The sequence below is a fragment of the Sphingopyxis sp. OPL5 genome, assembly GCF_003797775.2.
GTDB lineage: Bacteria > Pseudomonadota > Alphaproteobacteria > Sphingomonadales > Sphingomonadaceae > Sphingopyxis.
Genome location: NZ_CP060725.1, coordinates 1,730,001 through 1,787,232, shown reverse-complemented (window position 1 = coordinate 1,787,232; position 57,232 = coordinate 1,730,001). Strand labels below are relative to the sequence as shown.

52 protein-coding genes (2 of these 52 only partly in view) are annotated in these 57,232 nt (G+C 67.2%); 33 read left to right on the top strand and 19 right to left on the bottom strand.

The features are described from left to right. Positions 1-1,463, top strand: partial view of a TonB-dependent receptor gene (locus EEB18_RS08615; RefSeq protein WP_316248988.1) — the 3' portion only. Its footprint begins 1,009 nt before the window's first position; only the last 1,463 of its 2,472 coding nucleotides appear in the window; the start codon falls outside the window, past its left edge; the stop codon is at positions 1,461-1,463. Positions 1,464-1,503: 40 nt separating this feature from the next. On the opposite strand, the gene EEB18_RS08610 is transcribed toward EEB18_RS08615, so the two are convergent. After that, a complete protein-coding gene (locus EEB18_RS08610; protein ID WP_262408170.1) occupies positions 1,504-2,475 on the bottom strand; it encodes a GlxA family transcriptional regulator in 972 nt (323 codons plus the stop codon). Between the two features lie 174 nt (positions 2,476-2,649). Between EEB18_RS08610 and EEB18_RS08605 the strand changes: the two genes are divergently transcribed. The 3 genes from EEB18_RS08605 (at position 2,650) to EEB18_RS08595 (ending at position 4,960) form a co-directional block, all read left to right on the top strand. Beyond that, complete coding sequence (locus tag EEB18_RS08605; protein ID WP_187142125.1) at positions 2,650-3,477, top strand: alpha/beta fold hydrolase; 828 nt, start codon at positions 2,650-2,652, stop codon at positions 3,475-3,477. A gap of 56 nt (positions 3,478-3,533) precedes the next feature. After that, a complete protein-coding gene (locus tag EEB18_RS08600; RefSeq protein WP_187142124.1) occupies positions 3,534-4,031 on the top strand; it encodes a hypothetical protein in 498 nt (165 codons plus the stop codon). 230 nt (positions 4,032-4,261) lie between these two features. Then, positions 4,262-4,960, top strand: coding sequence for a glutamine amidotransferase (locus tag EEB18_RS08595; RefSeq protein ID WP_187669100.1), 699 nt, complete (start codon positions 4,262-4,264; stop codon positions 4,958-4,960). A 20-nt stretch (positions 4,961-4,980) separates the two neighbouring features. On the opposite strand, the gene EEB18_RS08590 is transcribed toward EEB18_RS08595, so the two are convergent. Further along, complete coding sequence (locus tag EEB18_RS08590) at positions 4,981-5,184, bottom strand: hypothetical protein (RefSeq protein WP_187142068.1); 204 nt, start codon at positions 5,182-5,184, stop codon at positions 4,981-4,983. A 271-nt stretch (positions 5,185-5,455) separates the two neighbouring features. On the opposite strand from EEB18_RS08590, the gene EEB18_RS08585 reads away from it, so the two are divergent. From EEB18_RS08585 to EEB18_RS08575, 3 genes are all read left to right on the top strand, one after another. Further along, a complete protein-coding gene (locus tag EEB18_RS08585; RefSeq protein WP_187142067.1) occupies positions 5,456-6,784 on the top strand; it encodes a hypothetical protein in 1,329 nt (442 codons plus the stop codon). 308 nt (positions 6,785-7,092) lie between these two features. Further along, positions 7,093-11,811 (top strand): NAD-glutamate dehydrogenase, encoded by a 4,719-nt coding sequence (locus EEB18_RS08580; RefSeq protein WP_187142066.1) that lies wholly within the window; start codon positions 7,093-7,095, stop codon positions 11,809-11,811. A gap of 125 nt (positions 11,812-11,936) precedes the next feature. Next, positions 11,937-12,800, top strand: a complete 864-nt coding sequence (locus EEB18_RS08575; RefSeq protein WP_187142065.1) for a RimK family alpha-L-glutamate ligase — start codon at positions 11,937-11,939, stop codon at positions 12,798-12,800. Here the strand turns inward: EEB18_RS08575 and EEB18_RS08570 are convergent. After that, positions 12,797-13,012, bottom strand: coding sequence for a hypothetical protein (locus EEB18_RS08570; protein WP_187142064.1), 216 nt, complete (start codon positions 13,010-13,012; stop codon positions 12,797-12,799). The two genes, EEB18_RS08575 and EEB18_RS08570, sit on opposite strands and share 4 nt — an antisense overlap. A 31-nt stretch (positions 13,013-13,043) precedes the next feature. After that, positions 13,044-13,280, bottom strand: a complete 237-nt coding sequence (locus tag EEB18_RS08565; RefSeq protein ID WP_187142070.1) for a ribbon-helix-helix domain-containing protein — start codon at positions 13,278-13,280, stop codon at positions 13,044-13,046. A gap of 191 nt (positions 13,281-13,471) precedes the next feature. Here EEB18_RS08565 and EEB18_RS08560 point away from each other — a divergent pair, with 191 nt between their 5' ends. Further along, positions 13,472-14,215, top strand: a complete 744-nt coding sequence (locus EEB18_RS08560; RefSeq protein ID WP_187142063.1) for a DUF4019 domain-containing protein — start codon at positions 13,472-13,474, stop codon at positions 14,213-14,215. A gap of 287 nt (positions 14,216-14,502) precedes the next feature. Here EEB18_RS08560 and phbB read toward each other — a convergent pair whose 3' ends face one another. The 7 genes from phbB to EEB18_RS08525 all read right to left on the bottom strand — a co-directional run bounded on the left by phbB (position 14,503) and on the right by EEB18_RS08525 (position 22,592). After that, positions 14,503-15,225, bottom strand: a complete 723-nt coding sequence (phbB, locus tag EEB18_RS08555) for an acetoacetyl-CoA reductase (protein ID WP_187142062.1) — start codon at positions 15,223-15,225, stop codon at positions 14,503-14,505. A gap of 88 nt (positions 15,226-15,313) precedes the next feature. Next, positions 15,314-17,074, bottom strand: coding sequence for a DUF1963 domain-containing protein (locus tag EEB18_RS08550; RefSeq protein ID WP_187142061.1), 1,761 nt, complete (start codon positions 17,072-17,074; stop codon positions 15,314-15,316). A 92-nt stretch (positions 17,075-17,166) separates the two neighbouring features. After that, a complete protein-coding gene (hemH, locus tag EEB18_RS08545; RefSeq protein WP_187142060.1) occupies positions 17,167-18,162 on the bottom strand; it encodes a ferrochelatase in 996 nt (331 codons plus the stop codon). Next, positions 18,159-20,447, bottom strand: a complete 2,289-nt coding sequence (locus tag EEB18_RS08540) for a xanthine dehydrogenase family protein molybdopterin-binding subunit (protein WP_187142059.1) — start codon at positions 20,445-20,447, stop codon at positions 18,159-18,161. The genes hemH and EEB18_RS08540 overlap by 4 nt, the downstream gene beginning before the upstream one ends. A gap of 149 nt (positions 20,448-20,596) precedes the next feature. Beyond that, entirely contained in the window at positions 20,597-21,196 is a 600-nt protein-coding gene (locus EEB18_RS08535; protein ID WP_187142058.1) for a hypothetical protein, read from the bottom strand. Beyond that, positions 21,193-21,615 (bottom strand): CoA-binding protein, encoded by a 423-nt coding sequence (locus tag EEB18_RS08530; protein WP_187142057.1) that lies wholly within the window; start codon positions 21,613-21,615, stop codon positions 21,193-21,195. The genes EEB18_RS08535 and EEB18_RS08530 overlap by 4 nt, the downstream gene beginning before the upstream one ends. Continuing rightward, positions 21,615-22,592 carry an Mrp/NBP35 family ATP-binding protein gene (locus EEB18_RS08525; RefSeq protein WP_187142056.1) on the bottom strand — a complete coding sequence of 326 codons (978 nt, stop codon included), beginning with the start codon at positions 22,590-22,592 and terminating at the stop codon, positions 21,615-21,617. Before EEB18_RS08525 ends, EEB18_RS08530 begins: the two co-directional genes overlap by 1 nt. A gap of 91 nt (positions 22,593-22,683) precedes the next feature. On the opposite strand from EEB18_RS08525, the gene hflK reads away from it, so the two are divergent. From hflK to EEB18_RS08485, 8 genes are all read left to right on the top strand, one after another. After that, on the top strand, positions 22,684-23,853 hold the full coding sequence (hflK, locus tag EEB18_RS08520) for a protease modulator HflK (protein ID WP_082544862.1): 1,170 nt from the start codon (positions 22,684-22,686) through the stop codon (positions 23,851-23,853). Continuing rightward, a complete protein-coding gene (gene hflC, locus EEB18_RS08515; RefSeq protein WP_056344513.1) occupies positions 23,853-24,704 on the top strand; it encodes a protease modulator HflC in 852 nt (283 codons plus the stop codon). Before hflK ends, hflC begins: the two co-directional genes overlap by 1 nt. Positions 24,705-24,832: 128 nt before the next feature. Continuing rightward, positions 24,833-26,335: a trypsin-like peptidase domain-containing protein gene (locus EEB18_RS08510; protein ID WP_187142055.1), complete on the top strand. Its 1,503-nt coding sequence runs from the start codon at positions 24,833-24,835 to the stop codon at positions 26,333-26,335. Between the two features lie 133 nt (positions 26,336-26,468). Beyond that, positions 26,469-26,837 carry a VOC family protein gene (locus tag EEB18_RS08505; protein WP_056347050.1) on the top strand — a complete coding sequence of 123 codons (369 nt, stop codon included), beginning with the start codon at positions 26,469-26,471 and terminating at the stop codon, positions 26,835-26,837. A 56-nt stretch (positions 26,838-26,893) separates the two neighbouring features. Then, entirely contained in the window at positions 26,894-27,280 is a 387-nt protein-coding gene (locus EEB18_RS08500; RefSeq protein ID WP_187142054.1) for a RidA family protein, read from the top strand. Between the two features lie 426 nt (positions 27,281-27,706). Beyond that, positions 27,707-27,874, top strand: coding sequence for a hypothetical protein (locus tag EEB18_RS08495; RefSeq protein ID WP_187142053.1), 168 nt, complete (start codon positions 27,707-27,709; stop codon positions 27,872-27,874). 133 nt (positions 27,875-28,007) lie between these two features. Beyond that, positions 28,008-29,603 (top strand): helicase HerA-like domain-containing protein, encoded by a 1,596-nt coding sequence (locus EEB18_RS08490; RefSeq protein WP_410468126.1) that lies wholly within the window; start codon positions 28,008-28,010, stop codon positions 29,601-29,603. Then, the gene (locus EEB18_RS08485; RefSeq protein WP_187142052.1) at positions 29,600-30,052 is read left to right on the top strand and encodes a hypothetical protein; all 453 of its coding nucleotides are present in this window, start codon (positions 29,600-29,602) and stop codon (positions 30,050-30,052) included. The genes EEB18_RS08490 and EEB18_RS08485 overlap by 4 nt, the downstream gene beginning before the upstream one ends. A gap of 47 nt (positions 30,053-30,099) precedes the next feature. Here EEB18_RS08485 and EEB18_RS08480 read toward each other — a convergent pair whose 3' ends face one another. Further along, on the bottom strand, positions 30,100-32,811 hold the full coding sequence (locus tag EEB18_RS08480) for a M1 family metallopeptidase (RefSeq protein WP_187142051.1): 2,712 nt from the start codon (positions 32,809-32,811) through the stop codon (positions 30,100-30,102). Positions 32,812-32,937: 126 nt separating this feature from the next. Between EEB18_RS08480 and EEB18_RS08475 the strand changes: the two genes are divergently transcribed. From EEB18_RS08475 to EEB18_RS08465, 3 genes are read left to right on the top strand one after another with little or no spacing between them, the layout of a single operon-like run. Next, positions 32,938-34,224, top strand: a complete 1,287-nt coding sequence (locus EEB18_RS08475) for a cytochrome P450 (RefSeq protein WP_187142050.1) — start codon at positions 32,938-32,940, stop codon at positions 34,222-34,224. Continuing rightward, positions 34,221-34,679: a lyase gene (locus tag EEB18_RS08470; RefSeq protein WP_187142049.1), complete on the top strand. Its 459-nt coding sequence runs from the start codon at positions 34,221-34,223 to the stop codon at positions 34,677-34,679. The genes EEB18_RS08475 and EEB18_RS08470 overlap by 4 nt, the downstream gene beginning before the upstream one ends. Positions 34,680-34,739: 60 nt before the next feature. After that, positions 34,740-35,141 (top strand): hypothetical protein, encoded by a 402-nt coding sequence (locus EEB18_RS08465; RefSeq protein ID WP_187142048.1) that lies wholly within the window; start codon positions 34,740-34,742, stop codon positions 35,139-35,141. Positions 35,142-35,151: 10 nt separating this feature from the next. On the opposite strand, the gene EEB18_RS08460 is transcribed toward EEB18_RS08465, so the two are convergent. After that, entirely contained in the window at positions 35,152-35,562 is a 411-nt protein-coding gene (locus EEB18_RS08460; protein WP_056344487.1) for an acyl-CoA thioesterase, read from the bottom strand. Positions 35,563-35,632: 70 nt separating this feature from the next. Beyond that, positions 35,633-36,103 carry a preQ(1) synthase gene (gene queF / locus EEB18_RS08455; protein WP_056344485.1) on the bottom strand — a complete coding sequence of 157 codons (471 nt, stop codon included), beginning with the start codon at positions 36,101-36,103 and terminating at the stop codon, positions 35,633-35,635. A 111-nt stretch (positions 36,104-36,214) separates the two neighbouring features. Here queF and EEB18_RS08450 point away from each other — a divergent pair, with 111 nt between their 5' ends. The 4 genes from EEB18_RS08450 to EEB18_RS08435 all read left to right on the top strand — a co-directional run bounded on the left by EEB18_RS08450 (position 36,215) and on the right by EEB18_RS08435 (position 40,892). Further along, positions 36,215-37,534, top strand: coding sequence for a hypothetical protein (locus EEB18_RS08450; RefSeq protein ID WP_187669099.1), 1,320 nt, complete (start codon positions 36,215-36,217; stop codon positions 37,532-37,534). Positions 37,535-37,717: 183 nt separating this feature from the next. Beyond that, positions 37,718-38,557, top strand: coding sequence for a 3-mercaptopyruvate sulfurtransferase (sseA, locus tag EEB18_RS08445; RefSeq protein WP_187142046.1), 840 nt, complete (start codon positions 37,718-37,720; stop codon positions 38,555-38,557). A 203-nt stretch (positions 38,558-38,760) separates the two neighbouring features. After that, positions 38,761-39,966, top strand: coding sequence for a cystathionine beta-lyase (gene metC, locus EEB18_RS08440; RefSeq protein ID WP_187142045.1), 1,206 nt, complete (start codon positions 38,761-38,763; stop codon positions 39,964-39,966). Continuing rightward, positions 39,963-40,892 (top strand): mechanosensitive ion channel family protein, encoded by a 930-nt coding sequence (locus EEB18_RS08435; RefSeq protein ID WP_187142044.1) that lies wholly within the window; start codon positions 39,963-39,965, stop codon positions 40,890-40,892. The genes metC and EEB18_RS08435 overlap by 4 nt, the downstream gene beginning before the upstream one ends. Positions 40,893-41,022: 130 nt before the next feature. Here EEB18_RS08435 and ppa read toward each other — a convergent pair whose 3' ends face one another. Together ppa and EEB18_RS08425 are read right to left on the bottom strand one after the other, a co-directional pair. Next, a complete protein-coding gene (gene ppa, locus EEB18_RS08430; RefSeq protein WP_187142043.1) occupies positions 41,023-41,559 on the bottom strand; it encodes an inorganic diphosphatase in 537 nt (178 codons plus the stop codon). A 226-nt stretch (positions 41,560-41,785) separates the two neighbouring features. Then, positions 41,786-43,714, bottom strand: a complete 1,929-nt coding sequence (locus EEB18_RS08425; RefSeq protein WP_187142404.1) for a M61 family metallopeptidase — start codon at positions 43,712-43,714, stop codon at positions 41,786-41,788. A 272-nt stretch (positions 43,715-43,986) separates the two neighbouring features. Between EEB18_RS08425 and hisS the strand changes: the two genes are divergently transcribed. From hisS to EEB18_RS08385, 9 genes are all read left to right on the top strand, one after another. Further along, positions 43,987-45,243, top strand: a complete 1,257-nt coding sequence (gene hisS / locus EEB18_RS08420; protein WP_187142403.1) for a histidine--tRNA ligase — start codon at positions 43,987-43,989, stop codon at positions 45,241-45,243. 118 nt (positions 45,244-45,361) lie between these two features. Beyond that, positions 45,362-46,429 carry a peptide chain release factor 1 gene (gene prfA, locus EEB18_RS08415; RefSeq protein WP_187142402.1) on the top strand — a complete coding sequence of 356 codons (1,068 nt, stop codon included), beginning with the start codon at positions 45,362-45,364 and terminating at the stop codon, positions 46,427-46,429. Further along, on the top strand, positions 46,422-47,267 hold the full coding sequence (gene prmC / locus EEB18_RS08410; protein ID WP_187142401.1) for a peptide chain release factor N(5)-glutamine methyltransferase: 846 nt from the start codon (positions 46,422-46,424) through the stop codon (positions 47,265-47,267). The genes prfA and prmC overlap by 8 nt, the downstream gene beginning before the upstream one ends. A gap of 257 nt (positions 47,268-47,524) precedes the next feature. Continuing rightward, positions 47,525-48,415, top strand: a complete 891-nt coding sequence (locus EEB18_RS08405) for a DUF4167 domain-containing protein (RefSeq protein ID WP_262408169.1) — start codon at positions 47,525-47,527, stop codon at positions 48,413-48,415. A 222-nt stretch (positions 48,416-48,637) separates the two neighbouring features. Further along, a complete protein-coding gene (locus EEB18_RS08400) occupies positions 48,638-50,029 on the top strand; it encodes a DUF4139 domain-containing protein (RefSeq protein WP_187142400.1) in 1,392 nt (463 codons plus the stop codon). 10 nt (positions 50,030-50,039) lie between these two features. Next, the gene (locus EEB18_RS22690) at positions 50,040-51,167 is read left to right on the top strand and encodes a DUF4139 domain-containing protein (protein ID WP_262408168.1); all 1,128 of its coding nucleotides are present in this window, start codon (positions 50,040-50,042) and stop codon (positions 51,165-51,167) included. Then, complete coding sequence (locus tag EEB18_RS22685; RefSeq protein ID WP_262408167.1) at positions 51,131-51,652, top strand: hypothetical protein; 522 nt, start codon at positions 51,131-51,133, stop codon at positions 51,650-51,652. Before EEB18_RS22690 ends, EEB18_RS22685 begins: the two co-directional genes overlap by 37 nt. Before the next feature lie 76 nt (positions 51,653-51,728). Next, positions 51,729-53,186, top strand: a complete 1,458-nt coding sequence (locus tag EEB18_RS08390; RefSeq protein ID WP_262408166.1) for a DUF4139 domain-containing protein — start codon at positions 51,729-51,731, stop codon at positions 53,184-53,186. Between the two features lie 3 nt (positions 53,187-53,189). Then, positions 53,190-54,896, top strand: coding sequence for a DUF4139 domain-containing protein (locus tag EEB18_RS08385; protein WP_187142144.1), 1,707 nt, complete (start codon positions 53,190-53,192; stop codon positions 54,894-54,896). Positions 54,897-55,004: 108 nt separating this feature from the next. Here the strand turns inward: EEB18_RS08385 and EEB18_RS08380 are convergent, their stop codons facing one another. Together EEB18_RS08380 and EEB18_RS08375 are read right to left on the bottom strand one after the other, a co-directional pair. Further along, the gene (locus EEB18_RS08380) at positions 55,005-55,382 is read right to left on the bottom strand and encodes an acyl-CoA thioesterase (protein WP_187142145.1); all 378 of its coding nucleotides are present in this window, start codon (positions 55,380-55,382) and stop codon (positions 55,005-55,007) included. Continuing rightward, the gene (locus EEB18_RS08375) at positions 55,369-55,680 is read right to left on the bottom strand and encodes a hypothetical protein (protein WP_187142146.1); all 312 of its coding nucleotides are present in this window, start codon (positions 55,678-55,680) and stop codon (positions 55,369-55,371) included. Before EEB18_RS08375 ends, EEB18_RS08380 begins: the two co-directional genes overlap by 14 nt. A 126-nt stretch (positions 55,681-55,806) precedes the next feature. Between EEB18_RS08375 and EEB18_RS08370 the strand changes: the two genes are divergently transcribed. Then, on the top strand, positions 55,807-56,232 hold the full coding sequence (locus EEB18_RS08370; RefSeq protein ID WP_187142147.1) for a CBS domain-containing protein: 426 nt from the start codon (positions 55,807-55,809) through the stop codon (positions 56,230-56,232). Here EEB18_RS08370 and EEB18_RS08365 read toward each other — a convergent pair. After that, positions 56,217-57,232: the 3' portion of a lipopolysaccharide biosynthesis protein gene (locus tag EEB18_RS08365; protein ID WP_262408228.1), read on the bottom strand. It continues 430 nt past the right edge of the window; 1,016 of the gene's 1,446 nt are visible here — the last part of the coding sequence; its start codon lies off the right edge, out of view; its stop codon occupies positions 56,217-56,219. The genes EEB18_RS08370 and EEB18_RS08365 overlap by 16 nt on opposite strands.

Sequence of the window (57,232 nt, the reverse complement as noted above, 5' to 3'; positions counted from 1 at the left end):
TGCGCGGCCTCATCCAGTTCGACCTGACGAGCGATTTGAGCTTCATCTCGCTGACCGGCTATAACAAGGTCAATCGCGACGCGACCTATGACTGGAGCGGCGCGCCCTATGAGATCCTGATCCAGCGGGCGCAGGGCAAGATCGAGAGCTTTTCGCAGGAATTGCGCTTCCAGGGATCGACCGGCCCCGCCGAATGGGTCGTCGGCGGCTATTATGCCAAGGATGTCGTTTCCGACACCAACCAGACCTTGCTGGGGCAGAATGCCAATGTCGGCGCGATCCGGGCGCTGATCGTCCAGCTTGGCCTCTTGAACACCCCGTTCAACAGTCAGGGTTTTACCGCCGCCGATGTCGCCACCGCGTTCCGCACCTATCGCGACGTCGCCGATTTCGACACCGAGACCTTCAGCCTGTTCGCCAGCGCCGACTGGGAGCTGTCGGACACGCTGAAACTGACCACCGGGGCGCGCTACACCGAGGACCGGCAGGAATATCAGGGCTGCTCGCGCGACCTCAACGGGTCGATGCTGCCCAACGTCAACCTGTTCAACCGCGCCTTCTTTTTCCAGGTCTACGGCGCCTTCACCGCGCCGATCACGGCGAATCAGTGCAACACCTATGACGTCGATACCGGCACCTTCGGCCTCGTCACCTCGAACCTCAAGGAAGACAATGTCGCCTGGCGCGGGGCGCTGACGTGGGAGCCGACCAACGACATACTCGCCTATGCGTCGGTCAGCCGCGGTTACAAATCGGGGTCGACCCCGGTCAACGCCGCGAACATCGCGACGCAGAACCGCCCTGCGAAGCAGGAGGAACTGACCGCCTATGAAGTCGGCACCAAGCTGGCGCTCGCCGACCGCAAGGTGAACCTCAATGTCGCGGCCTTCTATTATGATTATCGCGACAAGCAGCTCGCGGTCTATTTCGCCGATCCGATCTACACGACGCTGCTCCGCCTCGACAATATCCCCAAGTCGCGCGCTTACGGGATCGACGGCGACGTCAGCATCCAGGCGACCGATGCGCTCAACGTGACGCTCGCGGGCACCTGGCTCAAGACCGAATTGCAGGGTTATGTCGGGATCAACGCCGCGGGCGCGCCGTTCGATTTCGACGGCTTCGCCTTCCCCTACAGCCCGAAATTCTCGGGCGCGGCGACGATCACCTATGACACGTCGGTGAACGACAAGCTCGGCGTGCGGGCGATCCTCAACGGGCGCTACCAGTCGAAGACCGGCAGCACGATCGAGGATTTCGCGCCGCTGCAGATCAAGGGCTATGGCATATTGAACGCCAGCCTCGCGCTCTATGAGCAGGATGGCCAGTGGGAGGTGTCGCTGTGGGGCAAGAATATCACCGACACCTATTATTGGCAGTCGGCGGCGACCAACGCCAACACCGCGGTGCGTTTTCCGGGGCGCAGCCCGTCCTATGGGGTGAGCGCGAAGTTCAATTTCTGAGGACAGTAATCCTCCCCGCGGCTTCGCCGCAGGGAGGATCTCAGGCGACGCTCGCCAGCGTTTCGGTCGAGAAGCGCTGGCGATAGTCGTTCGGCGACAGGCCGGTGATCCGGTGGAAGAGTTTGCGGAAGGCTGCGGCGTCTTCATAGCCCACCGCCCAGGCGATCTGGTCGACGGTGCGGCGCGTGAACTCGAGCAGTTCGCGCGCCTTGCCGACGCGCAGATGCTGCGAATATTCGATCGGGGTCATGCCCGTCGCGGCCTTGAATCGGCGCTGGAAGGTGCGTTCCTCCAGCCCCGCCTCGGCGGCGAGTTCGGCGACCCCCGCCATGCGGCCCTCCTTCGCCTGGAGCCAGTGCTGCGCTTTCAATATCGCTTCGTCGCCGTGGGTGAGGCGCGGGGCGAAGCTCGCGTAATTCTTCTGCTCGCGGCCGCCGGGGTCGATCAGGAAGAAGCGCGCGGTCTCCATCATCACCGTCGGGCCGAGCAGGCGCTCGACGACGCGCAGCCCGAGGTCGGTCCACGCCATCAGCCCGCCCGCGGTGATGATGTCGCCGTCGTCGATCACCATGCGATCCGATTCCAGACGCACGTCGGGGAAGCGGGCGCGGAATTCGTCGGCGAAGAACCAGTGGGTGGTCGCGGGGCGGCCGGCGAGCAGCCCGGTCGCGGCGAGCGCGAAGGCGCCGCCGCAGGTCGAGGCGAGCGTCGTGCCCTGTGCGTGGCGGTCGAGCAGCCAGCGGGCGTAGGGAACCGCCTCGTCGGCTTCGAGCAATTTGTGGAGGCTGCCCGGCGCGATCAGGATCGTCGGTGCGTTGCGCGCCGGTTCGTCTGGATGGCTGTCGAAGCAGCGGGCGAAGCCTCCGCCGTCCTGGAGGCGCCAGTGGCTGACGCGGATGGGCGCGCGGTCATGCTCGGCGGCGAAGCGGCCGGCGACGTGGAAGAGGTCGGTGATGCCGCTGACCATGCCCATCTGGCAGTCGGGGTAGAGCATCAAGCCGACTTCCGGCAATTTTGGGGGGAGATTCTGCGGATGTTGGCGAAGGTGCCGCATGACGTGACTCCGGTTTGTCGTATTCGGCCCGCATAATGTCGTTTCCGCCAATCCCGCGCAAGGGGGAAGGCGCGTAGATGGGTGGCACAGGGACGGAGGGTTCCGCCCCACCCAAGTGAAAGGAACCACGACATGACCACGATCACCACAAAGGACGGCACCCACATCTTCTACAAAGACTGGGGTCCGCGCGATGGGCAGCCGATCATCTTCTCGCACGGCTGGCCGCTGAGTGCCGACGCCTGGGACGCGCAGATGGTGTTTTTTGCGGGCCAGGGCTTTCGCACCATCGCCCACGACCGCCGCAGCCATGGCCGCTCGGACCAGGTCTGGGAGAACAATAATATGGACCAATATGCCGACGACCTCGGCGAGCTGATCGAACAGCTGGACCTCCACGACGTGATCCTCGTCGGCCACTCGACCGGCGGCGGCGAAGTCACCCGCTATATCGGCCGCCATGGCACCGACCGGGTCGCCAAGGTCGCGCTGATCGGCGCCGTCCCGCCGCTGATGCTCAAGACCGAAGCCAATCCGGGCGGGCTGCCGCTCGACGTGTTCGACGGCATCCGCAAGGGCACTTTCGACAACCGCCCGCAATTCTTCAAGGACCTGACACTCCCCTTCTACGGCTATAACCGCGAAGGCGCCGTGGTCAGCGAAGCGGTGCGCGACGATTTCGTGCGGCAGGGCCTGAACGGCGGTCTGAAAGGCCTGCTCGACAGTATCCGCGCCTTTTCGGAAAGCGACTTCCACGAAGATCTGAAGCGCTTCGACAAGCCGACGCTCGTCCTCCACGGCGACGACGACCAGATCGTGCCGATCGGCGCCGCGGCGCTGTCGACCGTCCAGGTCGTCAAACAGGCGGTGCTCAAGGTCTATGAAGGCGCCGACCACGGCCTGACGCTCACCCATCAGGACCGGTTCAACGCCGACCTGCTCGATTTCATCAACAGCTGATACGCAGCGGGGCGCGGGATTGGACCCGCGCCCCGCCTGTTCGAAGGAGATGTGCCATGATCCTCGGTCTCACCCTATCGCAGTTCACGCTGGTCCATGTCGCGATCAGCGTCGTCGGCATCCTCACCGGGCTGGTCGCGATCCCCGCCTTCGCGCGCGGACGCATCCTGCCCCGCACCACCGGCGTCTTCCTGTGGACGACGCTGCTCACCAGCCTGACGGGGTTCCTGTTCCCGATCGCGAGCTTCACCCCCGCGCTCGGGGTCGGCATCCTCTCGACGCTGATCCTCGTCGCAAGCTTCTGGGCCTGGTACGGCCGCAAGCTCGCGGGGGCCGCGCGGACCATCTATGCGGTGACCGCGACGATCGCGCTGTGGCTCAACCTGTTCGTGCTGGTCGTGCAGAGCTTCCTGAAAGTGCCCGCACTCAACGCGCTGGCCCCGAACGGCAACGAACCGCCGTTCCTGATCGCGCAGGCGGTGCTGCTGCTCGCGGTGCTGGTGCTGGGGTATAAGGCGGTGCGGGTGAAGCGGGTCGTCGCGACTGCCGCCTGACCGGTTCGTCATTGCTTCGCTGCGCCCGCAATGACGTTGTTAATGGCCGATAGGCCGACCAAGCGGCGGCCCGTAGCCGAGGGAGCCAAAGCTCAGCTACGGGCCGCGACAGTATCTCTACTGCTTTGGTAGAGTGACAGCGGCCGGCGATTCTGGCTAGATGCGAGTCGTTCGAAACGGCGCGGCAAACGCTCCGTTCGTCGCCAGATTTGTCGAGTCAGTTCAAGCCCATGACCAAGACCGGCCTCATCATCCGCCATGTCCCGCACGAAGGAATCGCGGGGTTTCGCGAGCCGATCGAGGCGGCGGGCTATGCGCTCGACCGGATCGACGTCGGCGATCCAGGTTTCGGACGGCTCGACCTCAACGAACCCGACCTGCTGATCATGATGGGCGGGCCGATGGGGGTCTATGAGCAGGCCGAGCATCCATGGATCGCGTGCCAGCTGCGGCGGCTCGCGCGGCGGCTGGAGGCGGGGCGGCCGACGCTGGGGGTCTGTTTCGGGGCGCAGATGATCGCGGCGGCGATGGGTGCGCCGGTCTATCCGGGGCCGGCGAAGGAGGTGGGCTTCGATGCGCTGACCATTCTCGACGCGGCATCCCCGCTCGGCCAGCTCGCCGAGGTGCCGGTGTTGCACTGGCACGGCGACACCTTCGACCTGCCCGAGGATGTCGAATTGCTGGCGTCGAGCGCGGCCTATCCGCACCAGGCGTTCCGGCGCGGACCGAACATATTGGCGCTGCAGTTCCACGCCGAAATGGGGCTCGACCCGCGCTTCGAACATTGGGTCGAGCAATGGCCCGAGGCGCTGGCCGAGGTCGGCAGTTCGGCGGAGTCGATGCGGACCGAGCATGCGCGCTGCGGGCCGGGGGCGGTGGCGGCGGGGCGGCGGATGGTGGCGCAGTGGCTGAGCGAACTGGCGGGGTAGGGGTGAGGAACTGTCATTCCTCAGTCATCAATTTTTACGCGGACGCAGGCACGAAAAGTACCGGTCTCACCTTCTTCGCGATGCCAAACCTCAACCACATCGTAGTAGTTGAAATATCCGCCCATATCCTTTGAAATGGTTTCGCCAAGGCGAGGCAGGAACATGAAATCGCCTTCAAAGAGAGGGGTCAATTCGTCCTTCTCGTAAACTTCCACATTGGGCATCGCATTCTCCGCATGCGATTTTGAACCAAACGCAAAATGTCCGCAACCGGTCGTTAGCCGTCATTCGTCATCCCGGGCTCGACCCGGGACCCGCCTTTCTTCCTTCGTCGCCGGATCAAAGACAAGGCAGGCCCCGAGTCAAGCCCGGGGTGACGATGGGACGATCCGATCCTGCAGCGCTGCGTGCAACGCGCCCGGCGACCATCGTTTACGCCGCCTTTACCAGTCCTGGTACATCACCTTTACCTATATTTGGCAGTGGGGATGAATGATGGACAGCATGCGCGGACTGCTTTCGGGCAGCCACGGCCAGGATGACGGGGCGATCGATTCGCCACCCTCCGTCGGGGTCGACGAACGGCGGATGCAGGTGCGCGCCTATAATTATTGGGCGTCGCTGCTCGCCGACCGCGCTTATCCGTCGGTCGAGGACCTCGATCTCGACAATATCGACGATTTCGGTCCCTATGCGGTGCTGCTCGATTTTACCGCCGGGGTCGACAATCCGGGGCTTTCGTTCCTTGGCGACAAGCTGCGCGCCGAGTCGCAGATCGACGAGGATGTGCAATATATCAAGGAAGTCCCCGGCCGCTCTTTGCTGTCGCGGCTGACCGACCATTATCTGCAGATCATCGCCAACCGCGCGCCGATCGGTTTCGAGGCCGAGTTCGTCAACGATCGCGGCACGACGATCATGTACCGCGGCATCCTGCTGCCCTTCTCATCCGATGACGACACGATCGATTTCATCATGGGCGTGATCAACTGGAAAGAGGCGGCCCCCGCCGACCAGGAAGAGGAATTGCAGCTGTCGGTCGAACAGGCGCTGCGCAGCGCGCCGCCGCTGACCGCCCCGGTGCCGGTGTGGGCCGACGGCCCCGACAGCGAACATATCGACGACGAGCCCGCGCCGGGATTCGGCGCGCTCCGCGAGGCCGAGGCGGCGCTGCCGTTGCCGGCGGTCGAGGAGCTTGCCGTGGTCGCGGATGCACTGGATGACGACGCGGGGCTCGCCGACTGGCTGGCGCTGGCGCGCGCCACCGCCGAAAAGGCGCTCGCCGCCGACAGCCGCAGCCGCAGCGCTTTGTATCAGGCGGTCGGGCAGGCGTGGGATTTCGCGCTCGCCGCCGAGGCCGAGCCGCAGGAGTTCGCCGAACTGCTCGACGATGCCGGGCTGAAGGCGCAGGATCGCGCGCCGATGACGCCGCTGGTCAAGCTGGTGTTCGGGGCGACTTACGATAAGACGCGGATCGCCGAATATGCGTGCGTGCTGGGTCATGCGCGTGAAGAGGGCGTTGGCCGGGGCGAACTCGCGGCCTATCTCGACCATTATCCGGGCGGGCTCAAAGGGCTGGTCAGGGACGAGCGTGCGAAGCGCAAGCCGGCGGGGGTTGCCGAAGCGAAGCCCGACGTCGCGCTCGACACGCTGCGCAGCGCGCATCCGGCGGTGATCCTGGAACATGATGCCGGCGACGCCGAATTCGTCGTGCTGATCGCGCGCGCGATGCCGGGCGGGCATATCGGGATCGTCGCCAAGGCGGCTGACGACGAGGCGGTGCTGGCGAAGCTGGCGCGCAAGGCGGTGGTGATCACGCCGTGACTCCAATTCCTCCCTGTGTCCGAAGGGCATGGGGAGGTGGCAGCGGCGTAGCCGCTGACGGAGGGGCCATAATGCCGACGTTGCTGGCCCCTCCACCATTCGCTTCGCGAACGGTCCCCCTCCCCATGCCCTTCGGGCACAGGGAGGATCTTTTGGTCCGCGCAACAGACAATCCGAAAATTGAAATATATTTGCGCGGAGCCGTCGCGGGGGGTTGAGCCGCGCGTCACTCGGGCGCATATGGGGACGCAGCGAACGGGCCAGCCACCCCCCGGCACAGGCCCGCCTCAGTCGGGATGCTGTAACCTATGCCCCAGAATATTGCCGAAACCGCCGAAGCCGAGCACGAGGCCGCGGCGGCCGCTCCTGTTCCTGCGAAGATCGCCAAGGCCTATCAGGCCGCGCTGCACGGCAGCGCGCTGCCCGGCGAGGGCGACGACCTCGACTCCGCGGCGCTGAAGGCGGCGGGCGAATTCGCCGCGCGCGCCTCGCTCGACCGCGCGCCGGGTGTCCCGTCGCTGCTGCTCGAACCGATGGTCGCCGACGGCACCGACCGGCGGATGCGGCTCGCGGTGGTCAACGACGACATGCCCTTCCTCGTCGATTCGGTGTCGCAGATCGTCGGCGCGCAAGGGCTGGTGATCCACCGCATCCTGCATCCGGTGGTCGCCGCGACACGCGACGCCAAGGGCGGGCTGACCGGTGCCGATAGCGCGACCCCGGGCTGCGCGAACCGCGAATCGGTGATCTATATGGAACTGGAGCGCGGCGACGCCCGCGCCCGCCGCCGCCTGCTCGACGGCCTCGAAGCCGCGCTGGCCGATGTCCGCGCCGCGGTCGCCGACTGGAAGGCGATGCGCGCCGCGATGCTCGCCGACGCCGCGATGCGCGCCGACGGCGAGGCCGCCGAACTGCTGCGCTGGTTCGAGGGCGGGGCGATGACCCAGCTCGGCCATGAATGGCGCACCCGCGACGGCGCGGTCGAACAGCCGCTGGGGGTCAGCGCGAGCGGCACCAGCCAGCTGCTGTCGCCGACCGCGCTCGAAGCCGCCTTCGCCTGGTTCGATGCCGGCGGCGCGTCGCCGCTGCTGATCAAGTCGAACCGCCTGTCGGCGGTCCACCGCCGCGTGCTGCTCGACCTGGTGATCGTGCCCGAGATGAAGGGCAAGACGGTCGAAAAATTGTCGATCCATGCCGGGCTGTGGACGAGCGCGGCGCTGTCGGCGCGACCCGACAAGGTGCCGGTGCTGCGCGCGCAGCTCGACGCGCTGATGGCGAAATTCGGTTTCGACCCGACCGGCCACGCCGGCAAGGCGCTGGCGCATGCGCTGACCGCGCTGCCGCACGATTTGCTGATCGCGTTCGACGCCCAGTCGCTCGAAGACCTGGTCCTGACCTCGATGTCGATCACCGACCGGCCGCGGCCGAAGCTGGTGATGGTGCGCAGCGCGCTGGGGCGGCATCTGTTCGTCTTTGTCTGGCTGCCGCGCGACGAGGTGTCGACCGGGCGCCGGCTGGCGGTCGAATCGCTGCTGGTGCGCGAGGCCAAGGCCGGGGTGATCGGCTGGACGATGGTGCTCGAGGATGGCGGCGCGGCGCTGCTGCGCTTCACGCTCGACCTGCGCAGCGGCGGGGTGGTGCCCGATGCCGAGGCGCTCAACGCCCAGCTCGAACAGATGGTGCGCGGCTGGCAACCCGAGGTCGAGGCGGCGCTGGCCAAGCGCGGCGATCCCGGCCGCGCGGCGGCGCTGGCGTCGCGCTTCGCGCCGCTCTTCCCGCCCAATTACCGCAACCTCTATGATCCCGAGGAAGCGTCGCGCGACATCCTGCGGCTGCGCGACCTCGATGCCGAGAATCCGCGCAGCGTGCGGCTGGCGCGCAAGAGCCTCGACGGCGACGACAAGCTGCGGCTGAAAGTCTATAGCGCGGTCGGTCCGCTGGCGCTGTCCGATGTCGTGCCTGCGCTCGAACATTTCGGCTTCGAGGTGCTCGAGGAGATTCCGACGACGCTGGGCGCGAGCCGCATTCCCGGCACCGAACGCGACGACGAGATCCCCGTCGTGATCCACGATTTCACGCTGAAGCTGCCGGCGTCGGTCGACGAGCTGGCGCTGATTGCGCATACCGAGGTGATCGAAAAGGCGATCGCGGCGGTGCTGGACGGTAACGCGGAAAATGACGCGTTCAACGAGCTGGTGCTGGTGACGCAGACCGATCCGCAGGCGATCATATGGCTGCGCGCCTGGTTCCGCTACATGCGCCAGGGCGGGTCGAGTTACGGCATGGACACGGTGGTCGCGGCGCTGCGCCACGCCCCCGACCTGACCGGGGCGCTGGTCGAGCGCTTCTGCGCGCTCCACGATCCGGCGAAGCGCGACGATGCGCGCGCCGACTATCTCGACAAGGAAATCCAGGCCGGCTTCGCCGCGATCAAGTCGATCGACGACGACCGCATCCTGCGCCTGTTCCATGCGGTGATCGGCGCGACGCTGCGCACCAACGCCTTTGCGCCCGCGGCGGCCGAGGCGCTGGCGTTCAAGATCGATTCGAGCCTCGTCCCCGGGCTGCCCAAGCCGCTGCCCTGGCGCGAGGTGTGGGTGTACAGCCCGCGCGTCGAGGGCACCCATCTGCGCGCCGGCCCGGTCGCGCGCGGCGGGCTGCGCTGGTCCGACCGCCGCGACGACTTCCGCACCGAAATCCTCGGGCTGATGAAAGCGCAGCGTGTCAAGAACGCCGTCATCGTGCCGACCGGCGCGAAGGGCGGCTTCTATCCCAAGGCGCTGCCCGACGCGGCGCTCGACCGCGATGCCTGGTTCGCCGAGGGGACCGAATGCTACCGCATCTTCATCCGCTCGCTGCTGTCGATCACCGACAATCTGGTGGCGGGCAAGGTGATCCACCCGGACGGTGTCGTCATCCACGACGGCGAGGACCCCTATTTCGTCGTCGCCGCGGACAAGGGCACCGCGACCTTCTCCGACGTCGCCAACGGGCTGGCGATGGAGCGCGACTTCTGGCTCGGCGATGCGTTCGCGAGCGGCGGGTCGAAGGGCTATGACCACAAGGCGATGGGGATCACCGCCAAGGGCGCGTGGGTTTCGGTCCAGCGCCACTTCGCCGAAATGGGCGTCGACGTGCAGACCGACAGCATCAGAGTCGTCGGCTGCGGCGACATGTCGGGCGACGTGTTCGGCAACGGCATGCTGCTGTCGAAGGCGATCCAGCTCGTCGCGGCGTTCGACCACCGCCATATCTTCCTCGACCCCGATCCCGATCCGGCGAAGAGCTGGAAGGAGCGCGCGCGGATGTTCCAGCTCCCCCGGTCGAGCTGGGAAGATTATGACAAGAAGCTGATCAGCCATGGCGGCGGAGTCTACCCGCGCAGCCAGAAGATCATCGATGTCTCGCCGGAAGTTGGTTATGCGCTTGGTATCGAGCCGGGTCCGATCGAACCGGGCGCTTTGATCTCGGCGATCCTCAAGGCGCCGGCCGACCTGCTCTGGTTCGGCGGCATCGGCACCTATGTGAAGGCGGCGGCGCAGAACAACGCCGAGGTCGGCGATCCCGCCAACGACGCGCTGCGCGTCGATGGCGAGGATTTGCGCGTCAAGGCGGTCGGCGAGGGCGCGAACCTGGGCGTCACCCAGGCGGCGCGCATCGCCTTTTCGGGCCGCGGCGGGCGGATCAACACCGACTTCATCGACAACAGCGCGGGCGTCGACTGCTCGGATAACGAGGTCAATATCAAGATCGCGCTGAATCGCGAGATGGCCGAAGGACGATTGGCGCAGGACGACCGCGACGCGTTGCTGGTGCGGATGACCGACAATGTCTCGGCGCTGGTGCTTGAGGACAACCGCTTGCAGGCGCTGGCGCTGTCGATCGCCGAAAAGGGCGGGTCGGCGGCGGTGCCGTCGCTGGTGCGGATCATGGAGACGTTCGAGGCATCGGGCCGGCTCGACCGCAAGGTCGAGGGGCTGGCGGCGAACGACGAGCTGCTGCGCCGCGCCGCCGAAGGGCGCGGGCTGACGCGGCCCGAACTCGCGGTGCTGCTGTCGACGTCGAAGCTGGCGCTGCAGGACGCGATCGAGAACAGCGACCTGCCCGACGATCCGGCGCTCGGCAGCGATTTGGCGGCGGCCTTCCCCGAGGAAATGCAGCGCGATTTCGCCGGTGCGATCGCCGATCACCAGCTGCGCCGCGAGATCATCGCGACCAAGCTGGCGAACCGCATCATCAACCGCATGGGCGTCGTCCATCCGCTCGAACTGGTCGAGGAGGAAGGCTGCTCGCTCGGCGACGTCGCCGCCGCCTTCGTCGCGGTCGAGCGCCTGCTCGACATGCACGACCTGTGGGCTTCGCTCGACAGCGCGAAGATCGACGAGGCGATCCGCCTGTCGCTGTTCACCCAGGCCGCCTCGGCGATGGCGTCGCAAATGGCCGATCTGCTGCGCGTGTCGGCGAACAACGCGCAGCCGGGGCCGACGGTCGCGCGGCTCGAACCCGGGGTCGACCGCCTGATGGCGCGCGTCGACGGGCTGCTCAGCCCGTCGGTCCGGCGCCAATGGGACATGCTGAGCCAGCAATTGCTCGATGCTGGGGCGCCCGAGGCGCTGGCCTCGTCGGTGGTGCGATTGTTCAAGACCGACGGCGCGATCGGCATCGTCGACCTCGCCGCGCGGCGCGGCGACGACGAGGTCGCGGTGACCCACGCCTTCACCCATTTGGGCGAGGCGCTGGGGCTCGACTGGGCACAGACGCTGGCGGCGCATATGAGCCCCGCCGATCCGTGGGAGCGGTTGCTGGTCAACAGCCTCGCGCGCGATTTCCAGCAGATGCGGCTGAGCTTCCTCGCGGGACTGCCCGCGGGTGATCTCGATGCCGCGGTCACCGGCTGGCTGGCCGAGCAGGCGCCGCGCGTCGCGCAGTTCCGTGCCACGGTCGACCGCGCGCGGACGATCCCGAACCCCAATGGCGCGATGCTGTCGCATATCGCCGGGCAGGCGCGCGGGCTGCTGGGGCGGTAAAGGTCGCGTCCCATCACCTCGTCATTGCGAGCGGAGCGAAGCAATCCAGGGCGGGTTACGCGACTCTGGATTGCCGCGTCGCTTCGCTCCTCGCAATGACGGGTTTTGACAAGGTAAAGTAGTTCATGCCCTACCAGCCCCGCGTCGCGATCCTCGTGCCTGCGCCCGACTATTATGAGAAATGGCAGCCGGCCTTCGCGCGCAAGGCGGCGGCGCTGGCGGGCGCGGGACTCGCGGTCGAGCAGCGGGTGTGGGGCGATCCGGGCGATTTGTCGGGCTTCGACCTGATCCTGCCGCTCTTCGCCTGGGGCTATCAGCGCGATGTGGCGGGCTGGTACAAGCTGCTCGACCGGCTGGAGGCCGAGGGCCTGCCGGTGGTCAATCCGGTCGCGGTGCTGCGCTGGAACAGCGACAAGGCGTATCTGTCCGAACTCGCCGCCAAGGGCGTCGCGGTGGTGCCGACCGTCGAGGTCGCGGCGCTCGATGAAGCGGCGCTGGCGGATGCACGCTTGGCGCTGGGCGCCGGTGAGGTGGTGGTGAAACCCGCGATCTCGGGCGGCGCCGACGGGACGCACCGGATCGCGGCGGGAGCGGGGGTGCCCGCCGATGCGCTGGGGCAAAGGCGGCTGGTGCAGCCGTTGATGCCGGGGATACTGAGCGATGGCGAGTTTTCGCTGTTTTTCTTCGATGGCCGGTTCAGCCATGCGATCGTCAAGCGCCCGGCGGCGGGCGATTTTCGCGTGCAGGAGCAGTTCGGCGGGCGCGAGACGGCGTGGGAGGCGAGCGACGAAGCACAGGCGCTAGCCGCCGCGGCGCTCGCTGCGGCCCCCGCACCGCCAGTCTATGCGCGCGTCGATATGGTCGGCGACGCGGCGGGGGTGCTGCACATCATGGAACTGGAGCTGATCGAGCCGTCGCTGTTCCTGCACTTCGCGGAGGACAAGGGCGCCGCGTTCGGGCGCGCGGTGGCGGGAGCCACACTTATCTAATCCATCGAATCGACGTGCAGCAATGTGGCGTGGCGGATGAATAGGGCGAACCCGATAAAGGCGAGCCCGCCAAGGATGTGCATCGGCAACTCGGATGTCGTTCCCGCCGAGACTTGAGATATGGTGTCCAAGATCATCGCGACGACACCGAAGCCGATTACAATCGGGGTAATCACATTCGTGCTGTGTCGGATCACATTTTTCATTTTCATGGCGTTCAGCCCGAGGATGCGAGTTGGAATGTCAATTGCTGGGTCCCTCTCGCCACAACCACTGCCGGATCGCCGAGGTCAGGTTCGGCGGGTCGTCCGCCTCCATCCGTTCGACGTCGATGCGCGCGACGAGGGCGTTGATCGGGAGCGCCTGGCGCGCGGCTTCGGCTTCGAGCGCGTCCCAGAAGACGGGTTCGAGGCTGATCGAGGTCGGGTGGCCGGCGATCGTCACCGAGCGTTTGACCGGGGGGTGATAGGGGCGCGCCATGGCCATGGCTTATCGCCTGCTCGCGGCGGGAGGTACGATTTATTTGGGGGTGACCGCGATTCGGGCGGGGCCTAACATCCGATAGCAAACTCGTCGCCCCCGCGAAGGCGGGGGCCGCTATCGGTGTTGCACTATGCAGCCACCGGCCCCCGCCTTCGCGGGGGCGACGATGAAAGGGTGCAGGCCAACCGATGACCGCAGCTATTCAGACCCTCACCGAAAAGGAAAAGGAGACGCTGCGCCTGCTGGTCAGCGGCTATGACGCGAAATCGATGGCAAGCCACCTCGGGCTTTCGGTCCACACGATCAACGAACGGCTGCGCGACGCGCGGCGCAAGATGGCGGTTTCGAGCAGCCGCGAGGCGGCACGGCAACTGCGCGACATCGAGCACGAAGATCCCAAAACGCTTGGGGACAAGGGTTTCGGGGGTGCGGGCGCCGTCGGGGTCGAGGAGGTTCCGACATCCACCGAGGCGCCCCGCATGGTGCGGCCGCTCGGCTGGATTATCGGAGGTCTTCTCATGTCGCTTAGCCTTGCCCTGCTCGCTTTTTCGTCGATGACCGGCACCGCCGGTGCGCCCGCCGCGGCGCCGTCCACCGCCCCCGCCGAAAGCGCTGCGGTCGGCGCGGCGCGCGACTGGCTCGCGATGGTCGAAAAGGGCGACTGGAACGGCAGCTGGGAGGCGACCGGGCAGGCGTTTAAGGCGCTCAACACCGCCGAGACCTGGACCAGGGTGGCGCAGCAGGTGCAGGGGCCGCTCGGCGCGGTCCGGTCGCGGGTGCTGCTGAGCGAGCAGGAGGTGCCCGCGCCGCCCTATGGCTATCAGATGGTCAAGTTCCGCACCGATTATGCCAACAAGGCGGGGGCGATCGAGACGCTGTCGTTGGTGCGCGAGGGCGGCGCCTGGCGGGTTGTTGGGGTGACGGTGGAGTAGGGGGCGGAACGGAAATCTGATTCGCCTGCTCTTCCCGTTTGTGTCGAGCGAAGTCGAGACACGTCCGCGCCAACCTTCGCGTGTCTCGACTTCGCTCGACACAAACGGCTTTTTCCATTTGATGAAGGGCGGGCGGCGACGGCAAGGCCGCCGCCATGACGTCAGACGGGTTCGGCCGACCTTGGGGCCGTCCGCCCCACTGGCCGTGCCGGTGGCTGCCGCTGCGCGGCACCGGCGCCTAGCTCGCCGTTCGCAGTGCGAACGCCTTCGCTACGCGCCTGCCACCGTCAGTACATATGCTGCCCCCCATTGATCGACATCGTCGACCCCGTCACGAACCCCGCATCCTCGCTGCACAAAAACGCCACCCCGCGCGCGATTTCGTCGGCCTGGCCGAGGCGGCCTACCGGAATCTTCGCGACGATCTTTTCGAGTACGGGGGCGGGGACCGCGGCGACCATGTCGGTGTCGATATAGCCCGGCGCGATCGCGTTGACGGTGACGCCCTTCTTGGCGCCTTCCTGCGCCAGCGCCTTGGTGAAGCCGTGGATGCCCGATTTCGCTGCGGCATAATTGACCTGGCCATATTGGCCGGCCTGGCCGTTGATCGAGCCGATATTGACGATGCGGCCCCAGCCGCGTTCGACCATGCCGGGAAAGCAAGCCTTCGCCATGTTGAAGCAGCCGCCGAGATTGACGCGCATGACGTCGTGCCAGTCGTCGTAGCTCATGCGCGCGAGGGTGCCGTCGCGGGTGATGCCGGCGTTGTTGACGACGATGTCGACCGGGCCGAATTCGGCGGCGATCGCGGCGCAATTGTCGAGGCAGGCCTGATGGTCGCCGACGTCCCATTTGCGCGCCGCGATGCCGGTGCGGCCGCTGAACTCGCGCGCTTTTGCGTCATCGCCCCCATAGTTGGCGACGACCGTGACGCCCTGTTCTTTGAGCTTGAGGCTGATCGCCTCACCGATACCGCGGCTGCCCCCGGTGACGATCGCTACGCGTGACATAAGTCTCTCCCACAGAGTGTGTTTCACCCTGACTAGGGCGCGTCGAAGAGGCTCGCAAGTTGACCGTTACGTCAAGCGGACAGCATTTTCAGTTGCTGACCTGAACCAGCGGCCGGTCCCAGCGCCCGGCGGCGAGATCGGCCTTGCGCAGCGTCAGCACCAGATGGTCGACGTCGCCGAAAATCCAGCTCATCAACCCGCTCGACGGCAGTTCGAGCAGCGTCGCGTGGGTTTCGTCGTCATAATCGTGGACATAGCGGAAGGGGATGTGGCCGATGCTGGGCATCTCGCGCGCCGCGAGGTCCCGCGCCCAGGGTTCGAAGACCGTGCGCGCGGCATCGGACAGCGTGTCGGGGTTTGCGGCATAGGCGTGTTTGGCATGGTCGAACCAGATGGTCAGATAGTCGTGGACCCACAGCGGTGCGTCGGGATGATGGGTGGTGAGCGGGATCTCCAGGCTTTCGATCCGCTCGGCGCCCGGACGACCGTCGGGGTCGGTCTTGCGGTTGACCTTGGTCCAGCGAATCGCGTGCAGCGCGTCCATGACGGCGGCGGCGTCGTTCGCCGAGAAATCCATCTTGGGGGCGCTTTCGCGGACGATCGCGATGATCTCCTCGGCGCGGATGCGTGCGACATAGTTCGCCGCGCGCGCCGCCGCGGCGGCGTCGTGCAATTCCTGCAGCGAAGCCTGCATGTTGACGAGGCCTTCGCGGCCGAGCGGGTCCTTGTCCCCCGCGTCGTGCTTGGCGAGGCGGCGCTCGACGCTGGCGAGCTGGGTGTCGATCGGCGAGGGGCCGTCGACGTCTTTCCAGAACCGCTCGATCCGCATCGCGAGGATTTCGACCATCGCGGTCATGCTGTCCCAGTCGAAGGGATGGAAGGCGGGGTCGGCGACGTCGTAGCCGCTGCGATAGAGGCGGGTGCCGACGCTCTCGTCGTCGCCCTCTTCATTTTCGTCCGCGCGCGGATCGTCGTCGCCGGGGCGGACGGCGACGAGGTCGACCGGCCATTCGGGAAAGGCGTGGCGGGTGAAGGGCATCAGGTCGCCGAAGCGCAGCCCGCCGTTCGGCGCGAAGAAGCTGCCGCCGGGATCGAAGGGGTGCGGCGGGTCGACCGGGTCGCCGGCGGCATGGACATGGACCACCGCGACATCGCCGTCGCGCGGGTGGATGAAGAAGGCGAGGCTGCCGCGGCGCGGGCCGAGGCCGTCCCAGATGTCGGCGGGCAGGTCGGCGCAGGCGATCTGCGCGATGAACTCGCCGCGGACCTCGCGGATTTCGGGCCAGGCCATGCCGGGTTCGAGCCGCGGGCGGCCGCCGAGCCAGCTCGTCGCGATTTCGCCCATGCGCGGCGGGATTTGCGGCACGAGGCGGACCGCGACGGGCTCGGTGCCGCGGCGTTCGACCAGATCGGCCTCATGCTCGACCTGCGCGACCATCGATTCGAGCATCTGGCCAACCATGGCGCGGTCGGCTTCGCTTGGCGGTGCGGGTTCGGGCGTTTCGGGGGCCGGGCGGTCGGCGGCGAGCGCGGGAGCCTCGGCGGCGGGGGCGGTTCTATATTCGGCCTCGGCCTCGGCTTCGGTCAGCCGTTCGAACGGCGGCCGGGCGCTGATCCGGGCGAGGCGGGCGGCGGACATTTCGACCGGGGCTTCGACCTCGCGGTCGCGGCGCGGCAGGCGCGGCAGGCGGCTTTCGCCCGGTTCGCGCGGCGCGCGGGGTTCGCGGGGCGTTTTCGGCGCGCGCGGTTCGGGGACGGGCCGGCTGCGGCGCCAGACAAAAGTGACGATCGCGGCGAAGAGGAGCGTTGCCGCCACCAGCATCAATAGGGCCGATTGGACCTGACTCATTGCGACCTCCAACGCGCGCGGCGGCCTCTGACTCTGCCGCGCGGAGTTTCGGTCTAAACGAAGGACCTAAACAGGAGGTAAGCGATAGAAAATCAAAGCCATCCGGCGAGTTCGCGGCGGACGAGGCTTTCGAGCATCGCGAGGCCCGGGGCGCCGTCATTGAGGCACGGGATGTACGCGAAACGGGTGCCGCCTGCGCTTTCGAACCGTTCCTTGCCGCGGATCGCCAGCTCTTCGAGCGTTTCGAGGCAGTCGGCGGCAAAGCCGGGGGCGAAGATCGCGACGCTTTTGCCTTCGCGGCCGAGGCGGGTGAGCACGGTGTCGGTCGCGGGTTCGAGCCATTTGGCGCGGCCGAAGCGCGACTGGAAGGCGGTCTCGACCGGGCGGCCGAGCGCTTCGGACAGCAGTCGCGCGGTCTTGCGGCACTGGCAATGATAGGGATCGCCGAGGTGCAGCGTGCGTTCGGGCATGCCGTGGAAGCTGGCGAGAAGCACATCGGGGGCGAAATCGAGCGCGGCGAGGCCGGCCTCGAGCGTGGTTTCGAGGGCGCCGATATAGGCCGGGTCGTCGGGATAGGGCGGCAGGACGCGCAACGCCGGCTGCCAGCGCAGGGTCGCGAGATGGCTGTTCACCGCATCGACGACGGTCGCGGTCGTCGCGGCGCAATATTGCGGATAGAGCGGCGTGATCAGGATGCGGCGGCACCCTGCGGCGAGCATCGCATCGAGCGTCGCGGCAATCGCGGGGTTGCCGTAGCGCATCGCATGGTCGACCAGCACGTCGGGACCGAGCGCCGTTTGCAGCGCCGCCGCCTGCCGCCGCGTGATCGCGGCGAGCGGCGACCCTTCGTCGGTCCACACCTGACGATAGGCGTGGGCGGATTTTTTGGGCCGCGTGGTCAGGATGAGGCCGCGCAGGATCGGCTGCCAGAGGAGCTGCGGAATCTCGACGACGCGGCGGTCGGAGAGGAATTCGGCGAGATAGCGGCGCACCGACGGCGCGTCGGGGGCGTCGGGGGTGCCGAGGTTGACCAGCAGCACGCCGAGGCGCGGCGGTGCGACCGGCGGATGATCGGTCGGCGCGGTCATAGCGGCAGCGCGGACAGCGGTATCCGCCGGACGCGGCGCCCGGTCGCGGCGTAGAGCGCGTTGGCGATCGCGGGGGCGACGACGGGAACGCCGATTTCGCCTAGCCCGCCGGGGTCGCGATCGCTTTCGACGAATTCGACGATGATCTCGGGCGACTGCGACAGGCGCGGCAGGCCGAGCTGGCCGAGCTTGCGCGCGGTCGCGACCCCGCCTTCATAATCGGTGGTCGCGCCGACAGCGGCGGCGAGGCCGAAGATCAGCCCGCCCTCGACCTGTTGCCGCGCGATCGCCGGATTGACGAGGCGGCCGGCGTCGACGACCGCGACGAGCTGTTCGACCTGCAGCCCTTTTTCGCTCGGCCGCGCGGTCGCCATCAGCGCGATATGGCTGCCGCGCATCGAATGGCAGGCGAGCCCCTGCGCGGTGCCCGAAAGCATGCCCTCCCAGCCGCCGAGGCTGGTCGCGGTGAGCAGGCAGCGCGCGAGCAGTGGTTGGTCGCCAAGCATCGCCATCCGGTACGACAGCGCGTCGAGTTCGGCCTTTGCCGCCATTTCGTCGATGAAACATTCGGTGAAGAAGGCGGTGTAGCTGTCGGCATTGCCGCGCCAACGCCCGGTCGGCAGGCCGATGTCGGCGGGGCAATGGTCGACCGCGACATGCGGGATGGCATAGACGCCGACCGCGCCCTCGACCGCGACGGCATCCGAGGCGCCGGCGGCGGCACGCTGCGCCACGTCGGGCGATGTGTTCGAAAACAGCCGGTCGCGAAACTCGTGGGTGGTCGAGGGGACCGCGATGCGCGCGACGAGCGCGTCGATCCCGCCCGCAGCGTTGAGGGTCGCGACCATGCGCGCGCGCGCCGGGGGGCGGGGAATGTCGCGCATGATCTCCTCGGCGCGCGACCAGGCGAGCTGGACCGGGCGCTTGACCTGCCGCGCGATGATCGCCGCCTGTACCGCGACGCTGTGATCGAGGCAGGCGTCGAACGAGCCGCCCGCCATCATCGGGAACAGGGTGACGTCGCTTTCGGCGAGGCCGGTGGCGGCGGCGATCGCGGCGCGGCACTGCGCGGGGGCCTGGGTCGCGACCCAGACGCGCAGCCGGTTCCGGTCGGGCGCCGCGGTCGCGGTGCGCGTCTCGATCGGGGCGTGGAGCGCCGGGGCGACCATATAGGTCGCGCCGATGCTGGTGCGGCCTTCCATCGCCGCCGACACGTCGCCCTTGTCGACGATGCGGTGGCCATCGGCCTTGATCGCGGCGGCGAGCGCCTTGTCGATGCGTGTCGACGAGATCGGCGTGCCGGCGGTTTCGAAGACCGGGGCGAATCTGTCGAGCGCGCGGTTCGCCGCCCACCAGTTGCGCGCGACCGCGGCGAGCCAGCGTTCATGCTCGACGACATAGAGCATGCCGGGCGAGGCGAGCCCCGCCTTGCGGTCGATGCTCTTCAGCCGCGTCGCGCCGAGCGGGCCCTGGCGGATCGATGCGAAGACCATGTCGGGCAGGCGGATGTCACCGGCATAATTGGCCGAGCCGTCGACCTTGGCGGGCAGGTCGAGGCGGATGACCTCCTTGCCATAGAGCGGATCGGCGCTTGCCGAGCGATAGACGGGTTCGGCGGGCGGTTCGAGCAGCGCCGCGGCGGCGGCGACCTCGGCGAAACGCAATTTCTTCGCGCCCAGCGTGACGAAGCCGTTCGCGGTGTCGCATTCCTCCCAATTCGCATCCCAGCGCCGCGCCGCCGCCATCATCAGCAGCGCGCGCGCTTGCGCCGCGGCGTCGCGGCACGGCGCCTCGAACATCCGCACTGACGAGCTGTTGGCGGTGAGCATCACCGCGTGGCGCACCGCCCATTCGCGCCGCGCCCAGCTGCGCACGTCGGCGACCATGTCGGGTACGAGCGCACGCGGGGTGAAGGTCGCGCTGTCCTCGTCGACCAGCAGCGTGTTGGTGTAGAGCGGGCTGATCGGCGCGGTTTCGACCGCGATCGTGCGCCAGTCGGCGCCGAGTTCGTCGGCGATGATCTGCGGCAGCAGGGTGGTGACGCCCTGTCCCATCTCGCATTGCGGGACGATGACGCTGACATGCCCGTCGTCGCCGATCTTGAGAAAGGCGTTGAAGATATGCTCGCCCTCGGCGGCGGTCAGGTTGGGGGCGTAGTCGCGCGGCCAGACGCTCCATGCGAGCGCGAGGCCGCCCGCGGCGGTCGCGCCGACGAGCAGCGACCGGCGGCTGACATGCGGCATGCGCCGTTTCTTTGTGTCGATACTGTCGCGAATGCCCGCCATCGGGGATGCTGATAAGCGGCGCGAGTCTGGGAGGCAAAGGCTTTTGGTTTAACCGTCGCCCCCGCGAAGGCGGGGGCCGCTGGCCGCCTTGCCCAGCCGCGCCGCGTAAACCGACAGCGGCCCCCGCCTTCGCGGGGGCGACGATGGTGCTACCAGCCCCACGGCGCCGGCGGCGGCGGACTCACCGGGCGGTCCCATGAAAAGCCGACGCGGAAATGGCGGTTCGCGCGCTTCAGTTCATAGGCGAAGCCGAGCGGGGTGGTCTCCATCGCCCAGATGTTGGTCGTCGAGACGCTGCGGCCTGTCGCTTCGAACATCGCGATCGATTCGGCATCGACCGGAAACTCCTGCCGGCTCGCGGTGCCGGGGGTGGCGGTGTCGCCGCCGTACATCGTCACTTCGTCCTTCGATCCGTCGGCGTGGCGATGGTCGTGTTTCAGGCGCAGGCCGTTTCCGGTGCGGCTGACGATCCAGGTGCGCGAGCGGTCCCAGCTGCCGTCGGGGCCGAGGCCGGCGATATGGAAGGGGATTTCGATGCGGTCGGGGGTGCAGCGGCGGATGTGCATGACCATCGCCTTGCCCTGCATATCGGCGTCGGCAGCCTCGTTCGTCTCGATCTTGCCGGCATAGGCCTGGCCGCAGCGTGCGGTGAGCGCGGCGAAAAACTGGTCCTGCGGATCGGTCGAAGCGGGGGTGGCGGCGCAGCCGGTGAGGGCGGACGCGGCGAGCAGCAGCGCGGCGACCCTCATTTCAGCAGCCCGAGGCGAGGGATCTCGATCTTGGGGCAGCGGTCCATCACGACCATCAGCCCGGCGGTGTCGGCGCGCCGCGCCGCGGCTTCGTCGATCACGCCGAGCTGCATCCACACCGCTTTCGCGCCATGGACGATCGCCTCGTCGACCGCGGCGCCAGCGTCGGCGCTGTTGCGGAAGATGTCGACCAGTTCGGCCGGCGGCTCGACGTCGGCGAGGGTAGCGACGACAGGGGCGCCGTGGATCGTCTTGCCCGCGTGGCCGGGATTCACCGCGATCACGTCATGGCCCTGCGCGACGAGGAAGGCGAGGACATGGTTCGAATCGCGTGCCGGGTTGGGCGAGGCGCCGACGAGCGCGATGCGGCGCGGCTGGCCCAGAAGTTCGCGGATTTCGCCTTCGTCGTTGATCGCCATCATTTGCCCTTTCGCTGGTCGAGCCATTCGGCGACCTTCGCCGCTATCGCGTGGAACGGCTCGCCGAGCTTGTCGGTTCCGGCCGCCGGCGGCACCCCGCCGTCGCTGGCGAGGCGGATGCCCATCGACAGCGGTACGCGGCCGAGGAAGTCGAGCCCCATCGTCTTGGCCGCCGCCTCGGCGCCGCCGCTGCCGAACGGGTCGCTGACTTCGCCGCAATGCGGGCAGGCGTAACCCGCCATATTCTCGACCAGCCCGATCAGCGGCACGTCGGCCTGTTCGAAGAAGGCGATCGCGCGCGTCGCGTCCATCAGCGCGAGGTCCTGCGGGGTCGAGATGATCACCGCGCCCGCGGGCTTGTGTTTCTGGATCATCGTCAGCTGGACGTCGCCGGTGCCCGGCGGCAGGTCGACGATCAGCGTGTCGATGTCGCCCCAGCTCGCGTCGACGAGCTGTTCGAGCGCCTTGCCCGCCATCGGACCGCGCCAGGCGATCGCCTGCCCCGGCGCGGCGATCTGTCCGGTCGACAGCATCGGCACGCCATAGGCGTTGGGAACGGGGATCAGCTTGGGTCCGCGCGCTTCGGGCTTGACGCCCTCGCTGTCCATCAGGCGCGGCTGCGACGGGCCATAGATGTCGGCATCGACGAGGCCGACCTTGACGCCCAATCGGCGGAGCGCGACCGCGAGATTGGCGGCGAGGGTCGATTTGCCGACCCCGCCCTTGCCGCTGCCGACCGCGATGATGGTCAGTCCCTTGCGCTCGGCGGTCATCGCGACGCGGACGCTGGTGACGCCGGGGCGCGCGAGCAGGCCGGCGCGCAGCTTGTCCTCGAGCGGTTTGCGTTCGTCCACGTCGAGGCCGGTGACGTCGAGGACGATCGCGAGCGTGCCCTCCTCGTCGAGGAATTTGAGTCCCGAGGTGCGCCCCCCGGTCAGGTCGGTGGCGATGCTGGCGAGCGGAGCGGTGTCGGTCATGTCGGTGGCAGATAGGCATGGCGGACATGATTGCCAGCCATTTTCGCGCGGACCCCCTGTTAATCGCGCCCGCGCCCCCTATAAAAGCCCCATGAGCAACGACAATAGTGACGGTATGGGACGCCGCGCCCCCGGGGGTCTGCGGCAATTTTTCCACCAGATCGCCGCGATGGCGAACAGCCCGTGGGGGCCCAAGGGCGGCGACGACGGCAAGGGAAGCGGCGGCGGCGACAAGAAGCCGGGGCCGCGCAACCCGTGGGTCAGCCCCGACCCGGTCGATATCAACCGCGCGCGCAAGCCGCGCGGCCCCTCGGCGCTCGACGAGCTGCTGCGCAAGGGGCGCGGCAGCTTTGGCGGCGGCGGTGACGGCAATGGCGGCGGCGGCAACATCAACTTCGGCGATTCGGCGAAGCTGTGGAAATGGGGCGTGCTTGGCGTCGTCGCGATCTGGGCGATCTTTTCGTCGTTCCACATCGTGCCGCCCGAAAAAGAGGGCGTCGTCACCCGGCTCGGCAGCTATTCGCGGACCGTCGGTCCGGGCGTCAAACTCACCTGGCCGGCGCCGATCGAACGCATCAAGCTGGAGGACGTGCGCGCCATTCGCACCATGGCGATCGGTTCGCCCAACGCGACCGACGAGAATTTCGTGCTGACCCGCGACCAGAGCATCGTCGACCTCGCCTATGAAGTCCGCTGGTCGGTGCGTGACCCCGAACTGTATTTTTTCCAGCTCGCCGATCCCGACGGCACGATCCGCGAAGTTGCCGAAAGCGCGATGCGCGCGACGGTCGCCAATTTCGACCTCGTCCAGGCGATCGGCCCGGGGCGCGTCGAGATCGAGTCGCAGGTGCAGCAGCGGATGCAGGATTTGCTCAACCAGTATCGGTCGGGCGTGCTGATTCAGGGCATCGCGATCCGCCAGGTCGACCCGCCGAGCCAGGTCGACGAGGCGTTCAAGGAGGTCACCGCAGCGCGGCAGGAACGCGAATCGGCGATCAACCTCGCGCGCGCCTATCAGCAGCAGGTGCTCGAACGCGCCCGCGGCGACACCTCGGCCTTCGACAAGATCTATGAACAGTACAAGCTGTCGCCGCAGGTCACGCGCCAGCGCCTCTATTATGAAACGATGGAGGCTGTTCTGTCGAACGTCGACAAGACGATCGTCGAGCCGCGCGGGGTGACCCCCTATCTGCCGCTCAACGAGGTACAGAAACGGACGGCCCCTGCCGCGCCCACGCCCGCGACGAAGGGAGCCCAGTGATGTTCGACAGCCTGTTCCAACGCCCGATGCGGCCGCTGATCGCCATCATCGTCCTGCTCCTCATCCTGTCGCAGTCGCTGGCGATCGTGCCCGAAGACAAGCAGGCGCTGATCCTGCGCTTCGGCGAGATCGAGCGGACGGTGAACCGGTACAAGCCGAACGAGGATTTCGGACGCTCGGGCGCCGGTCTCGTGCTGCGCGTGCCGTTCACCGACGGTATCCAGTATATCGACAAGCGCATCCTCGGCGTGAACATGGAGCGCCAGCAGGTGCTCTCGACCGACCAGCAAAGGCTGCAGGTCGACGCCTTCGCGCGCTTCCGCATCACCAACCCGGTGCGTATGTACACCGCGATCCGCACCGAGGATAAATTGCAGGCACAGCTTGCAACGATCCTCGGCTCGTCGCTGCGCAACGAACTTGGCAAGCGGACCTTTGCGACGTTGCTGTCGCCCGAACGCGGCGCGGTGATGGACAATATCCAGGTCGCGCTGAACCGCGAGGCGCAGAAATATGGCGCCGAGATCATCGACGTGCGGATCAAGCGCGCCGACCTGCCCGAGGGCGCGACGCTCGAGGCGGCGTACAACCGCATGCGCACCGCGCGCCAGCAGGAGGCGATCTCGATCCGCGCCGAAGGGCAGAAGGAAGCGCAGATCATCCGCGGCAGCGCCGATGGCGAAGCGGCGCGCATCTATGCCGAAAGCTTTGGCAAGGATCCCGAATTCTATGATTTCTACCGCGCGATGCAGAGCTATCGTTCGACCTTCCTGGGCGAAAACAACCAGGGCGGGACGTCGATCATCCTGTCGCCCGACAATGAATATCTGCGCCGGTTTCGGGGTAACTGAACCCTGAGCCGGACGGCGGATGAACGGGACGGTAAAGCGCCGTTCATGTTCAATCACCGTTCAGCCAAGGGGCAGCAGACCACCGTCGCCGGGGTAAGAGAGTTTTCGTAAGAGAAGGAATTTCGATCGTGCGTTATGTTTACGGCATCACTTCGGCTTTGCTGGCGGGTGGCACGGCGCTGGCGCTGGTCACCCAGTCCCCCGTCGGCGCGCAGGTCGCGCAGAATGAATCGAGCGAAATCGCCAAGGTCGTGCCGCGGTCGGGCGCCCCCGAAAGCTTCGCCGACCTGGTCGAGCAATTGCAGCCCGCGGTGGTCAATATCGCGACCAAGCAGGAGGTGACGCTCGGCGTCCGGCTCAATCCGTTCGCGGGCACCCGCGAGCCGATCACCCAGGAACAGCAGGGCGGCGGATCGGGCTTCCTGATCTCGACCGACGGCTATATCGTCACCAACAACCACGTCATCTCGGGCGGTCCGCGCGGCGAGGCGGTGAACGAGGTCACGGTCACGCTGACCAACAGCAAGGAATATAAGGCGAAGATCGTTGGCCGCGACGTCGCGTCGGACCTCGCCTTGCTCAAGATCGACGCGACGGGCCTGCCCTTCGTCAAATTCGCCACCGGCAGCGACGCGCGCGTCGGCGACTGGGTGGTCGCCATCGGCAACCCGCTCGGGCTCGGCTCGACGGTGACCGCGGGGATCATCTCGGCGGTGCAGCGCAATCTGGGGCAGGGCGGCGCCTATGACCGCTATATCCAGACCGATACCGCGATCAACCGCGGCAATTCGGGCGGTCCCCTGTTCGATCTGCAGGGCAATGTCGTCGGCATCAACAACATGCTGATCTCGCCGGTCGGCGCCAATATCGGCGTCAATTTCGCGATCCCCGCCGACGCAGCGATTCCGGTGATCGACGCGCTGAAGGCCGGCCAGGCGGTCGAACGCGGCTACCTCGGCATCGGGATCACCCCGGTCGACGAGGATATGGCGGCGGCGCTGGGCCTGCCCAAGGACCGCGGCGAGCGCATCGGGCGCATCGAACCGGGCGAGGCGGGCGAAAAGGCCGGGCTGAAGCGCGGCGACGTGGTGACCAAGGTCAATGGCAAAGAGGTCTCGCCGCAGCAGACGCTGTCGTACATCGTCGCGCGGGTCAAACCCGGCACGCGCATCCCGCTCGAGGTGATCCGCGACGGCAAGACGATCACGCTGAACGCCGTGGTCGGCACGCGGCCCGCCGCGGCAGACCAGGCGCCGAGCACCTTCGATCCCGAGGACGAACAGGCGACGCCGGACGATCCGACGGGCGCCGCCGACACCGCGCTCCAGACCGAACTGGGCCTTGCGGTGCTGCCGCTGACCGCCGACATCGCGCGCGCGGTGGGCGTCGACGCCGGCACCAAGGGGCTGGTGATCGGGTCGGTCTCGGCGAACAGCGATGCCGGGCGCAAGGGGCTTCGCCGCGGCGACGTGATCCTGAGCGCGGGCACCGCGCGCACCGCGGTGCTGACCAGCGATGCGCTGGCCAAGGTCGTGGCCGACACCAAGGCGGCGGGCCGCGATGCGGTGCTGGTGGAAATCCTCCGCCGCGGCGGTCCTTCGGGGGACGTCGCGCTGCGGCTGAAAAAATAATCTTCTCCCCTTCGCCGAAGGGGAAGAGGCTTGAAAGCGGGCGCTGCGACCTCATCGGTCCGGCGCCCGTTTTTCTTTGCGCGTCGCCGACAATGTTCCTATTATGTTCCTTCAACGAGTCGGGAGAAGAATGATGATCGGATATGTGACGCTCGGCACCCACGACCTTGCGAAGGCGGCGGTGTTTTATGACGCGATCGCGGCGGAACTGGAGACGCCGCGGATGATGGAGTTCGAGACCTTCATCGCGTGGGGCAAGCCCGGCGGCGGTGCGGGGATCGGACTGACCAAGCCGTTCGACGGCAATGCCGCGAGCGTCGGCAACGGTGTGATGGTCGCGCTCGAGGCGAAAGACCAGGAGCAGGTGCATCGGCTCTATGACATCGCGATCGCCAACGGCGGCACCTGCGAAGGCCCCCCGGGACCGCGCGGCGAGGGTTTCTACGCGGGCTATTTTCGCGATCTCGACGGCAACAAGCTCAACGCCTTTGTGATGGGATGATGGGCCGCCGCCGCCGGACGTGATAGTCCTCTCCCACCAGCGTGGGAGAGGATCGAATGACGGCAAGCAAGGCGGATCAGGATGCGGGGCGAACGGCGGGCGGACCGCATTATTCGCCCTTCGTCATCGCGGGTGGTTTCATCTTCGTGTCGGGGCAGCTGCCGTTGTTGCCCGGACGCGATACCGCGCTGGCGTCCGCGCCGTTCGCGGCGCAGGTCGAGCAGGCCTTGCACAACCTGGAAACCGTGCTCGCCGATGCGGGCGCCGGGCTGGCGCAGGTGGTCAAGACCACCGTCTATCTCAGCGATATCGACGACTGGGGCGAGGTCGATGCAATTTACGCCCGCTTTTTCGGCGCGAACCGGCCGGCGCGCAGCGTGGTACCGACCGGGCCGCTGCACTTCGGCTTTCGCATCGAGATCGAGGCGATCGCGGTGGCGTGACGCCGGCTGGACGAGCGTTGGCGGGCGTGATGGCGGTTCCGGGGTGGGAAGCGGGTGACAGCTTTCCACGCGAAAGGGATGCTTCGGGCCGCTTCCACGATTTCCGGCCATCGAAGCACGCGTGCGCCACCAGATATTCCGGTCCGCATGGGCGCTGCGAGATGGTCGGTGTGACACCGTTCCCGTGCGCCGCCCGCTCAACTGACGAATAATATCGTAAAAACAAGGAGGTGGCTTGTTGTCTCCGGTCATGGTAGCTTGACGGCAGGCGCAAACAAACCGCCCGTCGGACATATGTCCGGCGGCGAACGGGCCGATCTCTTCCCAAACCGTCGACCCGCTCGCTTCGCCAGCACGAGGCTCATGACCATGATAAACGCCCAAGAGGTTGCCGCGTCCCTGACGGACGGACAACGACGTCGTCTGTTGGCGCTCTTCGCCGAAAGGAAGGCGCAGCCGTGGGAGGAGGGCGATGACGAACTGAAGGGACGACGGCTCGTCCATTGTTTCCGGCAGGACCGTGGCGGCGAACGGACCGAGCTGAACAATTCGGGCTGGTCGGTCGCCATGCTGCTCGACCGCCCCGCCGCCTGAAACCTCGCGAGACGGGCCGGGCCACAGCTGCCGATCGTCCTCTCCGGCCGATGACAGCCGCGCGGTTGCCGATTGCCTGTCCACGCCCCGCGTTCTAGACCGGCAGGCAGGTTCGGATAGCGGAGGACAGCGAGTGAGCGACGGCAGCACGGCGAGTGAAATCTATATCGGCCTCGGCGGCGGCGGCGCCCCCGACGGGCCGCGCCAGTCGCTGGTGCTCAAGCGCGCCAACCGGCACGGGCTGATCGCCGGGGCGACCGGCACCGGCAAGACGGTGACGCTGCAGGGGCTGGCCGAGGGGTTTTCGGCGGTCGGCGTTCCGGTGTTCGTCGCCGATGTGAAGGGCGACCTCGCCGGCCTGGCGATGGCGGGCAGCCCGACGTCGAAGATGCACGAGATTTTCGCCGCGCGCGCCGCCGAGATCGGCGACAGCGAATGGGCGTATCGCGACAATCCGGTGATCTTCTGGGATTTGTTCGGCGAACAGGGGCACCCGGTGCGCACGACGATTTCCGAAATGGGCCCGCTGTTGCTCGCGCGGTTGATGGGGCTGAACGAAGTGCAGGAGGGGGTGCTCGCGATCGCCTTCCGGGTCGCCGACGAACAGAATCTGCTGCTGCTCGATTTGGGCGACCTGCAGGCGATGCTGGCCTGGTGCGCGCAGAATGCCGACGAGCTGACCGTCAAATATGGCAATGTGTCGAAGGCCACCGTGGGCACGATCCAGCGGCAATTGCTGACGCTCGAAAGCCAAGGGGGCGCGAACTTCTTCGGCGAGCCCGCGCTCGACATCCAGGACATGATCCGCACCGATGAAAACGGGCGTGGCTACGTCAACATCCTCGCCGCCGACAAGTTGATGGCGAGCCCCAAGCTCTATGCGACCTTCCTGCTCTGGCTGCTCAGCGAGATGTTCGAGACGCTTCCCGAGATCGGCGACCCCGACAAGCCGAAGCTCGTCTTCTTCTTCGACGAGGCGCATCTGCTGTTCGACGATGCGCCGCCCGCGCTCGCCCAGAAGATCGAGCAGGTCGTCCGCCTGATCCGGTCCAAGGGCGTCGGCGTCTATTTCGTCACCCAGAACCCGATCGACGTTCCCGAGGATGTCGCGGGCCAGCTCGGCAATCGCGTCCAGCACGCGCTGCGCGCCTTCACTCCGCGCGACCAGAAGGCGGTGAAGGCCGCCGCCGACACCTTCCGCCCCAATCCCAAGGTCGACGTCGCGCGCGAGATCACCGAATTGAAGGTCGGCGAGGCGCTGGTGTCGCTGCTCATGGCCGACGGCGCGCCGTCGCCGGTCGAGCGCACGCTGATCAAGCCGCCCTGCTCGCGTGCCGGCCCGCTCGACGCCAAGGAGCGCGCGATCATCAAGTCGATCTCGCCGGTCGAGGGCAAATACGATACCGCGGTCAACCGCGAGAGCGCCGAGGAACTGCTCGCCGCCAAGGCCGACCAGGCGCAGGCCGCCGCGATCGAAGCCAAGGCGCAGGACGAGGCCGACAAACAGGCCGCGATCGCGGCCAAGGAAGAGGCGAAGCGCAAGGTTGCCGAGGAGAAGGTGCGGCTGCAGCAGGAGAAGGTCGCGGCGCGCGAGGCCGCGAAGCCGAGCTTCGCCGAGAAGATGGTCGAATCGGCGGCGCGGTCGGCGGCGACCAATATCGGCCGGCAGGTCGCGGGCAAGTTCGGCGGTCAGTTGATGCGCGGCATTTTGGGCAGCCTGTTCAAATGAAGACCGGCGATGCCCGCAAGATGGAGGCGAACCTGACGGCGCTCGCCGAAACGGGCATCGATCTTCGGCTGGCCCTGTTCGAACGCTTCTTTGCGGCATTTCCGGTGCGTTTCGAGAGCTTCATCTCGGTCGACGCCGCGTCGCGGCGGATGACCGACGAGACGCTGCAGATGATGTTGGGGCTGGCAAAGGGGCAAAGCTGGGTGTGGCCGCTCGTCGCCGAGCTGGTGTTCACGCACCGCAGCTATGGCGCGTTGCCGATCGAGGAATATGACGCCTTCATCGACATCACCGTCGAAGAACTCGGTATCGCACTGGGCGACGCCTGGGACGCCGATTGCGCGGCGGCATGGGGACGCGGCGCCGATGCGCTGAAATATATGATCCGCAAGGCGCGCGCCGAGTGGAAGAGCGCGATGCCCGCGGGCGCGCCGCAGCTGGCCGAGTAAGCACCCATCGCTCCCGCAAAGGCGGGAATGACGGGTGGAACTTATCCCTATTTGCCCTTCAGCCAGCTGGCGATTTCGCCCTTGATGCGCGGGCGGCTGACGCTGCGTTCGGTCAGCGTCGCGATCACCTTGTCATAGGGTTTGCGGACGTCGGCGGGCAGGTCCGCCGCGATGCCCTGAAGCCTGGCAATCATCGCGGGGTCGTGTGACGCGGCGGCGAGTCCGGCGAGGAAACGCGCGCGCGCCGACGCGTCGATCAGCCGGTCGACCGCCGCCTGATTCGCCTGGACAAAATCGACCGCCGGTTCGGGATGGTTAGCGGCGACCGCGCCGATGATCGACGCGCTGACGGTCTCGCCGGGTTCGGCGGTCAGCGCGAGATCGAGCGCGCGGCGAGCCAGCGCCGCATCTTTGGCCGAGCCGAGCAAGGTGTAGAAGGTGCTGCGTTCGACCGCCGATTTCGACGCCTTGGCGAGCGCGTGCAGCCGGGTCCAATCGGCATCGGTCGCGTTGGTCGCGACGATGCCGAGCCAGCGCGACTTGAGCGGGCCGTCGAGCGCGGCGGGGTTGCTGTCGAGCAGCGCGAAACGGCGCCGCGCCTCGGCGAGCACCCTGGCATCGCCCATCGCGCCGAGCGCGGCGAGCAGGTCGGAGCGCAGCACGCTGTCGAGCGCCGGTTCGCCGGCGCGCGGTTCGAAGCCGAGCCGCCGCATCGACGGGTCAAGCACCGCGCCGGCCATCGCGGCGATGCGTTTCTGGACCGCGGGCTGGTCGTCGAACATCGCGTAGAGCGTCTGGTAGCGGCCGGCGACGTCGCCGATCACCTTCTGGCTCGCGCCCTGCGGGGTGGCAGCGAGCAGGTCGAGCGCGGCGCCCATCGGCTGATAGCCCGCGTTCGCGAGCGCGAAATTGTCGCCGAGCAGCCCAAGCTGGTCGATCGGTGCGAGCGACGCAAAGCGGCCGCGCAGCGCGGCGAGCGCGGCCGGCGAATAGAGGGTGCGGTAATAGCCCGCCTGTCCGGCGTTGATCAGCACCGGGCCGCAGCCGGGCAGCGTCAGCGTGCCCGCGCCGCCCGCGATCACCTGCCGCGCGACCGCGCCTTCCCCCGCGCGGGCGAGCACCGGCACCTGCCAGCGGCGGCCCTCGGCCTCGATACCGTCCTTGCGGTCGCGCGAAAATTCGCCCTGGGTCAGCGCGACCGTCGTCCGGTCGCCGGCGCAGGTCATGCTGCCGACGCGCAGCAGCGGGATTCCCGGCTGGTTGGTGAAATCATGCGCGATCGCGGTGAGGCCCTTGGCGCCCGCGACCTCGACCGCGTTCCACAAATCGTCGGTGCGCGTGTTCGCATATTTATGCTGCGCCATATAGGTGCGCAGCCCGTCCCGCCACACATCCTCGCCGGCATAGGATTCGAGCATGGTGATGACGGCTTCGCCCTTTTGGTAGGCGATCGCATCGAACGCCTGATTGGTGTCCTCGACGGTGCGGATTTTCTGGACCACCGGGTGCGTCGTCGCGAAGGCGTCGAGCCCCATCGCGCGCTCGCGGCCGTCGACGCGGTCGAGCAACGGTTGCCAGTCGGGGTGGAAATGGTCGCTCGCCTTGGTCTCCATCCAGCTCGCGAAGCCTTCGTTGAGCCACAAATCGTCCCACCAGGCCATGGTGACGAGGTCGCCGAACCATTGGTGCGCGACCTCATGCGCCTGCGTCGAATAGATTTGCTGCCGCGTCGCTTCGCTGGTGATCGTCGGATCGTCGAGCAGGATGCGTTCGAAGGTGAAGATCGCGCCCCAATTTTCCATCGCGCCGAAAAACTGCGACTGGCCGGGGCCGGCGACATTGTCGAGCTTGGGGAGCGGATAGGGCTGGCCGAAATAGTCGCTGTAGTAAGTGAGCAGCGGACCGAGGCTGTCGAGCGCGAAGCGTGCCTGTTCGCCCGACCCCTTGGGCGAGACGATGCCGACTTCGGCGCCGCTTTCGCTCTTTGCCGCGAGCCGCTCGAAATCGCCGGTCGCGAAGAACAGCAGATAGGAGGACATTTTGGGCGAGGTGGCGAAGGTCACTTTCTTGAGCCCGCCCGCCAGCGGGGTTTCGCTCGCGGCGGGCATGTTGCTCACCGCGAGGTCGTCCTGCGGGACGATCGCCGACAGGGTGAAGGTCGCCTTATAGCTCGGTTCGTCGAAGCTGGGGACGAAGCGCCGCGCGTCGGGCGCCTCGAACTGGGTGAACAGCCCGCGCACCTCGGCGCCGCTGACCTTGTCGGGATAATCGAGCGCGAACAGCCCGTTCGCCTGGGTGCCGATGATGCCCTTGTAATGCGTGATGAGGCGGTAGGTGCCGGCGTCGAGCGGGACGGGCGCGATAAAGGTCACCGTCTGCGCCTCGGCATCGGTCGACGCGATCAGCGGGATCGGCGCGCCGGTCCCGTCGGCGCGGGTCAGGCTGGCATCGACGACATCGAGGTCGAGCGCGTTCATCACGATGCCATTGGCGCTTTCGTACAGCTCGAGGTCGATCGCCGCCTCGCCGGTAAAGCTCAGCGCCTTGGCGTCGGGGGTGACGCTGATGTCGTAATGAATCGGGCGCGCATTGCGCGGCAACTGGCTCGGGATGTCGGCGGGCAGCGCCGCGCCGGTGAAGGCGGGCGGTGTCGCGGCGGGCGCGGCGGCGACCGGCGCGATTCCCGGCTGCGCGGCGCAGGCGGCGAGACCGAGCGACGAGACGGCGGCGACAAGCAGATGACGGTGCGATGTTTTCATGATGGCGATCCCCGGTCTTGATTTTGCCGCACCGGCTACGCCGATGCCACGCGGACTCCCGCGTCGCTTTCGGCGGGCGTAGCATGGCTCTCGACAGATGACACGAGATGGGGCAGCTTTGGTTGCATGACAAAACCTATATTGCCTGGAGAGGTAGCCGCCGCCGTCGTCGACCCCGTCGCTTATGGGGAATGGGACGGGCTTCATGAAAAGCTCGGCTGGGCGCGCGCCCATGCGCCGCTCGCGGTCGCCGAGACCGCGGAGGTCGACCCCTTCTGGCTCGTCACCCGCCACGCCGACATCATGGCGATCAGCAAGGATCCGCAGCGTTTTGCGAACGGCATCCGCCCGACGGTGCTGACCAACCGCGACGGCGAGGCGATCGCGCGCGCCGCGACCCCGGGGGGCGACGGGCATCTGATCCGCTCGCTGGTCCAGATGGACGCCCCCGATCACATGAAATACCGCCTGCTCACCCAGAGCTGGTTCATGCCCAAGAATCTGAAGATCGTCGAAGAGCGTATACACGGCCTGGCCCGCGAGACGGTCGATGCGATGCTCGCCGCCGGGCCCGAATGCGATTTCGCGCGCGACGTCGCGGCGCATTATCCGCTGCGCGTCGTCATGGACATATTGGGGGTGCCGCCCGAGGACGAGCCGCGCATGCTGATGCTGACCCAGCAATTGTTCGGCTCGACCGACCCCGAGCTCAACCGCAGCCGCGAGGCGATCACCAGCGCCGAACAGGCGATCGCGATGCTCCATTATGTGATCGCCGATTTCGAGCAATATTTCGGCGCGCTGACCGCCGACCGCCGCGCCAATCCGCGCGAGGACATCGCGACGGTCATCGCCAATGCGACGATCGACGGCGGCCAGATCCCCGATCGCGAGCTGGCGGGCTATTATATGATCATCGCGACCGCGGGCCATGATACGACGAGCGCCTCGACCGCCGGCGCGATCATGGAACTGGCGAAGAACCCGGCGCTGTTCGAACGCTTCCGCGCCGCTGACAGCGACAAGGCGGGGTTGATCGAGGAGGCGATCCGCTGGTCGACCCCGGTGCAGCATTTCATGCGCAGCGCCAAGGAAGATGTCGAGATCGGCGGGCAGCAGGTGCGCGCGGGCGACTGGCTGATGCTCAACTATGTCTCGGCCAACCGCGACGAGGCGGTGTTCGGCGACCCCTTCGCCTTCGACCCCGACCGGCCGAAGAACCAGCAGCTTGCCTTCGGCTTCGGCGCGCATGTCTGCCTCGGCCAGCATCTCGCCCGCATGGAGATGCGGATCATGATGGAGGAACTGCTGCCGCGGATCAAAAAGCTCGAACTCGCAGGCGATCCGGCGCGGGTGGAGTCGGTGTTCGTCGGCGGGCTGAAGCGGCTGCCGATCCGGTTCGAGGCGGCGTGAGCGACTATTTGCCGAAATCGCCGTTCCTGGCGTCATTCGTCGATGCGGATGTTCCGCTCGACGGCCCCGAGGGCGAGGCCAATCTTGACCGATTGATCGCCTTGATGGGCGACGCTGACGTATCGAACAGGGACTGGGCGGCCATGCTGTTAGCGCTCAGCGACCGCGATGATGCGAGGATTCGGGCGGCTTTGCGGATGGGTGCAGAGGATGTGGACCCGGTCGTGCGCGGCGAAGCGCTTTGCGGATTGGCGAGGCGCGATCCGGCTGTTGCCCTGCCCCTCGTTCGCCGCGAACTCGATCGTGACGAGAGCAATATAGCGGTGATGAATGCCGCCGAAGAACTCGCCGACCCGACGCTGGCTGCGAGCTTACTTGCTTGGGCCGAAGGCCATGATCCGGTCGCTGAGGCTGCTCGCGATGCGATCAGGGCCTGCGGGGTGGCCGCCACTTAAAGCTTTGCGAAGCCGCGCCGCCATGCCAAGGCGGTTCCGGGTCGATATTCGGGGGAAGTCATGAAATATCCGATCCTTGCCGCGGCGCTGCTGCTTGCCGCCGCCGCGCCCATCACCGCCGCCACCGCGATGACGATCGATACCGACGAGCGCGAGCTTTACGACAACAGCATCCAGTGCATGGCCTTTTTCGGGATCATGGCGGGACTCGGCACCAAGGGCGACGACGCGGACCCGAAGATGGTCGCATCGGGCACCAAGTTTCTGGCCATCGCGACCGTACTCGCCGACGACGACGAGGCGCAGATCAAGACCGACTTCGACGCCCAGATCGACAAGTTCGCACGGATCACCAAGAATCCCGAAGATCCCGACATGATCAAGCAGGTTCAGGACATCAGCGAGAGCTGCACCTTCCTCGAAACGCTGGTCGACGCGATGATCGAAAGCGGCACCCTCTAAGCCGGGCGCGTCAGACCTTTTCGGCCGGAAAGAATTTCGCGACGACCTCGCTCGCGAGGCGCGCGGGGCGCAATGTTTCGGCGTCGATGCAGCACCAGCTCGATTTGACCTCGGCCAGCACTTCCTCGCCGCGCTTGATGATCGTGTCGTAAAAGGCGCGCGCGCCCTGCACTTTTTCGAGGATCACGGTCGCGATGACCTGGTCGTCGAGGAAGGCGGGGCGGCGATAGGTGATCTCGTGCTTCAGCGCGACCCACAGATGTGCCGCGACCGCGTCGGGCGGCGCGATATGGCGCCAGTGCGCCAGCACGGCGTCCTGCACCCAGCTGAGATAATGGGCGTTGTTGACATGCCCCATGAAATCGATCTGGTCGGCGCCGACGGCGATGGCGTGATCGTGCGGGAGCGAGGCTGCGGTCATAACGTTGACACTAATGTCAACAAACTGTGACGGGAAGATGAATTTCCGACCATTTCGATAGAATGATCGCTCAGCCCCGCCCGCGATAGGGCGCGACGCCCTGATCGGGGAGCCACAGGCCTGCGGGCGGCGCGCCCGATTGCCAGAAGACATCGATCGGAATGCCGCCGCGCGGATACCAGTATCCACCGATGCGCAGCCAGCGCGGCGCCATCTCGTCGAACAGGCGGCGGCCGATGCCGACGGTGCAATCCTCGTGGAAACCGGCGTGGTTGCGAAAGCTGGAAAGAAAGAGCTTGAGGCTCTTTGATTCGACGATCGTTTCGCCGGGGGCATAGTCGATCACCAGATGCGCGAAATCGGGCTGTCCGGTCACCGGGCACAGCGAGGTGAATTCGGGCGCGGCGAAGCGGACGAGGTAAAGCTCGTCGGCGCGCGGGTTGGGGACATAGTCGAGGATCGCGGCCTCGGGTGAGGCGGGCAGTTCGCTGGACTGGCCGAGATGCTTGGGCGTCAGCGCCGGGGGGGTGGAATCGGACATGAAATCCCTCTAGTGGGGCGCGCGGCCGCTGTCATCCGTCGATGGCGCGGTCATTCAGCGCCAATTCAGCGGATCGGGCGCGAAACAGACGATCGGGATCGCACAGGTATAATGACGGACAGGCACTTCGGGACCATGGGCAGCGCGCGGGCGGTGCTGGCATTCGCGCTGGCGGCGAGCGCTATCGCGCCCGCGATCGCCCAGCAGGGCGAGACCCCGGCCCCCGCGCCTTCGCCGAGCCGCCCGATCGATTTCCGCCTGCCGCCGCCCGGCGACGACGGCCGCGCGCCGGGGGTGCAAGGACCGGCGGACAATGGCATCGCCCCCTCGGGCCCGGGCGCGCCGCGCCCGACGCCGACCCCGGCCCCCACACCGACGCCGCCGCGCGTGACACCGACGCAGCCCGCAACCCAATCGGCGACGCAGCCGGCAGCCGGTGCCGCACCCGCGCCGACGCGTCGCGCGGCCCCGGCCGAAACCGCGCCCGCGACCGTGACTGCGCCGGCGCGGGACACGGCCACCGAGACTCCGTCTTCACCGCCCGCCGCGACCGATGCCGCGCCAGGCTTTTCGCCGGTCGTTTCGGATGCGCCGGCGATCGCCGATGCCGCTCCCGCCGACGACATCGCCCCCGCGCCGGCGGCGCCCGCCGACGGCGGCGGCACGCCGAGCTGGGCCTGGCTGCTCGCATTGGTCGCGGCGGGCGCGGCCGGTTTCTGGTACTGGCACCGCCGCCCCGCGCTGGCGAGCGATGCGCCGGTCGAGCGCAGCGCGCCGCCGGCCGAGGCGCCGCGCCCGGCGCCTGCGCCGCCGGCTACCCCCGCTGCCGCGCCCAAGGCGCCGGTGCTGCCGACACTCTTCGGCGGCGAGGCGCCGCAGCGTGTGTCGCCGCTCGTCACCCGTCCCGCGCCCGAGCGTCGCGCGCTGGTGGCGATCGCGCTCGAGGTGCAGGCGATCCGCTTCACGCCCGAGCATGTCGCGGTCGCCTTCGCGTTGAATATCATGAACCAGGGATCGGCCGACGCGACCGGGCTGATGGTGCGCATCGCGCTGAACCAGGGGTCGGCGATGACCGAGCCGGTGCTCGCGCGCTTCTTCGACGGGGCGGGCGGCAGCGTGCTGCGCGACGACATGATCCTCAAGGTCGGGGCGGGCGAGGCGCTGACCACCGAGGCGATGCTGCCGCGCCATATCGTCGAACCGCTGATGATCGGCGGCAAGCCGATGCTGGTGCCGGTGATGGCGTTCGACGTCACCTATCATTGGGACGGCGACGCCGACGCCTTTGGCCAGAATGCGGGCAGCTTCGTGCTCGGCCGCGAATCGGGGGCCAGCGACAGCGACAAGCTCGCGCCGCTGCCGCTCGATCGCGCTTCCTATGCCGTCGACCGGCCCGGTTCGCGGTCGACCGCGGTGCGGCGGAGCCAATAGGCGCGCTTTCGGGCGCCGTTTCGCCTTTTGTGTTGCAGCGCAGCATCGGCTGAGGCAGATGGCCACCGTGCTTGAAAAAGTGCGGGGGGAGACATAGGCTGTGCTTCCCCGGAAAGAGCAAAGCAGGATGGCTGGCGGAGGGATTGGAACAGGTTCCCCGCCGGGTCGTAACAGGAGCATGACATGGACGCCTTGGTCTCAACCGACTGGCTGGAACGCGAACTGGGGGCATCGGACCTGCGGGTCGTCGATGCGACGAAATTCCTCGAGGCGGATCGCGACGCGCGCGCCGAATATGAGGCGGGCCACATCCCCGGCGCGGTGTTCATGGACCTCGCCGAACTGACCGACCCGAACAGCGACGTCGACAATATGGCGCCGCCCGCCGAAAAATTCGCGAGCCGCATGCAGTCGCTCGGCCTCGGTGACGGCAGCCGCATCGTGCTCTATGACGACAGCCCGCTGAAGAGCGCGGCGCGCGGCTGGTGGCTGCTCAAATTGTTCGGCGCACACGACGTCGCGCTGCTCGACGGCGGCCTCGCCAAGTGGAAGGCCGAAGGTCGCCCGCTCGAAATGGGCAAGCAGACGCTGCGCCACCGCCACTTCACCGTGTGGCGCGATGCGAAGGCGGTGCGCACCAAGGAAGAAGTGCTCGCGAATGTCGACAGCGGCGCCGAACAGGTCGTCGATGCGCGGTCGGGCGCGCGCTTCACCGGCGAGGAACGCGATCCGCGCGCGGGCGTCGCGCCGGGCCACATTCCGGGTTCGCGCAGCCTGCCGTTCGGCGAGCTGTTCAACGCCGACGGCACCTGGAAGCGCGACGACGCGCTGAAGGCGGCGTTCGATGCCGCCGGGATCGACCTCGACAAGCCGCTGGTTACCACCTGCGGCAGCGGCATGACCGCGACCGTCGTGGCGTTTGGCGCGCACCTGCTCGGCAAGGACGATGTCGCGGTGTACGACGGCAGCTGGACCGAATGGGGCGCCGACCCGGCGACGCCGAAGGCGACCGGCGCGGCTTGATCGGTTTGCGCCGCGCGGGTGGCCTTGGTCCCCGCGCGGAGCGCCATAAAACTCACGCAAAGGCGCAAAGGCGCGAAGAAGAGCGGCGGTGTCGGCCTTTTCTTCGCGCCTTTGCGCCTTTGCGTGAGATATCGAATGGCCCGCTACGCGGGCAGCTATTCTCAGCTACTGGATTTTGAACGATGCTCCGCTAACAAGACGCGATGAGCAAGAGCGACGACGACAGCCTCCGCCCCGCGACGAAACTGGTGCAGGGCGGGCGGCGGCCCGAATGGACGGGCGACCCGCGGCTGGGCGGCGGCGTCGTCAATCCGCCGGTGTGGCGCGCGTCGACGATCCTTTACGACAGCATCGCCGACCTGAAGGCGCGGGGCCATGCGACGCATGACAAGCTCTATTACGGCCGGCGCGGGACGCCGACGGTGTGGGCGCTCGCCGATGCGCTGACCGAAATGGAGCCGGGCGCCGAGGGCACCCTGCTTTATCCCTCGGGGGTCGCGGCCAATTCGGCGGGCATGCTGGCCTTGCTCGCGCCGGGCGATCATCTGTTGATGGTCGACAGCGCCTATGAACCGACGCGCGCTTTCTGCAACGGGCTGCTCAAACGCTATGGCGTCGATACGACCTATTATGACCCGCTGGTGGGGGCGGGGATCGCCGACGTGATCCGGCCCGAGACGAAGCTGATCTTCCTCGAATCGCCGGGCAGCCTGACCTTCGAGGTGCAGGATATTCGGGCGATCGTCGCGGTCGCGCGCGCGCGCGGGGTGCTGACGATGCTCGACAACACCTGGGCGACGCCGCTGCAGTTCCCGGCGCTGGCGCACGGCGTCGATGTGACGATGATGAGCCTGACCAAATATGTCGGCGGGCATAGCGACGCGATGATGGGGTCGCTGACCGCGACGAAGGCGGTTTGGCCGCGACTGCGCAGCGCGGCGTACCAGCTTGGCCAGGCGGTCTCGCCCGACGATTGCGCGCTGATGCTGCGCGGGCTGCGCACCCTCGACGTGCGTTTGGCGCGGCATCAGGCGAGCGCGCTGGCGGTCGCCGAATGGCTGGCGGCGCGGGCGGACGTGGGGCGGGTGCTGCACCCGGCGCTGGCGGGCGATCCGGGGCATACGATCTGGTCGCGCGATTTTACCGGCGCGAGCGGGCTGTTCGGCTTCACGCTGAAAGGCAGCGACGAGGCGGGGCGGACACGCTTCATCGAGGCGCTGTCGCACTTTGGCATCGGTTTCAGCTGGGGCGGTTATGAAAGCCTGGTGGTGCCGAGCAACCCGGCCGACATCCGGACCGCGACGGTGTGGACCGATCCCGATCCGCTGCTGCGGCTGTCGATCGGGCTGGAGGACCCCGCCGACCTGATCGCCGACCTCGAACGCGGTTTCGCGGCGATGGCGGCATGAGTATCGCCGCCGACGTGCAGGGCGGTATCGGCCGCACGGTCGAGGCGATGCGGGTGATCGGCATCGACGTCGGCTCGTACCGGTTGTCGCTCTATGGGCTGTTCTCGACGATCGTCGTCGCGGTGCTGCTCTATCTCGCGGTCAAGCTGACGATGCGCGCGATCAAATGGGTGCTGCGCCGCAACACCCATATCGACCAGACGCAGCGCCTGTTGACCGAGAAGCTGATCGCGATCGCGCTGTTCGTCTTTGCGCTGCTGTTCGGCATCGACCTGCTCGGCATCGACCTGACCGCGCTTGCGGTGTTTTCGGGCGCCGCGGGCCTCGCGATCGGCTTCGGGCTGCAAAAGACCGTCGGCAATCTGATCGCGGGGATCATCCTGCTGATGGACCGCTCGATCAAGCCCGGCGACGTGATCGTCGTCGGCGACGGCGCGAGCATGGGGAGTTCGGCGACGCTGAACGGCGTGCCCAATGTCGGGCGGGTCGCCAAGATCGGGGTCCGCGCGGTCAGCGTCGTCACCCGCGACGGCAAGAAGCATCTGATCCCGAACGAATTGCTGATGACGATGCCGGTCGAGAACTGGAGCTATTCGAGCCGCGACGTGCGGGTGCGGATGCGCGTGCCGGTCGCCTATGACTGCGATTTGCGCGCGGCGCAGGCGATCATGGTCGAGACCGCGAAGGCGAACCCGCGCATTTTAGCGGACCCCGAGCCGGTGGTGTGGATCACGGCGTTCGGCGAACGTGCGGTCGAGCATGAGCTGCGCTACTGGATTTCGGACCCCGAGGCGGGGCTGGGCAACATCCAGGGCGAGGTGTTTCTGGGGATCTGGGACCGCTTCAAGGAAGCGGGGATAAGAATACCCTACCCGCGCACCGATGTGCGGGTGTTGGCGGATGGGGGCGCTAGCCCGGCGCCATAAATTCGCCGCCGCGCTCCGGATAACGGCCTGCCCTCACCCTTCCGGCGCTTCGCGCCTCCCTCCCTCTCCCGATGGGAGAGGGAAGGGGCCCGCCGGCAAAGCCGGTGGGAAGGGTGAGGGTGGTCTTGTTTTAATACCCCGTCGTCTTCGCGCGTTCGATGCATTCGACGATGATGCGCTTGGCCTCGTCGACATCGCCCCAGCCGTTGAGCTTCGCCCATTTGCCGGGTTCGAGGTCCTTATAGTGGGTGAAGAAATGCTCGATCTGCTGCAGCACGATCTCGGGCATGTCCTTGTAGGTGGAGACCTTGTCATAATAGGGAAAGGTCTTGTTGACCGGGACGCAGAGCAGTTTCTCGTCGCCGCCGGCATCGTCTTCCATCAACAGCACGCCGATCGGGCGGCACTTGACCACCGCGCCCGCGACGATCGGCGAGCGCGCGACGACGAGGGCGTCGAGCGGGTCGCCGTCTTCGCCCAGCGTGTGGGGGACGAAGCCGTAATTGGCGGGATAGCGCATCGGGGTGTGCAGGAAGCGGTCGACGAACAATGCGCCCGATGCCTTGTCGAACTCATACTTCACCGGCTCGCCGCCGATCGGCACTTCGATCAGCACGTTCAGGCTGTCGGGCGGGCTGTCGCCGGCCGGGATCAGGTCGATGCGCATGGGAGATGTCCTTTTCGGTTTTTGATTCGCGGGGCGCCTTAGACCCTGGGGGCGGGGGAGGGAAGGCGGGAGAGGGTGCGCGTCGCCCGATCCTCCCCGTCGCGCAGCGATGGGGAGGGGACCGTTCGCGAAGCGAAAGGTGGAGGGGCCCGCCGCCTGACGGCGTCGGCCCCTCCGTCAGCCCTGCGGGCTGCCACCTCCCCATCGCTTCGCGACAGGGAGGATCTTAAAGCGCCCGTTTCGCCGCCAGCACCTGATCGAACCAGTCCGGCCCCGTCCCCACCTTTTCGAGATGCGGCCAGCGCAGGCCGCCGCGATAGTCGATCTCGACCGTGCGATAGCGGCCGCCGCGCTCGACGAGCAGTTTCACCGGAGTCTTGCCGTCGGTCGCGGCACGGATCGCCGATTCGATGCGCTCGCGGTTGTAGGTGACGCCATCGACCGCGAGGATTTTTGTCCCATTGACGATATCGGCGCGAAAGGCGGGGCCGTCCCATGCGATGCTGCCCGCGACGCCGTCCTTGTCGATGATCAGGCCGAGGCTGTGGGTGAGGTCGGTATTCTTCGCCTGCGCCATGCGGTCGCGGTCATAGACGTTGGGCGCGTCGCGCCAGACGAGGCGATAGCCCGCCGCTTCGATCCCCGCGGTCGGCGCCGGGCGGCCGGGGGTCTGCATCCGGTCGCGCAGGAATTTCGCCCAGTCATAAGGGTGGACGGCGTTCAGCGCCGCGACGACATCGTCGAAATCATAGGTCGACTGTCCCCAGTCGCCCTCGCGCCCGCCAAAAAAGCCGCGCGCGAAATCGTCGAGGCTTTTGGCATTGTTCGTGGCGGTGCGGATCAGCATGTCGGCCTCGAGCCACATCAGCCCGCCTTCGTTGTAATAATCCTCGGTCCGCGTCGCGCTGGGAAAGGCGCGCGCCTTGCGCCCCGCGATGATCGGGTCGAGCGTCGTATCCTCGACCGACCGCCAGGCGCGGCCCGCCTGGGTGCTGTAGAAACCGGCGTTGGTCGCCCATTCGGCGAGGATCATCTCCTTCGACTGCATGCCCGACCGCCCGGCGAGGACGAGGTCCCAATAGCTCGTCTGACCTTCATAGACCCAGAGCAGATTGTCCTGCATCGGCGTGCGGTAATCGGGGGTCCACAGCTTGTCGGGGCGGCGGTATTTGCCGTTCCAGCTGTGGACCAGCTCGTGCGGGAGCAGCCCGCGCTCGCTGTCATTCTCGTCCCATTTGGTGAAATAATCGGGGTTGCGGCTGTTCTCGCTCGACCGGTGATGTTCGAGCCCGATGCCGCCGAGTTCGTCGCTGAGCGCGAGCAGGAAGTCATAACGGTCGAAATGGCGGGTGCCGAACAGCGCGACCGCCTCCGACACCAAGGCCGCGTGGCGCGCGATATGGTCGGGGCTGGCGCCCAGATATTTTTCCTCGTCGGCGACGACGTTGAGCGTCACGCCGTTGCCGAGCGCCCATTGGCGAAAATAACGCCCCGCGAACATCGGGCTGTCGACCAGATTTTCATAGCTGGTGACGCCGAAGCTGTAGCGGTTCTTCGAGACCTGCAACCCGTCGAGCGCGGCGGCGCCGGTCCAGCCTTCGGGCAGCGTGACCTCGAGCTGCACCGGAATCTGGCGGGTGAACCAGCCCGCGGGATAGAAGCTGACCTGTTCCCACTGCAGGTTCATCATCGCCGGAGTGACGACGACGCGGCCCTCGGTGGTGCGGGTGGGCGAGAGGAAGTCGAAGGCGATGTCGATGCTCTTCACGCCCTGCGGCACGTCGATGTCGAAGGCGTAGACGTCGGTCGGCTGGCGCGTCCAGACGAGCGGTTTGCCGCCCGCGGTGGGCTTGAACCCCGCGACCTCGGCGATCGCGCCGCGCGGCGCATGCTTGCCGGGCAGCCATTGCGGATAGAGCAGGGTGACTTTGCCGGCTTTCGGAACCGGGATCGTCTGGCGGACATGGAAGATTCCGCGCGCATGGTCGGTCGCGTCGACCTTGAGCAACATCGTCCCCGGATAGGGGCGGTCGGCGGGCAGCGGGATGGTAAGCGGCTGCACCACCGGTTGCGGACGGCTGTTGCCGTCCTGGGCATGGGCGGCGGGAGCGGTGAGGGCGATCAGGGCGGCTGCGACGAACAGGTGTTTTTTCATGGTGCCGCGTTTTGCCGCGAAAAGATGGCGAGGTCCAGACCGGCACATTCCTTCTCCCCTAGAGGGAGAAGGATATGGAGGCTTGTGAGCGGAGCGAACTAGCCGGAGTTGGATGAGGGGGTGCGAGCGAAGCTCGCGCGGTCGCTCGCGACCGCAACCCCTCACCCAGCTTCGACTAGGCAGCAAGCTGCCAAGTCTTTGCAACCCTCTCCCTCAAGGGGAGAGGGGAGTCCCCTTTGCCTTTCGACCAAAAAAGATTAGACGCCGCGCCCATGAGCAAGGACAAATCCGCCAAGATCGCCACGCCGCAGCCGGTGCGCGGCACGCAGGACATGCTCGGCGATTTCGCCGACCGGTTTCAGCATGTCGTCGACACCTTCGATCGCGTGCGGCGGCTCTATGGCTATAAGCGGATCGAGGTGCCGGTGATCGAGCCGACCGCGGTGTTCGCGCGCTCGCTTGGCGAGACCACCGACGTCGTGTCGAAGGAAATGTATTCGTTCGACGATCGCGGCGGCGAGTCGATCACGCTGCGCCCCGAATTCACCGCCGGCATCGCGCGCGCTTATGTCACCAACGGCTGGCAGCAGTATGCGCCGCTCAAGGTCGCGACGCACGGGCCGCTGTTCCGCTACGAGCGCCCGCAAAAGGGGCGTTATCGCCAGTTCCACCAGCTCGATGCCGAAGTGCTCGGCAGCGACAGCCCGCTCGCCGACGCCGAGCTGCTGGTGTTTGCGGACCAGTTGCTCAAGGAATTGGGGATTTCGGAAGGCGTGACGCTGACGCTTAACACGCTGGGCGATGCGGAAAGCCGTGATGCCTGGCGGACAGCGCTGGTCGATCATTTCGAGGCGCATCGCGGCGAGCTGTCCGAAGACAGCCTTGCCCGGCTCGACAAGAATCCGATGCGTATCCTCGACAGCAAGGATCCGAAGGACCGCCCGATCGCCGACAGCGCGCCCGATATCGACGCGTTTTTGACGAGCGAAGCGCAGGATTTCTTCGGTGCCGTGACTGCGGGGCTCGACGCCGCGGGGGTCGCGTGGGAGCGCAATGCGCGGCTGGTGCGCGGCCTCGACTATTATCGCCACACCGCGTTCGAATTCGTCACCGACCGCTTAGGCGCGCAGGGCACCGTGCTCGGCGGCGGGCGCTACGACGGGCTGATCGAGGCGCTCGGCGGACCGCCGACGCCGGCGGTTGGTTGGGCCGCGGGGATCGAGCGGCTGGCGATGTTGGTGGCGGACGATGTCATCGACAACCGGCTCGATGCGGTGATCGCGGTCGAGGATGATGCGCGGCTGGCGCTCGCGATGCAGGCGCTCACCGCGCTGCGCAATGGCGGTTTCTCGGCCGAGATCGTCGCGACCGGGTCGCCGCGCAAGCGTTTCGACAAGGCCGCCAAGATTCCGGCGCACGCATTGGTGTCGGTCGGCACGCGCGACGACGCGCCGCATGTCAATGTGCGCGGCGACGGCGACCGGGCAAAGGCGGTCGAGGCGCTGGTCCGGGCGCTGGACAACGTTTGATGGACCCTGTTTCGTCATTCCCGCGAAGGCGGGGATCCAGCTTGGACGCTGGCTGGACATGCAATGTCGGAACACTGGATCCCCGCCTTCGCGGGGATGACGGGGTTGGGGTGAATTCATGACCTCCGTTTCCGCCCGCCAGATCGACGCCATCATCGAACGCCACGCCGCCTTGCAGGCGCGCATGGCGACGGGGGACATGGCGCCCGCCGATTTCGTCGCGGCGTCGAAGGAGTTTGCCGAGCTCGAACCCGTCGCCGGCGCGGCGCGCGAAGTGGTGCGGCTGCGCGGCGAACGGGAGTCGCTCGGCGAGATGCTGACCGATCCCGAGATGAAGGCGATGGCGGCCGAGGAACTCGCGGCGGTCGAAGAGGCCTTGCCCGCCGCCGAGCATGACCTTGCGATCAAGCTGCTGCCCAAGGACGTCGCCGATGAGCGCGCGGCGATGCTTGAAATCCGCGCCGGGACCGGCGGCGACGAGGCGGCTTTGTTCGCGGGCGACCTGCTGCGCATGTACAGCCGTTACGCCGACGGGCAGGGCTGGAAGGTCGAGGTCATCTCGGCGAACGAGACCGAGGTCGGCGGTTATAAGGAAGTCGTCGCCAGCGTTTCGGGGCAGGGGGTGTTCGCGAAGCTGAAATTCGAGAGCGGCGTCCACCGCGTCCAACGCGTGCCGGTGACCGAAAGCGGCGGGCGCATTCACACCAGCGCCGCGACCGTCGCGGTTTTGCCCGAGGCCGAAGAGGTCGATGTCGCGATCGCCGACAGCGACCTGAAGGTCGATATCTATCGTGCGTCGGGTGCCGGCGGGCAGCATGTCAACACGACCGATTCGGCGATCCGCATCACGCATATTCCCTCGGGGCTCGTGGTGATCCAGCAGGACCAGCGCAGCCAGCACAAGAACCGCGCCAAGGCGATGCAGGTGCTGCGCGCGCGGCTCTACGATCTCGAGCGCGAGAAGATCCACAGTGCCGAGGCGTCGGCGCGCAAGTCGATGGTCGGCTCGGGCGACCGGTCGGAGCGCATCCGCACCTATAATTTCCCGCAGGGCCGGGTGACCGATCACCGCATCAACCTGACGCTCCATCGCCTGCCCGAGATTTTGGAAGGTGCGATGGACGAACTGGTCGACGCGCTGATCGCCGAGGATCAGGCACAGCGGCTGGCGGGGCTGGGTGACTGAGACGCCGACCTTCGCGGGCGTCGCGGAGTCGCTGCGCACCGCGACGAACCTGCTCACGGGCATCAGCGACACGCCGCGGCTCGATGCCGAACTGCTGATGGCGCATGCGCTGGGGGTGGAGCGGTCCGCGCTGCTGCTCGATCCCGCGCGTTACGAAGTCCCCGAACTTTATGCCCATTTGATCGCGCGGCGGATGGCGCATGAGCCGATCGCCTATATCCTTGGCTATCGCGATTTCTGGACGATCCGCATCGAGGTCGGCCCCGGCGTGCTGATCCCGCGTCCCGATAGCGAGACGTTGATCGAGGCCGCGGTCGCGCATTTCGGGGCGAGCGCACCCGCGCGGATTCTCGATCTGGGGACCGGGCCGGGGACGCTGCTGCTCGCGGCGCTGAGCGAGTTTCCCGATGCGACCGGGCTGGGCGTCGATGCGTCCGAATTTGCGCTCGCTTTTGCGCGCGACAATGCCGGGGAACTGGGCATGGCCGATCGCACGGCCTTTCAGTCGGGCGACTGGGGTGCGGGCGTCGATGGCCCGTTCGACCTGATCCTCTGCAACCCGCCCTATATCGCCGACGGCGAAAAGCTGATGCCCGATGTCGCCGAGCATGAACCCGCCGAAGCGCTGTTCGCGGGTGCCGACGGGCTGGGCGACTATCGCCGCATCATCCCCGACCTGCCACGGCTGCTGGCGCCGGGCGGTCTTGCGGTTCTTGAAATCGGGGCGACCCAGCATATCTCGGTAGGGAAGCTGGCCGAAGCGGCCGGTTTCGCCGTCGCTTGCCGCCAGGACCTCGGTGGCCGCGACCGCGCCCTCATCTTGACCCTGGTGCGCTGAGGCGCGACCAAGAAATCGCTTGGTTTCGTGCCCAAAGCGAGGTAGGGGCGGCGTACAGGCCTGATCAGGGTCCCTTTGGCGGTGCGGCGCACCGATACTGGTCCGGCGGGTCTGCTTCCCATTTACGATGCTGGTGCGGGACAAGGTGTCTCGCGCAAGCGGTAACACGGAAGAGCCGCGCAAGGGAGCGCGGGCACGACGCGCAAGATGCGCGGTCGGCCAAAAGGGGTTGGCATAGCTTAGAGCTTTTCGACAGGATGTCTCAGTTGAACATGAACAACCGGCAAAACGGTCGCCGTCGCGGCCGTAACAACAACAATAACAACAACAATCGCCCGCAATCGGGTGGCGGCCGTGGTGGTACCGACCAGGCCAATCGCATCGACAGCCGTGCGCGCGGCAACGCAGCGCAGATGATCGAGAAATTCAAGAATCTCGCCCGCGACGCCCAGCTTTCGGGCGACCGGGTGCAGACCGAATATTATCTGCAGTTCGCCGATCATTATTTCCGCGTGCACAGCGATTTCCGCGCCCGCCAGGAAGAAAAGAACGGCGGCCAGCCCGATCGCAACGACCGCCATCGCGAAGTGCGCGGCGTCGAGGATTTCGACGCGCATGACGACACCGACCTCGACGAAGGCCAGGGCGACAGCGACGGCGAGCGCGAGGACAATCGCGGCGAGCGCGACAACCGCGAGCGCGGCGACCGGAATGATCGCAACGATCGGGGCGAGCGCAACGACCGTGGTGATCGCGGCGACCGCAACCCGAATCGCGGCAACCGTCGTGACGAGAATGACGACAATCGCGGCAACCGCCAGCCGGTGCGCGAGCGCGCCGAGCGTTCCGAACGGCCGGAACGTCCTGAGCGCGAGCGCGTCGAAGTCGAAGCCCGCGACGAGGACGCCGTGGTGGCGGAAGCCAAGCCGGCGCGCGCCCCGCGCCGCAGCCCGCGCCGCCCGCGCGACGAGGACGAGGGTGGCGCCGGGATCGACAGCGCCGTGCTGCCGCCCGCGATCGGCCGCCCCGCTCCGGCTCCGGCTCCCGAAGCCGACGAGGCCGAGGCCGAGGCCGCCGAAGCCGCGCCGAAGCCGCGCAAGCGTCGCACGCTCGCAGCGCGCAGCTCGGACGTCGAAGCGGCCGAATAATCCGCTTCGCCGCCTTGTGACGGGATGTGACGGCTGAAATTGTCGTCACCCCGGGCTCGACCCGGGGTCCCGCTTTTTGACCGTCGCGCCTTTCCGCAGATCGGCGGGACCCCGGATCAAGTCCGGGGTGACGAAGCGAGAATGGGTCACCATTTTCGCGCTGGCCAATCGCCACGAACTGACATAGCCTCTGCCCCGACAACCATATGGGGGAGAGCGATTATGCGCGCTTTGGCAAAGACTTGCCTGTTGGGAGCCGCCGTCGCTCCATGGCTTTCGCTTCCCGCTGCGGCGCAACAGGACCCCGGCGCCACCGCGCAGGGCGATGTCGCGGTCACCATCTATAACAATGGCCAGTCGCTGGTGCAGGACGACCGCCAGCTGGCAGTCGCCGCCGGGCGCAACCGCATCGAATTTCCCGACGTGTCGGCGCGCATCCGGCCCGAGACGGTGACGCTGTCGGGCGGCGGTCTCGCGATCGTCGAGCAGAATTTCGACTTCGACCTGCTCACCCCCGACAAGTTGATGGACAAGGCGGTCGGCCAGCAGATCACGCTGGTGCGCACCAATCCCGCCACGGGTGCCGAACGCAGCGAACGCGCCAAGGTCCTTGCCGCGAACGGCGGCATCGTGCTGCAGATCGGCGAGCGGATCGAGGTGCTGCGCGACGACGGCCTGCCGGTGCGCGCGGTGTTCGACCGGCTGCCGCCCAATTTGCGCGCGCGCCCGACGCTGTCGGTGACGGTGCAGGCCGAGAATGCGGGCACAGTGCCTGCGCGGCTCTCGTACCTCACCCCAAACCTCGGCTGGACCGCCGACTATGTCGCCTTGTTCGACGCCGCCAAGGGCGCGATGGACATGCAGGGGTGGGTGACGCTGACCAATTCGACCGGCACGACCTTTACCAATGCGCGCACGCTGCTGGTGGCGGGCAGCCCGGGCGGCGGCGGCGGTTTTTCACAGCTCACCGGCGTGCTCGACGAGGCGGGGACCGAGACGAGCACGCGCGAACGGCTCGGCGACTATTATCTCTATCCGCTCGCCGAACGCACGACGATCGCCAATGCGCAGCAGAAGCAGGTTAGCTTCCTCGACGTGAAGGGCGCCCCGGCGCGCTCGACCTATGAATATGTCAACGGCTGGCTGGGCAGCAGCACCGAGCCGGTGAGCGCGGCGAGCGTGTTGCGATTCTCGACCTCGGCGAAGGGCGGGCTCGGCGACCAGCTGCCCGCGGGAACGATCCGCGTCTATATGCGCGACGCGCGCGGCGACCCGCAGTTCATCGGCGAGAACCAGATCGGCCACACCCCGATGGGATCGTCGATGACCCTGCGCACCGGCGACGCCTTTGACGTCAAGATCCAGTCGACGGTGGTGTCGCGCACCCGCAAGAGCGATTCGCGCTGGGTGACCAAGATGAAATATGTCGTCACCAACGCGCGGCCGGGACCGGTCACCGTCGATCTCGCGCAATCGGGGCTGTGGGGCGACGTCCGCATCACCGACGAAAGCCTGAAGAGCAATCGCGTCTCGGCCGACCGCGTCGAATGGGCGGTGCCGGTGCCCGCGAACGGCAAGACCGAAGTCACCGCCACCTTCGACTCGCGCTACTGAGGACCGGGCCGTGCGCGTGATGCGCCTGATCCCGGCCCTGCTGGCCGCGCTGGTCGCGACGCCGCTGGCGGCACAGCAGGGGGCGAGCCTGCCCGCGCCGCCGGTGCGGCCCGATTCGCCCGTGGTGGTGTCGTCGCAGCTGAAGGATGTCGCGGTCACCGTCTATCGCGCCCCCCAACGCGGCGGCGGTCCGATCAACCCCAACTGGCCGCAGGGCTTCGCTTTGGTCACCGAGACGCGCGTCGTGACGCTGCCCGCCGGGTCGTCGGTGCTTCGCTTCGAGGGGGTGTCCGAGGGATTGCTGCCCGAAACCGCCGTCGTGTCGGGAATGCCCGACGGGGTGCGTGAGAAGAATCGCGATGCGCGGTTGCTGTCGCCCGCCGGGCTGGTCGATGCGTATCTCAAGCGCAGCGTCACGCTGCGCCGCACCGACCGCAAGACCGGCAAGGTCCGCGAGCAGCAGGCGATCATCCAGGCGGGGCCGACCGGCGGGGTGATCCTGCAGACCGATGCGGGCTTCGAGGCGCTCGGCTGTGCGGGGCTGCCCGAGCGCATGCTCTATGGCCGCGTGCCCAAGGATCTGTCGGCGAAACCGACGCTGTCGATCCTCGTCGAAAGCGCGCGGGCGCGGACGGTGACCTTGCAGCTCGTCTATCTGTCCGAAGGCTTCGACTGGGCGGCGAACTATGTCGTCGACCGCGCCGGCGACGGCAAGGCGCTGGGGATCACCGGCTGGATCACCGTCGCCAACGGCGGGGTGACGAGTTTCCCGAACGCGCAATTGAATGTGATCGCGGGCCGGCTCAACAAGGGTTATCGCGCGCCGCTGCCGCGCACCCCGCCGGGGGCGTTGCAGCTCAAATGCTGGCCGATGGACATCACGAGCACGCATCCCTTTTGGGAGCTGCCGCCGATCATCGAGCCGACCGCCGATTATGCCGAAGAGGTGATGGTGACCGCGAATCGCGCCGGCTATGCGCGGACCGCGATGCCCGTCATGGCGCCACCCCCGCCGCCTCCCCCGCACCGCCGCCGCCCCCGCCGCCGCCCGCCGAGGATCTGGGCGACCTCAAATTCTATCGCATCCCGTTCCGCGTCGACGTGTCGGCGAAGTCGCAGAAGCAGGTCGCGCTGCTGATCAAGGATAAGGTCGCGGTCGAGCAGCTCTATACCACCATCCTCTATGACTGGATGGCCGGGCGCGTGCAGCCGCTGACGATGATGCTGCGCGTGCAGAATCGCGAGTCGGACGGCCTCGGGCTGGCCTTGCCCGCCGGCGCGGCTTCGGTGTTCGAGACGGTCGCGGGCCGGCGATTGCTCGTCGGCGAGGCGCGGATCGGCGACAAGGCGAAGGGCGAACGCGTCGACTATGAACTCGGGCTCAGCCCGGCGGTGCAATATAATAGCGTCATCACCGGTCGCGGGCCAAAGGGCGAATATCAGGACTGGCAGGTGACGCTGACCAATGCGCGGCCCTTCGACGCCGAGCTCGAAATCCTGATTCCCTTCGCGATCGACCCCGAACCCACGACATGGGAACGGCGCGGGTCGAGCTGGGTGTGGCGGGTGCGGGTGCCCGCGAACGACAGCGTGGTCCAGACGTTCCGGCAGAAGATGCGCTGACGACAGAGATACAGGGGGAGAGGTCGCAATGGCTTGTGGGTCGAGGACTTGTGGGTCGAGGACGTGGGGTCTGCTGATGGCTGGCCTTGCGATGGCGGGCCCCGCGGCGGCGCAGCAGGTGGTGAGCACCGGCGGGCAGGGCGATGTCGCGGTGACCATCTATAGCGGCGAACTCGCGCTGGTCACCGATACGCGGCAGACGAATCTGCCCGCGGGCGAAGCGAAGCTCGAATTTCCCGACGTGTCGAGCCGCATCCGGCCCGAGACGGTGAGCCTCGTCGGCACGGGACTCGAGATCGTCGAGCAGAATTTCGATTTCGACCTGCTCTCGCCCACGGCGATTATGCAAAAGGCGGTGGGGCAGGAGATCACGCTGATCCGCACCAACCCCGCGACCGGCGCCGAACTGCGCGAGCGCGCCAAGGTGCTCGCGGTCAACGGCGGGGTGGTGCTCGACGTCGGCGGACGCATCGAGATCTTGCGCGACGACAATCTGCCGGTGCGGGTGATCTTCGACGGCATCCCGACCAATTTGCGTGCGCGCCCGACGCTGTCGGTGACGGTCGACAGCAAGAGCGCGGGCGCCCGCCCGCTGACCCTGCGCTATCTGTCCGAAGGGCTGAGCTGGCGCGCCGATTATGTCGCGCTCTACGACGAGGCGGCGAAAGCGATGGATCTGCAGGGCTGGGTGACGCTGAAGAACAACAGCGGCACCGGATTCGCCAACGCCAAATTGCTGCTCGTCGCGAGCGAGCAGATCGGGGTGCGGCGCGGGTCGCGCAGCGGCAATGATGGCGAACCCGCGGCGCTGACCAGCGCCGGGACCGAGAGCGCGAAGGCCGAAGCGCTCGCCGACATGTACGCCTATCCGATGGCCGACCGCACGACGATCGCGAGCGCGCAGCAGAAACAGATCGCCTTCCTCGATGCGATGGCGGTGCCTGCGACGCGCGGCTATGCGGCGTCGGTCGATCGTTTCACGACGATCGACGAGGCGCAGAGCGCGCTCGCGACCTATCGTTTCTCGACCGGCAAGGGCGGGGTCGGCGATGCGATGCCGGCCGGGTCGGTGCGGCTTTACGTCAAGGATGCGCGCGGCGCGGCGCAGTTCGTGGGCGAGAGCTATATCGGCCACACCACTGCGGGATCGACGCTGTCGCTCGCCACCGGCAAGGCGTTCGACGTCAAATATCAGCCGATCCTCGAAAAGCGCGAGAAGCTGACCGAGGAGGACTGGACGCGCAGCAGCACGACCCGCGTGCGCAAGAATGGCGTCGTCACGGTCACCGAGACCGACGTGAAGCGCAATTATTGGCGCACCCATATGCGCTATATCTTCACCAACGCGCGGTCGCAGCCGGTGACGGTCGAGTTCACCCAGAACGGGCTCAACAGCTATGCCAACGACACGCGGGTGCCGTTCGAGAGCATCGCCGCCGAAAAGGACCAGATGCTGGAAAGCCGCAAATGGCTGGTGACGGTGCCCGCGAACGGACGCACCGAACTGACCGTCCAGTATGACTCGCTGAACTGAGCGATGCGGGGCGGGGCGTTCGCCTTGCTGCTGATCGCCGCCGCGGTGCTCGCGGCCGCGCCGGCGCGCGCTGCCGATCCGCCGGTCGTCGCCTCGCCGAAGCCCGACCATGTCGCGATCAGCCTCTATCGCGATCCGAACCGCGATACCGACTCGCGGCTGCCGTCGCCCGACGAGGAAGAACCGCTCGGCGGCTTTGCGCTGATTCGCGAGACACGCACCGTCGACCTGCCGCCGGGACCGGTGACGGTGCGATTCGAAGGGGTGTCGAGCAGCATCCTGCCCGAATCGGCGCTGCTGCGTGGCGGTGGCAAGCCGCGCGAGAAAAATTACGACCGGCGCCTGCTGTCGCAGCGCGGCCTGCTCGACGCGCTGACCGGCCAGCAGGTGCTGCTGCGCACCACCGACCGCGCGACCGGCAAGGCGCGTTTCGAGCGGGTGCGCATCCGTTCGGGTCCCGAGGAACTGATCGTCGAACGCAAGGGCGGGTTCGAGGCGGTGCAATGCAGCGGCCTCTCCGAAACCTTGCTCTATGACGCGGTGCCGGCAGGGCTGAACCCGGTGCCGACGCTGTCGATGACCTTGGGCGACCAGCCGGGCGGGCGGACCAAGCTCGAGCTCACCTATCTCGCCAATAATTTCGACTGGCAGTCGAACTATGTCGGTCAGATCGGCGCCGAGGCCGAATCGGTCGATCTCTTCGCCTGGCTGACCGTCGCGAGCGGCGATTCGACGAACTTCGTCGATGCCGACATAGCGGTGATCGCGGGCCGCATCGCCTTTTTCCGTCAGGCCCCGGTCGCCGACGACGAGCATGGCTGGGAAGAGGAGCAACGGCGACAGGAGGAAGCGGAGAAGGATCCGTGGAACCCCGACAATATCGAGGTCTGGTTCAGTTGCTGGCCGCGGGGCAGCACCGGCGGCGGTTCCTATAATCCGCGCCTGTTCGGGCCGCAGGACCTGCCGGCGTACCGGCCCGAATATTCGGTCGGCTTTTTCTATGGCGGCGGCGGGGGTGGCTGCGGCGGCGAGGACGATGGCTGCGGCGAGATCGTCGTCACCGGATCGCGAATCGCGCCGCGCGAGGATATCGGCGACTATAAATTATATCGCGTGCCGCAGCCGACGACGCTCGGCGCGCAGAGCCGCAAGCAGATCGCCTTTCTCGAAAAGCCCGGGGTCGCGGCGCAGATGCTCCATGTCTTTGCGGTCCGGGGCGACAATTTCGACGATTACACCGACCCGGTGCTGCGCATCGACAACAAGAAGGGCGGGCCGCTTGCCGAACCGATGCCGGGCGGACAGGTCGCGCTGTTCCAGCGCCGACTCGGCGAACCGATGCTCGTCGCCGAGACGAATGTGAAGGACAAGGCGGTCGGCGAGCTGATCGACCTGCAACTGCCCGACCAGGACGACAGCGATGTCGACACCGACCAGGACACGCTCGATTCGGGCGACGACTGGACGCGGTATCGCATCACGGTCGAGAATTTCGGCGAGAGCGACGAACCGGTCGAGATCAGCTTCGAGAACGACCTCGACTATGTCGTCGACAAGATCAGCCGTGCGACACGGGTGCGCGACGGCAAGCGAATCTGGTCGGTGACGGTTCCCGCCGACGGGAAACGGACGATCGACTATCGCGTGCGCGAAGTGGCGCGAATCGGCGCCGACAACCAGGATGATTGGGAAGAGCCCGAGGGTTATTAGGGGCGGATCGTCATTGCGAGGAGCGTAGCGACGAAGCAATCTCCAGCCATCGGCGTTTTGCCAGGTCGATGGCTGGAGATTGCTTCGCTTCGCTCGCAATGACGCCGGTCAGGCCGGCGGCAACGCGCGCGGCCGGTGATTCTCGTCGAGCGCGACGAAAGTGAACAGGCCTTCGGTGACCTTCACCTGCTCCTCGCCGCGGCCGCGCGACGCGATCACTTCGATTCGGATGCCTATCGACGTGCGCCCGCGCCGTTCGAGGTGGGCGTAGACCGAGATGATGTCACGCAGCAGGATCGGCGCGATGAATTCCATCGCCTCGATCGCGACGGTTGCGGTCGGTCCCTGGGCGATTCGCGCCGCGACGATGCCGCCGGCGATGTCCATCTGGCTGAGCACCCAGCCGCCGAAGATGTGGCCGTTGCTGTTGATGTCGGCGGGCGCGGGAACGACGCGCAGGATCGGGTCGCGGTCAGGGTTTGTCATTGTTCATTTCCGGATCATTTTCGAACGGGTCCTCGATCGCCTCGTCATGCCCGCTGCCGCTCGACAGGAACACCAGCCCCATCAGCGCGGCGCCGAGCATCACCGACAGGCCGACGCCGGCGGTGGTGGCGATGATCATATGGATGGTCAGCCCGTGCGGCAGCGTGGCGTGCAGGTACAGCAGCGCACAAATCACCGCGAGGGTCGAGACCAGCGCCATGCCGAGCATCAGCCGGCGATAGCGCCCCCAGGCGATAGCCGAGGTGTCGCGATTGTCGAGCGGCGAGGGTTTGACCATGGCCGCATCCATGGACCAGCGCGGCGGCAAGGCCAAGCGGCAATGGCGTGCGGCAGGATGTTTCACCCTGAGTGCGAATCATGATAGATTGTTTTCCTGACAGAGCGACATGGGGAGCGGCAAGGCATGACGATCGGAGCGATTCTCCACGGAAGGACCGGCGCGGTGATTTCGGCGCGCAAGGAAGACAGTGTGCGTGCGGTGGTCGATCTGCTCGCGCAACATCGAATCGGCGCGGTGCCGGTGATGGAAAATGACGCGATCGTCGGCATTTTTTCCGAACGCGATCTGGTTCGCCTGCTTTCCTCTTATGGCACCGAGGCGCTCGACCGTACGCTCGACGAGGTGATGACCAAATCGCCGGTGACCTGCGAATCGAACACCGCGGTGATGGGCGCGCTGTCGCAGATGACGCAGAAGCGCATTCGCCACCTGCCGGTGGTCGACGGCGGCCGACTCGTCGGATTCGTGTCGATCGGCGACCTCGTTAAATATCGCATCGACCGGATCGAGGCCGAGGCGGCGGCGATGAGGGACTATATCGCGTCCTGAGTCGCGACCGCCGGACGGCGCAATATGAGGCGTCGGATCTCGGCAATCGCCTCTTTCTCCAGCAGCCATAGCAGGGCGGGATAGATCAGCCCGCCCGCCCCGACGAGAATCGCGAGTCGCAGCGGTGCGGCCATGCCCGCGGGCAGCGCGCGCTCGATCAGCCCGACCGCGACCGCCATCACCAGCGCGGGGGCGAGACCCGGCAGCACCGCGCGGCCGATGTCGGTCAGCGTCACCCCGATCACCGGCGCCGACAACCGCGCGGTGACGATCAGCAGCAGCGGCATCGCGACGAGCCACGCCCAGGCGAGGCCAATCAGCCCGAACTGCGCGCCGACAAGAAAGGCGACCGGAAAGAGAATCGCGCCGCACAGCGACGCCTTCATCGCGATTCCGGGACGGCCGAGCGCGTTGGTCACCGGCGCGAAGAGAATCTGCACCGTCATCACCAGCAGCGCGAGCGCGAGAATCTGGACATAGGGCACCATGCCGAGCCACTTCAGCCCGAACACCGTTTCGACCAGCGGCGCCGCGGTGACCGCGAGTCCCGCGTAGGCGGGCGCGAGCACGAGCATCAGCAGGCGCACGGCTTTCAAGAAGTTCCAGCGCACCGCACTCTTGTCGCCCTGGATTCGCGCATAGGCGGGAAAGGCGACCTCGTTGAGCGGCGGCACGAACTTCGAGACGAAGATCTGCGCGAGGAACAGCGCCTCGGCATAAAGCCCCAGCGCATGCGGATCGAATCGGCGGCCGGCGATGAAGATGTCGGCCTGCGTCTGGACCAGCCAGAAGAAGTGCGAGGCGAGCACCGCCGAGCCGAAGGCGATGATCTGCCCGCAGCCGCGAAAGTCGAAACTGGGCCAGACGAGCAGGCGCGCCGCGACGGTGAGCCCGATCGCGCGGGTCCAGAACAGCGCGATCGGCGCATAGACCAGGGTCCACACGCCATAGCCCGACAGCGCGCAGCCGAGCGCGGTGCCGGCGCCGACCAGCGCGGCGG

Coding starts and splice junctions, on each gene's coding strand:
- EEB18_RS08605 (WP_187142125.1), top strand. CDS start 2,650: ATGACCACGATCACCACAAAGGACGGCACCCACATCTTCTACAAAGAC.
- EEB18_RS08600 (WP_187142124.1), top strand. CDS start 3,534: ATGATCCTCGGTCTCACCCTATCGCAGTTCACGCTGGTCCATGTCGCG.
- EEB18_RS08595 (WP_187669100.1), top strand. CDS start 4,262: ATGACCAAGACCGGCCTCATCATCCGCCATGTCCCGCACGAAGGAATC.
- EEB18_RS08590 (WP_187142068.1), bottom strand. CDS start 5,184: ATGCCCAATGTGGAAGTTTACGAGAAGGACGAATTGACCCCTCTCTTT.
- EEB18_RS08585 (WP_187142067.1), top strand. CDS start 5,456: ATGGACAGCATGCGCGGACTGCTTTCGGGCAGCCACGGCCAGGATGAC.
- EEB18_RS08580 (WP_187142066.1), top strand. CDS start 7,093: ATGCCCCAGAATATTGCCGAAACCGCCGAAGCCGAGCACGAGGCCGCG.
- EEB18_RS08575 (WP_187142065.1), top strand. CDS start 11,937: ATGCCCTACCAGCCCCGCGTCGCGATCCTCGTGCCTGCGCCCGACTAT.
- EEB18_RS08570 (WP_187142064.1), bottom strand. CDS start 13,012: ATGAAAATGAAAAATGTGATCCGACACAGCACGAATGTGATTACCCCG.
- EEB18_RS08565 (WP_187142070.1), bottom strand. CDS start 13,280: ATGGCGCGCCCCTATCACCCCCCGGTCAAACGCTCGGTGACGATCGCC.
- EEB18_RS08560 (WP_187142063.1), top strand. CDS start 13,472: ATGACCGCAGCTATTCAGACCCTCACCGAAAAGGAAAAGGAGACGCTG.
- phbB (WP_187142062.1), bottom strand. CDS start 15,225: ATGTCACGCGTAGCGATCGTCACCGGGGGCAGCCGCGGTATCGGTGAG.
- EEB18_RS08550 (WP_187142061.1), bottom strand. CDS start 17,074: ATGAGTCAGGTCCAATCGGCCCTATTGATGCTGGTGGCGGCAACGCTC.
- hemH (WP_187142060.1), bottom strand. CDS start 18,162: ATGACCGCGCCGACCGATCATCCGCCGGTCGCACCGCCGCGCCTCGGC.
- EEB18_RS08540 (WP_187142059.1), bottom strand. CDS start 20,447: ATGGCGGGCATTCGCGACAGTATCGACACAAAGAAACGGCGCATGCCG.
- EEB18_RS08535 (WP_187142058.1), bottom strand. CDS start 21,196: ATGAGGGTCGCCGCGCTGCTGCTCGCCGCGTCCGCCCTCACCGGCTGC.
- EEB18_RS08530 (WP_187142057.1), bottom strand. CDS start 21,615: ATGGCGATCAACGACGAAGGCGAAATCCGCGAACTTCTGGGCCAGCCG.
- EEB18_RS08525 (WP_187142056.1), bottom strand. CDS start 22,592: ATGACCGACACCGCTCCGCTCGCCAGCATCGCCACCGACCTGACCGGG.
- hflK (WP_082544862.1), top strand. CDS start 22,684: ATGAGCAACGACAATAGTGACGGTATGGGACGCCGCGCCCCCGGGGGT.
- hflC (WP_056344513.1), top strand. CDS start 23,853: ATGTTCGACAGCCTGTTCCAACGCCCGATGCGGCCGCTGATCGCCATC.
- EEB18_RS08505 (WP_056347050.1), top strand. CDS start 26,469: ATGATCGGATATGTGACGCTCGGCACCCACGACCTTGCGAAGGCGGCG.
- EEB18_RS08500 (WP_187142054.1), top strand. CDS start 26,894: ATGACGGCAAGCAAGGCGGATCAGGATGCGGGGCGAACGGCGGGCGGA.
- EEB18_RS08485 (WP_187142052.1), top strand. CDS start 29,600: ATGAAGACCGGCGATGCCCGCAAGATGGAGGCGAACCTGACGGCGCTC.
- EEB18_RS08480 (WP_187142051.1), bottom strand. CDS start 32,811: ATGAAAACATCGCACCGTCATCTGCTTGTCGCCGCCGTCTCGTCGCTC.
- EEB18_RS08475 (WP_187142050.1), top strand. CDS start 32,938: ATGACAAAACCTATATTGCCTGGAGAGGTAGCCGCCGCCGTCGTCGAC.
- EEB18_RS08465 (WP_187142048.1), top strand. CDS start 34,740: ATGAAATATCCGATCCTTGCCGCGGCGCTGCTGCTTGCCGCCGCCGCG.
- EEB18_RS08460 (WP_056344487.1), bottom strand. CDS start 35,562: ATGACCGCAGCCTCGCTCCCGCACGATCACGCCATCGCCGTCGGCGCC.
- queF (WP_056344485.1), bottom strand. CDS start 36,103: ATGTCCGATTCCACCCCCCCGGCGCTGACGCCCAAGCATCTCGGCCAG.
- EEB18_RS08450 (WP_187669099.1), top strand. CDS start 36,215: ATGACGGACAGGCACTTCGGGACCATGGGCAGCGCGCGGGCGGTGCTG.
- sseA (WP_187142046.1), top strand. CDS start 37,718: ATGGACGCCTTGGTCTCAACCGACTGGCTGGAACGCGAACTGGGGGCA.
- metC (WP_187142045.1), top strand. CDS start 38,761: ATGAGCAAGAGCGACGACGACAGCCTCCGCCCCGCGACGAAACTGGTG.
- EEB18_RS08435 (WP_187142044.1), top strand. CDS start 39,963: ATGAGTATCGCCGCCGACGTGCAGGGCGGTATCGGCCGCACGGTCGAG.
- ppa (WP_187142043.1), bottom strand. CDS start 41,559: ATGCGCATCGACCTGATCCCGGCCGGCGACAGCCCGCCCGACAGCCTG.
- EEB18_RS08425 (WP_187142404.1), bottom strand. CDS start 43,714: ATGAAAAAACACCTGTTCGTCGCAGCCGCCCTGATCGCCCTCACCGCT.
- hisS (WP_187142403.1), top strand. CDS start 43,987: ATGAGCAAGGACAAATCCGCCAAGATCGCCACGCCGCAGCCGGTGCGC.
- prfA (WP_187142402.1), top strand. CDS start 45,362: ATGACCTCCGTTTCCGCCCGCCAGATCGACGCCATCATCGAACGCCAC.
- EEB18_RS08405 (WP_262408169.1), top strand. CDS start 47,525: ATGTCTCAGTTGAACATGAACAACCGGCAAAACGGTCGCCGTCGCGGC.
- EEB18_RS08400 (WP_187142400.1), top strand. CDS start 48,638: ATGCGCGCTTTGGCAAAGACTTGCCTGTTGGGAGCCGCCGTCGCTCCA.
- EEB18_RS08390 (WP_262408166.1), top strand. CDS start 51,729: ATGGCTGGCCTTGCGATGGCGGGCCCCGCGGCGGCGCAGCAGGTGGTG.
- EEB18_RS08385 (WP_187142144.1), top strand. CDS start 53,190: ATGCGGGGCGGGGCGTTCGCCTTGCTGCTGATCGCCGCCGCGGTGCTC.
- EEB18_RS08380 (WP_187142145.1), bottom strand. CDS start 55,382: ATGACAAACCCTGACCGCGACCCGATCCTGCGCGTCGTTCCCGCGCCC.
- EEB18_RS08375 (WP_187142146.1), bottom strand. CDS start 55,680: ATGGTCAAACCCTCGCCGCTCGACAATCGCGACACCTCGGCTATCGCC.
- EEB18_RS08370 (WP_187142147.1), top strand. CDS start 55,807: ATGACGATCGGAGCGATTCTCCACGGAAGGACCGGCGCGGTGATTTCG.